This is a genomic window from Fusicatenibacter faecihominis, assembly GCF_020686945.1.
GTDB classification, from domain to species: Bacteria; Bacillota; Clostridia; order Lachnospirales; family Lachnospiraceae; genus Limivivens; species Limivivens faecihominis.
Genome location: NZ_JAJEPR010000023.1, coordinates 1 through 52,643 on the forward strand (window position 1 = coordinate 1; position 52,643 = coordinate 52,643).

43 protein-coding genes are annotated in these 52,643 nt (G+C 50.0%); 39 read left to right on the top strand and 4 right to left on the bottom strand.

The genetic code is table 11. The annotated features are described in order from the left end of the window. Nucleotides 1-295: 295 nt before the first annotated feature. Both LKD71_RS12435 and LKD71_RS12440 read left to right on the top strand, forming a co-directional pair. Nucleotides 296-3,502: a hybrid sensor histidine kinase/response regulator gene (locus tag LKD71_RS12435; protein ID WP_227615662.1), complete on the top strand. Its 3,207-nt coding sequence runs from the start codon at nt 296-298 to the stop codon at nt 3,500-3,502. Between the two features lie 56 nt (nt 3,503-3,558). Beyond that, entirely contained in the window at nt 3,559-5,754 is a 2,196-nt protein-coding gene (locus LKD71_RS12440; RefSeq protein ID WP_227615663.1) for an ATP-binding response regulator, read from the top strand. Between the two features lie 299 nt (nt 5,755-6,053). Here LKD71_RS12440 and LKD71_RS12445 read toward each other — a convergent pair whose 3' ends face one another. Together LKD71_RS12445 and rpsT are read right to left on the bottom strand one after the other, a co-directional pair. After that, nucleotides 6,054-6,707 carry an SGNH/GDSL hydrolase family protein gene (locus tag LKD71_RS12445; protein WP_178044681.1) on the bottom strand — a complete coding sequence of 218 codons (654 nt, stop codon included), beginning with the start codon at nt 6,705-6,707 and terminating at the stop codon, nt 6,054-6,056. Between the two features lie 143 nt (nt 6,708-6,850). Continuing rightward, nucleotides 6,851-7,114, bottom strand: a complete 264-nt coding sequence (rpsT, locus tag LKD71_RS12450; protein WP_178044680.1) for a 30S ribosomal protein S20 — start codon at nt 7,112-7,114, stop codon at nt 6,851-6,853. A 193-nt stretch (nt 7,115-7,307) separates the two neighbouring features. On the opposite strand from rpsT, the gene gpr reads away from it, so the two are divergent. The 4 genes from gpr (at nt 7,308) to hemW (ending at nt 12,801) form a co-directional block, all read left to right on the top strand. After that, the gene (gene gpr / locus LKD71_RS12455) at nt 7,308-8,264 is read left to right on the top strand and encodes a GPR endopeptidase (RefSeq protein WP_178044679.1); all 957 of its coding nucleotides are present in this window, start codon (nt 7,308-7,310) and stop codon (nt 8,262-8,264) included. Between the two features lie 103 nt (nt 8,265-8,367). Further along, a complete protein-coding gene (gene spoIIP, locus LKD71_RS12460) occupies nt 8,368-9,672 on the top strand; it encodes a stage II sporulation protein P (protein WP_227615664.1) in 1,305 nt (434 codons plus the stop codon). A gap of 166 nt (nt 9,673-9,838) precedes the next feature. Then, nucleotides 9,839-11,650, top strand: a complete 1,812-nt coding sequence (lepA, locus tag LKD71_RS12465) for a translation elongation factor 4 (RefSeq protein ID WP_178044678.1) — start codon at nt 9,839-9,841, stop codon at nt 11,648-11,650. After that, nucleotides 11,650-12,801, top strand: coding sequence for a radical SAM family heme chaperone HemW (gene hemW, locus LKD71_RS12470; RefSeq protein WP_331466465.1), 1,152 nt, complete (start codon nt 11,650-11,652; stop codon nt 12,799-12,801). The genes lepA and hemW overlap by 1 nt, the downstream gene beginning before the upstream one ends. Nucleotides 12,802-13,025: 224 nt before the next feature. Here the strand turns inward: hemW and LKD71_RS12475 are convergent, their stop codons facing one another. Next, complete coding sequence (locus LKD71_RS12475) at nt 13,026-13,730, bottom strand: SGNH/GDSL hydrolase family protein (RefSeq protein WP_227615666.1); 705 nt, start codon at nt 13,728-13,730, stop codon at nt 13,026-13,028. A gap of 263 nt (nt 13,731-13,993) precedes the next feature. Between LKD71_RS12475 and hrcA the strand changes: the two genes are divergently transcribed. The 15 genes from hrcA (at nt 13,994) to thiI (ending at nt 35,216) form a co-directional block, all read left to right on the top strand. Further along, nucleotides 13,994-15,034 (top strand): heat-inducible transcriptional repressor HrcA, encoded by a 1,041-nt coding sequence (gene hrcA, locus LKD71_RS12480; RefSeq protein WP_178046902.1) that lies wholly within the window; start codon nt 13,994-13,996, stop codon nt 15,032-15,034. Between the two features lie 29 nt (nt 15,035-15,063). Further along, the gene (grpE, locus tag LKD71_RS12485; RefSeq protein WP_178046901.1) at nt 15,064-15,657 is read left to right on the top strand and encodes a nucleotide exchange factor GrpE; all 594 of its coding nucleotides are present in this window, start codon (nt 15,064-15,066) and stop codon (nt 15,655-15,657) included. Between the two features lie 85 nt (nt 15,658-15,742). Further along, nucleotides 15,743-17,611, top strand: a complete 1,869-nt coding sequence (gene dnaK, locus LKD71_RS12490; RefSeq protein WP_178046900.1) for a molecular chaperone DnaK — start codon at nt 15,743-15,745, stop codon at nt 17,609-17,611. Between the two features lie 136 nt (nt 17,612-17,747). Beyond that, nucleotides 17,748-18,968, top strand: coding sequence for a molecular chaperone DnaJ (dnaJ, locus tag LKD71_RS12495; RefSeq protein ID WP_227615667.1), 1,221 nt, complete (start codon nt 17,748-17,750; stop codon nt 18,966-18,968). 101 nt (nt 18,969-19,069) lie between these two features. Continuing rightward, nucleotides 19,070-20,830: a sensor histidine kinase gene (locus LKD71_RS12500; RefSeq protein ID WP_227615668.1), complete on the top strand. Its 1,761-nt coding sequence runs from the start codon at nt 19,070-19,072 to the stop codon at nt 20,828-20,830. After that, nucleotides 20,805-22,409 (top strand): response regulator, encoded by a 1,605-nt coding sequence (locus LKD71_RS18240; protein WP_117765369.1) that lies wholly within the window; start codon nt 20,805-20,807, stop codon nt 22,407-22,409. Before LKD71_RS12500 ends, LKD71_RS18240 begins: the two co-directional genes overlap by 26 nt. A gap of 95 nt (nt 22,410-22,504) precedes the next feature. Beyond that, nucleotides 22,505-24,175: an extracellular solute-binding protein gene (locus LKD71_RS12510; protein WP_178046961.1), complete on the top strand. Its 1,671-nt coding sequence runs from the start codon at nt 22,505-22,507 to the stop codon at nt 24,173-24,175. Nucleotides 24,176-24,275: 100 nt separating this feature from the next. After that, nucleotides 24,276-25,214 (top strand): ABC transporter permease, encoded by a 939-nt coding sequence (locus tag LKD71_RS12515; RefSeq protein ID WP_117765364.1) that lies wholly within the window; start codon nt 24,276-24,278, stop codon nt 25,212-25,214. A gap of 14 nt (nt 25,215-25,228) precedes the next feature. Further along, nucleotides 25,229-26,122 (top strand): carbohydrate ABC transporter permease, encoded by an 894-nt coding sequence (locus LKD71_RS12520; RefSeq protein WP_178046960.1) that lies wholly within the window; start codon nt 25,229-25,231, stop codon nt 26,120-26,122. A gap of 3 nt (nt 26,123-26,125) precedes the next feature. Continuing rightward, nucleotides 26,126-28,741: a family 78 glycoside hydrolase catalytic domain gene (locus tag LKD71_RS12525; RefSeq protein WP_227615669.1), complete on the top strand. Its 2,616-nt coding sequence runs from the start codon at nt 26,126-26,128 to the stop codon at nt 28,739-28,741. A gap of 86 nt (nt 28,742-28,827) precedes the next feature. Continuing rightward, on the top strand, nt 28,828-30,993 hold the full coding sequence (locus LKD71_RS12530) for a beta-galactosidase (protein ID WP_227615670.1): 2,166 nt from the start codon (nt 28,828-28,830) through the stop codon (nt 30,991-30,993). Nucleotides 30,994-31,126: 133 nt separating this feature from the next. Continuing rightward, on the top strand, nt 31,127-32,083 hold the full coding sequence (prmA, locus tag LKD71_RS12535) for a 50S ribosomal protein L11 methyltransferase (RefSeq protein ID WP_227615671.1): 957 nt from the start codon (nt 31,127-31,129) through the stop codon (nt 32,081-32,083). Between the two features lie 4 nt (nt 32,084-32,087). Further along, nucleotides 32,088-32,831 (top strand): 16S rRNA (uracil(1498)-N(3))-methyltransferase, encoded by a 744-nt coding sequence (locus LKD71_RS12540; protein WP_227615672.1) that lies wholly within the window; start codon nt 32,088-32,090, stop codon nt 32,829-32,831. Nucleotides 32,832-32,854: 23 nt separating this feature from the next. Continuing rightward, on the top strand, nt 32,855-34,015 hold the full coding sequence (locus LKD71_RS12545) for a cysteine desulfurase family protein (protein ID WP_227615673.1): 1,161 nt from the start codon (nt 32,855-32,857) through the stop codon (nt 34,013-34,015). A gap of 22 nt (nt 34,016-34,037) precedes the next feature. Then, the gene (thiI, locus tag LKD71_RS12550; protein WP_227615674.1) at nt 34,038-35,216 is read left to right on the top strand and encodes a tRNA uracil 4-sulfurtransferase ThiI; all 1,179 of its coding nucleotides are present in this window, start codon (nt 34,038-34,040) and stop codon (nt 35,214-35,216) included. 77 nt (nt 35,217-35,293) lie between these two features. On the opposite strand, the gene LKD71_RS12555 is transcribed toward thiI, so the two are convergent. Then, complete coding sequence (locus tag LKD71_RS12555; protein ID WP_227615675.1) at nt 35,294-35,530, bottom strand: HPr family phosphocarrier protein; 237 nt, start codon at nt 35,528-35,530, stop codon at nt 35,294-35,296. Between the two features lie 469 nt (nt 35,531-35,999). On the opposite strand from LKD71_RS12555, the gene mtaB reads away from it, so the two are divergent. The 18 genes from mtaB to LKD71_RS12645 all read left to right on the top strand — a co-directional run bounded on the left by mtaB (nt 36,000) and on the right by LKD71_RS12645 (nt 52,565). Then, entirely contained in the window at nt 36,000-37,448 is a 1,449-nt protein-coding gene (gene mtaB, locus LKD71_RS12560; RefSeq protein WP_227615676.1) for a tRNA (N(6)-L-threonylcarbamoyladenosine(37)-C(2))-methylthiotransferase MtaB, read from the top strand. A gap of 444 nt (nt 37,449-37,892) precedes the next feature. Beyond that, nucleotides 37,893-38,156 (top strand): IreB family regulatory phosphoprotein, encoded by a 264-nt coding sequence (locus LKD71_RS12565; protein ID WP_178046552.1) that lies wholly within the window; start codon nt 37,893-37,895, stop codon nt 38,154-38,156. Nucleotides 38,157-38,179: 23 nt separating this feature from the next. Further along, the gene (gene ruvX / locus LKD71_RS12570) at nt 38,180-38,617 is read left to right on the top strand and encodes a Holliday junction resolvase RuvX (RefSeq protein WP_178046553.1); all 438 of its coding nucleotides are present in this window, start codon (nt 38,180-38,182) and stop codon (nt 38,615-38,617) included. Next, nucleotides 38,604-38,864 carry a DUF1292 domain-containing protein gene (locus LKD71_RS12575; RefSeq protein WP_227615677.1) on the top strand — a complete coding sequence of 87 codons (261 nt, stop codon included), beginning with the start codon at nt 38,604-38,606 and terminating at the stop codon, nt 38,862-38,864. Before ruvX ends, LKD71_RS12575 begins: the two co-directional genes overlap by 14 nt. A gap of 18 nt (nt 38,865-38,882) precedes the next feature. After that, nucleotides 38,883-40,547: a ribonuclease J gene (locus tag LKD71_RS12580; protein WP_178046555.1), complete on the top strand. Its 1,665-nt coding sequence runs from the start codon at nt 38,883-38,885 to the stop codon at nt 40,545-40,547. Between the two features lie 10 nt (nt 40,548-40,557). Then, nucleotides 40,558-40,914 (top strand): YlbF family regulator, encoded by a 357-nt coding sequence (locus LKD71_RS12585; protein ID WP_227615678.1) that lies wholly within the window; start codon nt 40,558-40,560, stop codon nt 40,912-40,914. A 10-nt stretch (nt 40,915-40,924) separates the two neighbouring features. After that, complete coding sequence (locus LKD71_RS12590; RefSeq protein ID WP_178046557.1) at nt 40,925-41,302, top strand: endolytic transglycosylase MltG; 378 nt, start codon at nt 40,925-40,927, stop codon at nt 41,300-41,302. A 15-nt stretch (nt 41,303-41,317) separates the two neighbouring features. Next, nucleotides 41,318-41,968 carry an O-methyltransferase gene (locus LKD71_RS12595; RefSeq protein WP_178046558.1) on the top strand — a complete coding sequence of 217 codons (651 nt, stop codon included), beginning with the start codon at nt 41,318-41,320 and terminating at the stop codon, nt 41,966-41,968. After that, nucleotides 41,965-43,194, top strand: coding sequence for a peptidase U32 family protein (locus LKD71_RS12600; RefSeq protein ID WP_227615679.1), 1,230 nt, complete (start codon nt 41,965-41,967; stop codon nt 43,192-43,194). The genes LKD71_RS12595 and LKD71_RS12600 overlap by 4 nt, the downstream gene beginning before the upstream one ends. A gap of 61 nt (nt 43,195-43,255) precedes the next feature. After that, nucleotides 43,256-43,612 carry a sigma-70 family RNA polymerase sigma factor gene (locus LKD71_RS12605; RefSeq protein WP_331466463.1) on the top strand — a complete coding sequence of 119 codons (357 nt, stop codon included), beginning with the start codon at nt 43,256-43,258 and terminating at the stop codon, nt 43,610-43,612. Nucleotides 43,613-43,644: 32 nt separating this feature from the next. Further along, nucleotides 43,645-44,685: a molybdopterin-binding protein gene (locus LKD71_RS12610; protein ID WP_227615680.1), complete on the top strand. Its 1,041-nt coding sequence runs from the start codon at nt 43,645-43,647 to the stop codon at nt 44,683-44,685. Continuing rightward, on the top strand, nt 44,682-45,608 hold the full coding sequence (locus tag LKD71_RS12615; protein ID WP_227615681.1) for an XdhC family protein: 927 nt from the start codon (nt 44,682-44,684) through the stop codon (nt 45,606-45,608). The genes LKD71_RS12610 and LKD71_RS12615 overlap by 4 nt, the downstream gene beginning before the upstream one ends. Nucleotides 45,609-45,611: 3 nt before the next feature. Then, complete coding sequence (gene moaA / locus LKD71_RS12620) at nt 45,612-46,607, top strand: GTP 3',8-cyclase MoaA (protein WP_178046563.1); 996 nt, start codon at nt 45,612-45,614, stop codon at nt 46,605-46,607. A 3-nt stretch (nt 46,608-46,610) separates the two neighbouring features. After that, nucleotides 46,611-47,558 (top strand): MOSC domain-containing protein, encoded by a 948-nt coding sequence (locus LKD71_RS12625; RefSeq protein ID WP_178046564.1) that lies wholly within the window; start codon nt 46,611-46,613, stop codon nt 47,556-47,558. Nucleotides 47,559-47,617: 59 nt separating this feature from the next. Further along, nucleotides 47,618-48,487 (top strand): molybdate ABC transporter substrate-binding protein, encoded by an 870-nt coding sequence (modA, locus tag LKD71_RS12630; RefSeq protein WP_331466464.1) that lies wholly within the window; start codon nt 47,618-47,620, stop codon nt 48,485-48,487. Further along, the gene (gene modB / locus LKD71_RS12635) at nt 48,487-49,170 is read left to right on the top strand and encodes a molybdate ABC transporter permease subunit (RefSeq protein WP_178046568.1); all 684 of its coding nucleotides are present in this window, start codon (nt 48,487-48,489) and stop codon (nt 49,168-49,170) included. The genes modA and modB overlap by 1 nt, the downstream gene beginning before the upstream one ends. Next, on the top strand, nt 49,167-50,213 hold the full coding sequence (locus LKD71_RS12640; RefSeq protein WP_227615682.1) for a sulfate/molybdate ABC transporter ATP-binding protein: 1,047 nt from the start codon (nt 49,167-49,169) through the stop codon (nt 50,211-50,213). The genes modB and LKD71_RS12640 overlap by 4 nt, the downstream gene beginning before the upstream one ends. An 18-nt stretch (nt 50,214-50,231) precedes the next feature. Further along, nucleotides 50,232-52,565 carry an alpha-L-rhamnosidase-related protein gene (locus LKD71_RS12645; protein ID WP_227615683.1) on the top strand — a complete coding sequence of 778 codons (2,334 nt, stop codon included), beginning with the start codon at nt 50,232-50,234 and terminating at the stop codon, nt 52,563-52,565. The last annotated feature ends 78 nt before the right edge of the window (nt 52,566-52,643 follow it).

Genomic DNA, 52,643 nt, shown 5'->3' on the forward strand with positions numbered 1-52,643 from the left:
TTGCGGGAGCTGCTTTGCAGCGGAGCAATTCGTAGGCATCAGTTGGGGGCAAAAGACCTTTTGACCCCAACATCATATCATATATGGAAAAGATGTGAAAACGGAAGAAATCTCGATAACTGTTATATTATATGGATGAGTGATTCTAAAGAAATGTAGTAGGGACACTGGCATATTTTGGCAAGTGTCCTTTTTATATGCCAAAATGGGGACGAAAACTGGCAGGGACAGGTTTTCTGTATACAGATAAAAGCAGAATGAAGAAGGTATAAGACGGAGAGAGGATTTTTATAAAATGAAAAATTATGAGGACAAAATATATTCCTTAGGTGAAACTGTAACGGGGCAGACACAGGCCATGTCACAGGCCGTACAGAAAACACTGGAAAATAATGGCGGGGTAGGTATAATGACAGGATATTATGACCAAAACCTGTCTATTTTGTCTGTGAGTAATCTGCTGTTACATAGTACAGGATATACATTCGATACTTTCATGGAACAGACAAAAGGCTCATTGAGAAACTTCTTTTATGACGAGGAAGATAGACTGGAGCGAGACCGTTTTTTGCAGCTTCACGGAACAGGGGAAGCACAGATCCTTGCAGCAGACGGTACAGTGAATAATGTACGGCTTTGTAAAGAGGATGCGACAGATGAGGCGGGCAGACAGATCTGGGTTATGTCCGTACAGGTCAACTGGGATCATGTAAATTTGGCACTGCTCAATGAGGCTATCTGTTCCGGCTTCTGGTATTTTGACTGTGACGAAAACAGTGAGATTGTGAATGCAAACTGGAGTCATGAATTTCGAAAAATGCTTGGCTATCATGACACTCTGGACTTTCCGAATAAACTGGAAGCCTGGTCTGACCTTCTGCATCCACAGGATAAAGAAAGAGTAATGGTGCAGCTTCAGGCGGCAATTAAGGATAAGACGAACCAGATAAAATACCAGGTAGAGTATCGTATGAGAATGAAGGATAATCAATACCAGTGGTTTCGGGCATCGGCAGAAGTGGTACGCCGGCTGGATGGTTCTGCCAGCAGGATTGCCGGGATTTTTATTAATGTTGATGCGGAGAAAAAAGAAGCCATGCAGGCACAAAAATCTGCTGCTTTCCACCGGGCTTTTACGAAAACAGATCTGTGTGAGTATTATGTGAATCTGGAAGCGAATACTTTTGATACCTTTAAGGTTGAACCGTCTTTGATGACAGTTTTTGAACAGAGTCGCACATGGGATGAACTGATCCGTCATTTTGTGGATTCCTATGTTGTGGAGACAGATAAGAAGGCGGTATCCTCTTTTTACGACCGTGGTTATATTGCAGAAAAACTGAAAGGTCTGGAAACCGAATTATCTTTGGAGTGCCGGATCACTCTGAATGGAGAAGAACGATGGGTCCGTAATGTGGTCATACGTGGCGAAATAGAGGATTCAGAATATGCCATGATCTTTCTGCGTGATATCACAGAGGCAAAGGTAGAGAGCGCACGGCATCTGCAGATGGCAGCGGATAATGCTTCCATGGAGCAGCTGATTCAGAGTATTGTGCGTCTGGTTGACCGCTTTGTTGTCTGTGATCTGGAAAATGACAGATATGAATTCTACAATCTGAATGGACAGATGATATATAAACCTCTGGGATTTTATCATGATTTTCAGATGCAGGTTCTTGAAAAATATAAGACACTGGAACCATTGGAAGCTATAGATATCCTGATAGCCCCGGATAATATTCGGAAAAAACTGAAAAGTGAAAATGATATTTATAAGTTTGAGTATTGCAGCCTGGATGAAAAGACTTATAAAATCGCTTCTTATATTCCCTTGGAATGGAAGAATGGAAAGCTGGAAAAGGTATTGCTGGCATCCATGGATGTGACACAGGAGAAGAAAGCAGAGATTGAATCCCGTCAGGCACTGAAAGAGGCTTACCGGTCCGCAGAAAATGCAAATCGTGCGAAAACAGAATTCCTTTCCAATATGTCCCATGATATCCGGACACCGATGAATGCCATTGTGGGTCTGACGGCAATCGCAGGAGCAAATGTTGAGAGCCAGGACAGAGTCATTGAATGCCTCAGCAAGATCACAGAATCAAGCCGCCATCTGCTGGGGCTGATCAATGAAGTATTGGATATGGCACGTATTGAAAGTGGAAAAATGACACTGGCACAGGAAGATTTCAATCTGTCAGAGCTGGTAGATAATCTTATTACACTTACGAAACCGGTGCTTGATGAACATAAACATAATTTTGATATACACATCAATCATATTGAACATGAGGCTGTCTGTGGTGACAGCTTGAGGATTCAGCAGGTATTTGTGAATCTGATGAGTAATGCGATCAAGTATACACCGGATGGCGGGAATATTACTTTTTCCATAGAGGAAAAGCCCAATGGATTTTCGGAACTTGGATGCTATGAGTTTACAATTGAGGATAATGGAATCGGTATGTCACCGGAATTCCAGAAAATCATGTTTGATCCTTTCAGCCGTGCAGATGACCACCGGACAACCAGAGTCCAGGGAACTGGTCTGGGAATGGCGATCAGCAGAAATATTGTGAATCTGATGAATGGCAATATTAAAGTGGACAGCACCTTACACAAGGGGACCAGAATCACGGTAACGATTTATCTGGAACTTCAGGAAAAAGAAAAAGAACAGGACAAAAATCTGATGAATCTGCCGGTTCTGGTTGTGGATGATGACAGGACATGCTGTGAAAGTACAGTTGGCACACTGAAAGAGATCGGCATTACAGGTGAATGGGTTCTTTCTGGCAGGGAAGCTGTTGAGCGTTGCTATGCACGTCATGAGTTGAGCAGTGATTACTTTGCTGTGATCCTGGACTGGAAGATGCCGGAAATGGATGGCATAGAAACTGCCAGGCAGATCCGGAAACGGATAGGGAAAGAGATCACCATCATTGTACTGACATCCTATGAATTCAGCGAGATCGAAGAAGAAGCAAAGGCTGCAGGCATAGATGCTTTTATTGCAAAACCGCTGTTCCGTTCCCGGCTGACGGCTACGCTGCGGCAGTTTACTTCAGGCAGAAAAGAAAAAACAGCAAGGAATTATCTGGAGAAACTGTCAGAAGCAGATTACACAGGAAAGAGGATTCTGCTGGTCGAGGATAATGAGTTAAACAGAGAGATTGCTGTTGAAATTCTGCAGATGACAGGGGCGGAAGTGGAAACAGCAGAAAATGGCAAAATCGCAGTCGAAAAGGTGGAAGCTTCTTCGAAAGGCTGGTATGATCTTATTTTTATGGATATCCAAATGCCTGTTATGAATGGTTATGAGGCAACCGCAGCGATCAGAAGTCTCCCTGGCAAGCGGGGAAAACTGCCGATTGTTGCCATGACTGCCAATGCTTTTGCAGAAGATGTGCAGCTGGCAAAAAATACAGGCATGAATGGACACATCGCAAAACCACTGGATATGAATAAGCTGAATGATGTTTTGGAAAGCTGGCTATAATGGATTCACGGGTGCATGGGAAAAGCAGGCGGGAAATATAAAGAGAGGATTTTGTTATGGCAGAAATGAAATATATATTTCTGGAGCAGCAGTCTGTGGTTGCTTTGACTTTTATAGCCGTGCTGATCGTTCTGCTTCTTATCCTGACTGTAATGGTACATATGAGGAACAGAAAACTGAAAAGTATGCTGGAAGAACAGATGGCGGAAAGACGGCTTTTGGACAAGATATGTGCAGATTTTACGGCTGTCTATTATGTTGAATTAAATACCGGTTCCTTTGAAATCCTCCATATAAACGACGGAACCAACGCAAAAAAAATGAATCTGAAACAGTGTGATAATTTCAATTATTCTGCTGACCAATATGCGGTTCAGTATCTGTATGAGAAAGAAAGACAGGAATTTAAGGACTGGATTTCGACAGGGCATCTGAAGGAACAGCTTTCCCGGAAGGAGCGCATTGCCTACCATTACAGAAGCAAACCGAATCCGAACCAGCATGAATTTTTTGAGGCACAGGCAGTCAAAATATACCAGGACGAGAAACATTTTTTCGCACTGGTGGGTTTCCGGCATATTGATGATATCATGGAAAAGGAAACTACAATCCAGAATCAGTTAAAGCAGGCACTGGACGAGACACGGCTGAGTAATGAAATAATTTCGGCAATTGCCAAGAGTTACTGTTCTATCTACAGGATTGATGTGCAGAAAGATTTTTTTGAAGAGGTATCAAATGACAGTGAAATACACAAACTGACAGGAAACAGAGGATGTGCAACGGAGAAACTGTATCAGCTTTGTGATACCATGGTTGCACCGAAATATCGTCCGCTGATACGTCCATTTCTGGATGTTTCTACACTTTCAGCCAGATTGAAGACGGAAGAATGTATTTCTACAGAATACAGGATGTGTGATGGCAGCTGGCACAGGATGCTTTTTATCGTAAAAAAACGGGATCAGTCTGGAAATGTTACCCATGTTTTATGTACGGTCCGTGGTATCAGCGATTCCAAGAGACGCGAAGAGGATCTTAACTTTGCAGCGGAAGCAGCAAAGCGAGAAGCCGAAATGAAAACAAGGTTTCTGGCAACTATGAGTCATGATATCCGTACACCACTGAACGGCATTATCGGTATGGTAAATATGGGAAATCAGTACGCAGATGATCTCCAGATGCAGCAGAAGATCAGAGAGAAGGAAATGGAAGCCCTGAAATATCTGGTATCTCTGGTAAATGATGTGCTGGATATGAATAAACTACAGAGCGGAGATTTGAAGGATCAGCAGCTTTTGTTTGATCTGACAATGGTACTGCGGGAACTGAACCAGATTTATGATGAGCGGGCTGCAAAGAAAGGCATCCGGTATGAGGTTGACTGGAAAAATGGTACATACAGCCACATCGCTCTGATTGGAAATCCGGTATATCTTGGCAGAATCCTGTCGAATATTATGGACAATGCCATAAAATTCAGTCAGTCGGGCAGTGTGATCACGGTCTGGGTTAAGGAAGAAACTCTGGATGATGGCAAAGTATTTTTCACTTTCTATTGCAAAGACCAGGGTGTGGGTATGAGTGAAGATTTTATTGCACATGCTTTTGATATGTTCTCTCAGGAAAACAAGACAAGCAGATCCCGGTATGAAGGCACCGGACTGGGGCTTGCGATTACGAAACAGCTTGTGGACAGGATGGGTGGAACTATTGAACTGAAGAGCAAAGTTGGTGTTGGTACTACAGTTATTGTAAAAATACCGTTCAAAATTGGCACACAGGATAAAAACAGTAATTTATCAGACAAGCCAGTAAGCCTTGATGATTATTCGGTGGCAGGCATGCGGGCATTGGTTGTGGAAGACAATGAACTGAACATGGAAATTTCCAGATGCATACTGGAAGACAGCGGTATGGAGGTTACATGTGCAGCGGACGGGAAAGAAGCAGTTGAAATCTTCGGGAAATCTGCACCGGATTATTTCGGGGTAATTTATATGGATGTTATGATGCCGCGGATGAATGGACTGGATGCGGCAAGAACAATCAGGGAAATGAAAAGAAGGGATGCCATGAGGATTCCGATCATTGCAATGTCCGCTAACGCCTTTGCAGAAGATATTATCAACAGCCGGCTGGCAGGAATGAATGTCCATCTTGCAAAGCCGCTGGATGCGGAAAAAATGATCGTTGCCTTAAAACAATGCATGGCAGATAATAGCGATATAAAACTGCACGAAGATTTATAGGAATAAAAAGACAGAGCATATAAAGTTGTTATATGCTCTGGATGTGGGAAAGGCTTATAACAAGCCGGCGAAAAATAAGAATCATGTACTAATATGTCCGATGAAAATCAGAGAATGTGACAGATGAACAGCTCATGGAAGTTGCATATCCAGGAGAGGCTTTCCCGTTCGGATCACTATTCTTTCCGTTATCAGAGCAATTCTGGCTTTCTCTCACATTGACGAGTTCATCGAGGCGGAAAAGCAGCGTCAGGAAGATATCGAGCTGAGCCTCAAGGCCGGACTGAACGCTTATCTGGTCAATTTTCTTCGGGATAAACGAAGTTATAGAGGGAGCGAACGCGATTTCCAATGTAGGTTCCAAGTTTGCTGTAAAAACGGTAACTGCCGTGAAGGCCATCCACAGGCTGCATGATTCTGGTGTTGAAGGCGCTGACGCCAAGCTCCTGATTTACATCCAGCAGGGGAAGATGGTATCTCGCTGCAATCTTCGGGATGACAGCGTTGGCGTCGGCGACACAATTTGCGTGGCGGAGACGGCGGCTGGGATCTACATAGGGGCAGGTGCATAAGAAAATGGGCATGTCCGGTTTTTGGTCCATCAGATATTCGATGATGGAGCAGTAGCGGCCCGTGCCAGTATCGGCATAGTTTTCATAGGAGGATGCGGCGGTGTCCTCTTCGATGGTATCTGTGATGCCGCCGTTGGTGCCCAGCATGATGACAGCGGCATCTGCCGTGGAGAGATCCAGGGTTTTCAGAGTGTATTTCCAGTAATCCAGGGAGGTGAAGCCACATTTTCCGGCGTTGATAGCCGTGACTCCTAAATATTTTTCCAGAAAATAAGGATAGCCCTCCGGATGAACGTTGGCGGTTCCCTCGGGTTCGGAGCCGTAGTCGCCCTCTGTCAGACTGTCGCCGATGCAGAGGATGGTTTTGAGAGAATCAGTCATGTTTTTTGTCCTTTCGTATAAGCTTTTTTCCAGTATAAGGCCCTGCGGGAGAATGGTCAAGAGGGAGATTTTTGGACAAAAAAAGACAACCAACTGACGGGATTGGTTGTCTTTGGATATTCTATATAATGATTGAAACTCGATTACTGAATGCTGTTTACAGCTTTGGTCAGACGAGAAACTTTACGGGAAGCATTGTTCTTGTGATATACACCCTTGGTAGCAGCTTTGTCAATAACAGAAGTTGCGTTCAGGAGAGCAGCTTTTGCAGCCTCAGCGTCTTTTGCAACAACAGCGGCGTCCACTTTCTTGATAGCGGTTTTCACACCGGATTTGATAGCTTTGTTGCGCTCCATTTTAGTATTGTTTACGAGAATTCTTTTTTTTGCAGATTTAATGTTAGCCAATCCGTACACCTCCAAATATTTTCAATCGTTTTGTCTTTTTTGCTTTCCATCGAGCATGGACTTTGACACGGAGACGGACAGCCCGGTGGAACATACTTCTATAGTTTAGTCGATAAGTTCCTGCTTGTCAATACATATTTCAAGAAAAAAATGAGAAAAATAGATACATCATAATATAGAAAGGAAGGAGTTTATGCTGGGGAATTTTCATGTCCGTACGGACCTGGCTCTGGAGGCAAGAGAAAGCTTTGAAGAGGATGATGTGAAGATCCGGGGCGTACGGGTGGAGACGAGAGAGGATGAAGAGAAGGAGATCCGGACCACGCTGGTGAAAATCGAGACGGAAAACGGGGCCCGGACCATGGGAAAGCCCGTGGGCACCTATATCACGATGGAGGCCCCGAATATGTCCGGTCAGGATGAGGATTATCACCGGGAGATTTCGGAGGAGCTGGCGTATCATCTGAAAAAAATGATCGGCGAGCGGGAACAGTCGGTGCTGGTGGTGGGCCTGGGAAACCGAGATGTGACGCCGGACGCTCTGGGGCCCAGGGTTGTAAGCAATATTGAGATCACCCGCCATATGATCCGGGAGTATGGACGGGCTGCCCTTGAAGGGAAAAGGGCCAACGAGGTGAGTTCGCTGGTGCCGGGTGTCATGGCCCAGACCGGCATGGAAACGCTGGAGATCATCAAGGGCGTGGTGGAGGAGACGAGGCCCGATGTGGTTCTGGTCATCGATGCGCTGGCGGCAAGGAATACCAGGCGCCTGAGCCGGACCATCCAGATCTCCGATACGGGCATCAATCCGGGTTCCGGTGTGGGAAACCACAGAAACGGCATCAATAAGGAGGCTCTTGGCGTGCCGGTGATCTCGATCGGCGTGCCGACGGTGGTGGATGCGGCTACGATCGTGGGAGATACGATGGAGGAGATGGTGGAAACGCTGGATTCTTCCGGGAAGGTCCGGGGCTTTGGCGGAGCCCTGGGAACCCTGAACCGGGTGGAAAAGCAGCAGATGATCCGGGAACTGCTGTCGCCGCATCTGAATACGATGTATGTGACGCCAAAAGACATTGACGAGACGGTAAAAAGGATCAGCTTTACGATTTCCGAGGGGATTAACATTGCGCTGGGAGGAATGGCATAGTTTTCCAGAACGGCGCATACACTGATACTGGGGGCAAAAAAATCTTTTGCCCTCACTTGATGTTTGGAGAGATTTTTGACTGGCTCGAAAATGAGGTGGGAATTTGCGTCGTTTTCAAAAATGGTTTCCCTATATAATAGGTAGTATTTTGGTGCTTCTGGGGTTCTATGTTTTCTGTCGGGGACTTCTGATCGCCGGTGAGAATGGCTGGGGCGGCAGCGGCTTCTTTAAGAAACTGCCCGGAAAGATCGAGGAGCTGGCGGTGGATACATACAACGGAGTGTTGACCTGGGAGACGGAGACCGAAACCGGGGAAAGATCTGGAAAAAGTGTGGGGAGGAAGGTGGTGGATGTGCTGTTTCCGCCACTGGAGGAGACGGAAGAGGAGGGGGAGAAAACGGGAGATTTGCTGACGGAAGAGCAGGGAGAGACTGGTGCAGGCGGGGCTGATAGTCAGAGATTGTCTGAAACAGAGGCGGATGAAAAAATGAACGGATCAAAAGTGGTAGAGAGTATAGATTCCTCCGGAGCTGATTACGAAACAGAAACCGAGCCCGACACGACTCTCCCCTACGTCAGCGCCTTCTCCAACTCCGCCATCCCCACCCCGGCGGCAGAGTCTCTCCGCCAGGCACCTCAGGTTCTGCCCTGGGCGGACATGAAGGATTTCAATTTCCTTCTGAACCAGTATTTCATTCTGGACGCCTCCGCGGCGATCGACGAATCTCTCTTAAACGTCGATAATCTCATGGAAAAGGATCTCGCCATTGACACAGATACCGACGGCCCGCAGATCCTGATTTACCATACCCACTCCCAGGAGGCCTTCGCCGATTCCAGGCCCGGGGATCTTCGCGATACGATCATCGGCGTGGGGGAGCGCTTAAAAGAGATTCTCACGGATCAGTACGGCTTTGAAGTGCTCCATCACACGAAGGTCTACGATATGATCGACGGGAAACTGGACCGGAACAAGGCCTACAATCTGGCGGCTCCGGATATTGAGGCGATCCTGAAGGCCTATCCTTCGATCCAGGTGGTCATCGACCTTCATCGGGACGGAGTGGATGACTATCGCTTTGTGACGGAGTTCAACGGAAAACCGGTGGCGAAAATCATGTTTTATAACGGACTCAGCCGTACGGCGAGAAACGGCCCCGTGGATTATCTGCCAAATCCCTACATAGCGGATAATCTGGCCTTTTCGTTTCAGCTCCAGATGAAGGCGGCGGAGTATTACCCCGGTTTCACCCGGAATATCTATCTTCAGAGCCTTCGCTACAACCAGCATCTCTGTTCCCATTCACTCCTTATTGAGTCCGGCACCCAGCTGAACACCGTGGAAGAAGAGTACAACGCCATGGAACCCCTGGCAGATATTCTGAATCAGGTCTTGCGCGGGGAATGAGATAATGTTAAACTATTCAGAGCCGGGCAGATTTTCAGAGAAAATGCGAAGCATGCTTGCGTGAATGAGCGTTTTTCTGTGAAAATCTATTTGGCGAGAAGCCATATCGAGATGGCTCGGTTCTGAAAAACTTACGGATATAGAATCCCCTTTAGGAGGAAATAGAATGGCAATGGACCAAAGCAAAATCAGAAATTTTTGTATTATTGCACATATCGACCATGGAAAATCCACCCTGGCGGACCGCATCATCGAGATGACCGGTCTTCTCACGAAGCGTGAGATGCAGGAGCAGGTGCTGGACAACATGGAACTGGAGCGGGAGCGCGGAATCACGATCAAATCCCAGGCTGTCCGCACGGTTTATCACGCCAAGGATGGCGAGGAGTATATCTTCAACCTCATTGACACCCCGGGCCATGTGGACTTCAACTATGAGGTTTCCCGAAGTCTGGCAGCCTGCGACGGAGCAATCCTCGTGGTGGATGCCGCTCAGGGTATTGAGGCTCAGACCCTGGCCAACGTTTATCTGGCTCTGGACCACAACCTCGACGTTTTCCCGGTCATCAACAAGATCGACCTTCCGAGTGCCGATCCTGAGCGGGTCATCAACGAGATCGAGGATGTCATTGGCATCGAAGCTCAGGACGCTCCCCAGATTTCCGCGAAGACCGGCCTTAATGTGGATCAGGTGCTGGAGGAGATCGTACACCGGATTCCGGCTCCCGGCGGAGACGCTACGAAGCCCCTGAAAGCCCTGATTTTTGACTCTCTCTATGATCCCTACCGCGGCGTTATCATTTTCGTCCGGATTATGGACGGCACCGTGAAAAAGGGCACTCCCATCCATATGATGGCCACGGGTTGTACGGAAGAAGTGGTGGAGGTCGGTTACTTCGGAGCCGGTCAGTTCATCCCCTGCGACGAGCTCAGTGCCGGAATGGTAGGCTATATCACCGCCTCCCTCAAAAACGTTAAAGACACCCGCGTAGGTGATACGGTCACAGACGCTTCAAATCCCTGCGACGCCCCGCTTCCGGGCTATAAGAAAGTCAACCCGATGGTTTACTGCGGTATGTACCCGGCGGACGGAGCCAAATATCCGGATCTTCGGGACGCATTGGAGAAGCTGCAGCTCAACGATGCTTCCCTGCAGTTTGAGCCGGAGACCTCCATCGCTCTGGGTTTTGGTTTCCGTTGCGGTTTCTTAGGATTGCTTCATCTGGAGATCATCCAGGAGCGTCTGGAGCGAGAGTACAATCTCGATATCGTGACCACAGCTCCGGGCGTAGTCTATAAAGTCTACAAGACCAACGGCGACGTGATCGAACTCACCAACCCCTCCAACCTCCCGGACCCCTCCGAGATCGAGTACATGGAGGAGCCCGTGGTGGCGGCTGAGATCATGGTGACCAGCGAGTACATCGGAGCCATCATGGACCTTTGCCAGGAGCGCCGCGGCATCTACGAGGGAATGGAGTACATGGAAGCCACCCGCGCCCTCTTGAGATACACCCTGCCCCTGAACGAGATCATTTACGACTTCTTCGACGCACTGAAATCCCGCTCCAGAGGCTATGCTTCCTTTGATTATGAGATGAAAGGCTATCAGCGCTCCGAGCTTGTGAAACTGGATATCCTTGTAAATAAGGAAGAAGTGGATGCACTTTCCTTCATCATCCACGCGGACACCGCTTACGAGAGAGCGAGAAAAATGTGCGAGAAGTTGAAGGAGGAGATCCCGAGACAGCTCTTCGAGATCCCGATTCAGGCGGCGATCGGAAGCAAGATCATCGCCCGCGAGACCGTCAAGGCCATGAGAAAAGACGTCCTGGCCAAGTGTTACGGCGGCGATATCAGCCGAAAGAAGAAACTGCTGGAAAAACAGAAGGAAGGAAAGAAGCGGATGCGCCAGGTAGGAAATGTGGAGATCCCGCAGAAGGCCTTCATGAGCGTGCTCAAGCTGGACGAGAATTGATGAAAGAGCTGGAGCTTTACCTTCACATTCCTTTCTGTGTGAAAAAATGCAATTACTGTGATTTTCTCTCCGCTCCGGCGGAGGAAAAGACCCGTGCCGCCTATGTGGACACGCTGATCCGTGAGATCGAGGACTTTGAGGAGCCGGAGGACTACGAGGTGGTGACGGTCTTTTTCGGGGGAGGAACCCCTTCCATCCTGCCGGGAGAGGCGATTCTTCGGCTGATGGAAGCCCTCCGGAAAAAGTTTCACTTCCGGGAAGAGGCAGAAATCACGCTGGAAGCCAATCCCGGAACTGTGGATGAAAAAAAGCTTTCCTTTTATAAAAAGGCCGGAATTAACCGCTTAAGCTTCGGTCTTCAGTCCACAGATGCGGAGGAACTGAAAAAGCTGGGCCGGATCCACACCTGGGAAAAATTCCTCGAAAGCTTTGAGCTGGCGCGGAAAGCCGGTTTTTCCAATATCAACGTGGATCTCATGTCTGCTCTTCCGGGGCAGACGGTGGAAAGCTGGGAGAAAACGCTCAAACAGGTCATCGCCTTGAACCCGGAGCATGTCTCCGCCTACAGCCTGATCATTGAGGAGGGCACGCCTTTTTACCAGCTTTATGAAAAAGATGCGGAAAAACGGGATGCCGGGGAAGAGCCGGAGCTTCTTCCCTCCGAGGAGGAGGAGAGGGCCATGTATGAGCTCACGGGCAGCGTTTTAAAGGAAAACGGTTATCTCCACTATGAGATTTCCAACTACGCGAAGCCCGGCCGGGAGTGCCGCCATAATCTGGGTTACTGGCAGCGGAAAGATTACCTGGGATTCGGATTAGGAGCCTCCACTCTCTTAAATCCGGTGCGTTATAAGAATACGGAAGATCTCTGCACTTATCTTGGCGGCGATTTTTCCAAAAAGGAATTTCTGGTGCTCACCAAGGACAATCAGATCGAGGAGACGATGTTTCTGGGGCTTCGGGTCCTTAATGGCGTTTCCAGAAAGAAATTTAAAGAGACTTTTTCCTGCGATCTGAACGTCGTTTACTGGCGGGAGCTGGAAAAACTGGAAGAGGATGGCCTCATCGAGGAGGAGGGCGATTTTGTCCGGCTCACGAGCCGCGGCATCGATCTTTCCAACCCGGTACTGGCGGAGTTTCTATTATCATAAAGAAAAGACAGCCTCACTGCTTGTCATAAAGCAGAGAAGCTGTCTTTTTTAGATTGTTTTAAGCTCAGGCGGCGGTCAGACGATTGGCTGGTACAGTAAAATTAAGTTTCTGATACATTGACGCCGGATGATTTCTTCATATGCAAGGCGGAGGAATGAGGCGTAGCGGTGGCTACGTCGATTGACGACAACGCAGCAGATGAAAAATCAGACAAGTCAAGGTGTCAGTTACTTAATATTCGCTGTGCTAAATAATAGTGAATGGAAAGATAAGTGCTGTCCGTGTAATGAAGGCCGTCCACCGTGGAAAAATCACCGGTGAGAAGATAATTGTAAACGTCCAGGTACTCATCCGGGAAAGCTGCTTTGATCTTCTGATTGAAGGCGTCGATCGCCGCGTTGGTGACGGTGGGGCAGTCATCGCTGACCGGATTTACCGACATCAGATGGAAATCGGTGCCGGGATAAGAAGCGAAGAGCTGTTTATAATAGGAAATGTAAGCGTCAGCTTCTGTGATATCGTTGACGCCCAGATTCAGGATCACCGTGGTATCTGGCGTCTCGGAAAGGGCGGCGGCCAGTTCGCTGGTACCTTCATTTTTCAGCCATTCGTAGCCTTCGCCTTCCTTTGCGATGAAGCGGCAGGTGTCGGAGGGCTCATGGGCTTTCACCGCGGTCGCCATACCGGCGGTCCGGGAATCGCCCACAAAGATGAAGCTGTGGCCTGCGGCGCCTTCCGTCTCCGTGATATAGATGTCAGGCTCCTGGATCGTGATGATATCGCCGCTGAAGCCGTTTTTCAGGACGCTGATGGACTTGCCGCTCATGTAGAAGGTGAGGTAAACGGCTCCGGCAAGGAGCACCAGGATCGTCAGGACTGCCAGCAGGATACCGAAGTTGGCAAAGCCGGATTTTTTTCTCTTTTTCATAGAATACGCTCTGCCGTCTCGTAAGACGGCGCCTTTCTTTGTAGTTACTATAAATATATCTCAGCTGGAAGTCGCTGTCAAGAAAGCGATGTTTCACATTTTTTTCACAAAAAAACTGAAAATGCCTATTGACAAAGGTGGGGTCTGGTGATATGTTATGTACATAGATGTTAGCACTCTATAGAGATGAGTGCTAACAACATCCGAAAGGATGTGGGCGGACCACAGAAGATTCACTCTCTAGAAGAAAGGAGACCTTGAGAATGCAGGAACTTGATGAGCGCAAGCAGAAAATCCTACATGCGATTATCCAGAACTATCTGGAAACGGGAGAGCCGGTAGGTTCCAGAACGATTTCCAAATATGCAGACTTGGGGTTAAGCTCCGCAACCATTCGTAATGAAATGTCGGATCTCGAGGAGATGGGTTACATCATTCAGCCTCACACCTCGGCAGGACGGATTCCCTCCGATATGGGTTATCGGTTTTACGTCGATCAGCTCATGAAGGAGAAGGAGCAGGAAGTCACCGAGATGAAGGAGCTCATGATCCAGCGGCAGGACAAGATGGAACTGGTATTAAAGCAGATGGCCAAGGTCTTGGCAGCCAATACCAACTACGCCACCATGATTACCTCGCCTCAGTATCACCGGACGAAGCTGAAATTTATCCAGCTGTCGGTGATCAGCGAAGATCAGCTGTTGGCGGTTGTGGTAGCGGAAGGCAATGTGGTGAAGAACAAAGTCATTCCCATCAGCCACGGCCTGGACAATGAGACGATCCTGAAGCTGAACATTCTGCTGAACACCAGCCTGAACGGCCTGACGATGGAAGAGATCAATCTTTCCACCATCGCCAAACTGAAAGAGCAGGCGGGCATCCATAGTGAGGTTATCAACAGCGTGCTGGATGCGGTGGCAGAGGCCATTCAGATGGATGACGACCTGGAGGTTTACACCAGCGGTACGACGAACATTTTCAAGTACCCGGAGCTGGCGGACAGCACGAAGGCCAGCGCTCTCATCAGTGCCTTTGAGGATAAGCAGCAGCTCGCAAGCCTCATGGAAGACATGAAGGACGGCGAGGATACCGGCATCCAGGTTTACATCGGCAATGAGACGCCGGGGCAGACCATGAAGGACTGCAGCGTGGTAACTACTACCTATGAGCTGGGCGAAGGCATGAGAGGTACGATCGGCATCGTAGGACCGAAGCGAATGGATTACGAAAAAGTGGTTGACAATCTGAAAACGCTGACCAATCAGCTGGATCTGATTTTTAATAAGAACAAAGAAGGGCGGTAACAAACGTGGCTGAGGAAACAAAGAAAACAATGGATTCCGAAGAAGTAAAAGCTTCTGAGGAAGAAAAGACAACCAGAGAGGAGACCGCAGAAGAGACTGAGAAGCAGGCAGAACATGCGGAGGGAACAGAGACCGAAGAGGAAAATGTTTCAGAGAAAAAAGGCTTCTTTGGAAAGAAAAAGAAAGACAAAAAAGATACTCAGATTGAAGATCTTACCGATAAACTGAGACGCCAGATGGCTGAGTTTGATAACTTCCGCAAACGGACCGAGAAAGAAAAATCTGGAATGTTTGAGATGGGTGCAAAAAGCGTGGTTGAGAAACTGCTTCCGGTGGTTGACAACTTCGAGCGCGGTCTTGCATCTGTTCCCGAAGATCAGAAGGAAGACCCCTTCGTGGCCGGTGTGGATAAGGTTTACAAACAGTTGCTCACCGTATTCGATGAGCTGGGAGTAAAACCCATCGAGGCTGTCGGCCAGCCCTTTGATCCGAATTTCCATAATGCAGTGATGCATGTGGAGGATGACGAACAGGGCGAAAATGTAGTAATAGAGGAATTTCAGAAAGGCTACATGTATCACGATTCCGTGGTACGCCACAGTATGGTAAAGGTAGCCAACTGATGGATGTCTGATTCATCCAGGTTCATCCGCGAAAAGCGGATTTCAGATATAGACAATAAGCAAATAAGTACAGGAGGAATTGATCATGAGCAAGATTATTGGTATTGACTTAGGTACAACAAATAGCTGCGTAGCAGTCATGGAAGGTGGAAAACCGGTAGTTGTTACAAATACAGAAGGTTCCAGAACCACACCGTCTGTAGTAGCATTTACAAAAACAGGCGAAAGACTGGTAGGTGAGCCTGCAAAACGTCAGGCTGTTACCAACTCTGACAGAACTATCTCTTCCATTAAAAGACATATGGGAAGCGATTTCAGAGTAGAGATCGAAGGAAAGAAATACTCTCCGCAGGAGATCTCCGCAATGATCCTTCAGAAACTGAAAGCGGACGCTGAGAACTATCTCGGTGAGAAAGTAACCGAGGCAGTTATCACCGTTCCGGCATACTTCAACGACGCACAGCGTCAGGCAACCAAGGATGCAGGTAAGATCGCAGGCCTGGATGTAAAACGTATCATCAACGAGCCGACCGCAGCTGCACTGGCATACGGCCTGGACAACGAGAATGAGCAGAAGATCATGGTATACGACCTGGGCGGCGGTACCTTTGATGTATCTATCATCGAGATCGGTGACGGCGTTATCGAAGTTCTGGCAACCGCTGGTAACAACCACCTGGGCGGCGATGACTTCGACCAGAAAATTACCGACTACATGATTTCCGAGTTCAAGAGAACTGAGGGTGTAGACCTTTCCAACGATAAGATGGCTCTCCAGAGACTGAGAGAGGCAGCTGAGAAAGCAAAGAAAGAGCTTTCCAGTGCAACCACCACAAACATCAACCTGCCCTTCATCACAGCAACCGCTGAGGGACCGAAGCACTTCGACATGAACCTGACCCGTGCAAAATTCGACGAGCTGACTCATGACCTGGTAGAGGCTACTGCAGGCCCGGTAAACACCGCACTGAAAGATGCAGGCCTGAATGCCAGCGACCTTTCCAAAGTCCTTCTGGTAGGTGGTTCTACCCGTATCCCGGCTGTACAGGATAAGGTAAAAGCCCTGACCGGACATGAGCCGAACAAGAGCCTGAACCCGGATGAGTGCGTAGCCATCGGTGCTTCCATTCAGGGTGGTAAACTGGCAGGAGATGCCGGTGCAGGTGATATCCTTCTTCTGGATGTTACTCCGCTGTCTCTGTCTATCGAGACCATGGGCGGTATCGCAACCCGTCTGATCGAGAGAAATACCACAATCCCGACCAAGAAGAGCCAGATCTTCTCTACCGCAGCTGATAACCAGACCGCTGTAGATATCCATGTAGTACAGGGTGAGCGTCAGTTTGCAAGAGATAACAAGACCCTCGGACAGTTCCGTCTGGATGGTATCCCGCCTGCAAGAAGAGGTGTTCCGCAGATCGAGGTTACTTTCGATATCGATGCCAACGGTATTGTAAACGTATCCGCTAAGGACCTGGGAACAGGCAAAGAACAGCACATCACCATCACCTCCGGTTCTAACATGAGCGATTCCGAGATCGACAAGGCTGTCAAAGAAGCAGCTGAGTACGAGGCTCAGGATAAGAAGCGGAAAGAGGCAATCGATACCAGAAACGAAGCGGATTCCATGGTATTCCAGACCGAGAAGGCAATGGAAGAGGTTGGTGACAAACTGGATTCCAACGATAAGACTGCTGTTGAGGCTGATCTGAACGCTCTGAAGAGTCTCATCGCCAGCACCAATCCGGAAGATATGACTGATTCTCAGGTTGCAGAGATTAAAGCTGCAAAAGAGAAACTGATGGAGAGCGCTCAGAAGCTGTTTGCAAAAGTTTACGAGCAGGCACAGGGAGCTCAGCAGGCTGGCCAGGCTGGCCCGGGACCGGATATGAACGCCGGAGCAGGCACAGATAATTCCGATGATGTAGTTGACGGAGACTACAAAGAGGTATAAAATCATACAGGATGTAACACAGATCGGGGGAGGGTGAGAGCCGTCCCCCCGTTTGTGGTTTTATAAATAAGCAAGAAGAAGAGCCTGATGTGCCGAATCTGCTGTTTTTTCGCGGCACATGGAATGGAGGAGAAAAATGGCAGAGAGCAAACGCGATTATTATGAAGTCCTTGGCGTTGATAAGAACGCAGATGAGGCTACCATAAAAAAAGCATACCGGCAGCTGGCAAAGAAATACCATCCGGACATGAACCCGGGTGACAAGGAAGCTGAGAAAAAGTTTAAAGAGGCTTCCGAAGCATATGCGATCTTGAGCGATGCCGAAAAGAGAAGACAGTATGATCAGTTTGGTCATGCAGCATTTGAGCAGGGCGGCGGCGGAGCCGGCGGCTTTGGCGGCTTTGATTTCAATGGCGGTGATATGGGAGATATCTTTGGAGATATTTTCGGAGATCTTTTCGGAGGCGGTGGACGCAGCCGCAGGGCAGCAAACAACGGTCCGATGAAAGGAGCCAATTTACGCGCCAGCGTGACGATCACCTTTGAGGAAGCTGTTTTCGGCTGTGAGAAACAGCTGGAGCTGAATCTGAAGGATGAATGTACCACCTGTCATGGAACAGGAGCCAAGCCCGGAACGACGCCGGAAACCTGTCCGAAATGTGGCGGCAAAGGCCAGGTGGTCTATACGCAGCAGTCTCTTTTCGGGATGGTTCGAAATGTACAGACCTGTCCGGACTGCGGCGGTACCGGTAAGATCGTGAAAGAGAAGTGTCCGAACTGTCGTGGTGCGGGGTATACCAGCAGCCGCAAGAAGATCGCAGTAACGATCCCGGCCGGTATCGATGACGGTCAGAGCATCCGGATCCGTGAAAAAGGAGAGCCGGGCGTGAACGGAGGTCCCAGAGGAGATCTTCTGGTGGAAGTGAACGTACAGCGCCACCCGATCTTCCAGCGTCAGGATATGAATATCTTCTCTACAGCACCCATTTCCTTTGCGCAGGCAGCGCTGGGCGGTGATGTGCGGATCAAGACGGTAGACGGCGATGTGCTGTACACGGTAAAACCGGGTACACAGACCGATACCAAGGTGCGTTTGAGAGGAAAAGGCGTGCCTTCTCTCAGAAACAAAACGATCCGCGGCGACCACTATGTCACTCTGGTCGTTCAGGTGCCCACGAAACTGAATGAAGATGCAAAAGAAGCACTTCGCAGATTTGATCTGGAGACCGGCAATTCCCTGAATCAGAGTACAGAATCCTCTGCTCCGGCAAAGGAGAAAGAAAAAACAAAGAAAAAAGGCATTTTCAAAGAAGGTTTTGAGAAACTGAAAGAAACCTTTGAAGACAGAGATGAATAAACAGAACTCTCTCCCGCAGGAAAGGATCCGGCGGGAGGGAGTTTTTTTCACTTGTATGAGGAAAGGGGGCGTGTTACAATTCTGGAAAAGGGGGAGTATGAATGAAAGAACGATTTGGAATCCATTCTATTTTTGTGAAACAGCTGATCTGTTTTGCACTGGGAAATGCGATTATCGTGCTGGTTATGACCGCTATTTTTCTGAATGCGTTTCAGCTTGCCAGAGAAGAGGTTTATGACAGAATGAACGCACAGTCCGAGTATTACCTGGAGACTCTGGATGCTCAGCTGGAAAATATTTATAATCTGGAAATCAATTTCTTTTATGACAGGCGGCTTGTTTTTCTGATGGAGGAGAGGAGCAGCCTTTCTGACTATGAGCGGAGAGACGCCCTTCTGTCTCTCGAAGAACGTCTGCAGGCGATCCAGGGCTGCAGCAATCTGATCCAAAATATCTATCTTTTTATTCCCAATACCAATTATATGATAACGCCGTCCTCGGCCGGCCGTATGCAGAACGAGGAGGACTGGGCGCTTCTGGATGATTATATGCAGGACAATGTCTCAGGGCTTCATATCAATGAGAACGGCATGTATTTTCTGGAAGCGGACCGGCATAGCATCAGCACGCAGAATTACCCTTCCCATATTGTGAGCATCATCCTTTCCAGGGAAGAGATTCAGAAGACGATGCAGACGATGATCAAGGATGAGACCAGCGGCGCTTTCTTTTACCGGGATGCTTCCGTGATCCTGGATACGGGAACCAGTGCGGAATACCTGGGAAGCAATATCCTTTCGCTTCTGAAAAAAGACGAAACCGGGATTTATGAGGAAACTCAGCGGGTAAAAATCGGTTCGGAATCTTATCTTGTCATCACGAAGGAATCTCCGTCACTTGGAACCTTTGTTCAGTATTCCAAGGAAGCACCGATCATGTATAAGATCAATCGGATGAAAACGTTTATCCTTGCAGCCTGGCTGATCATACTGGCGATCACGGTGATCTTTATTCTTTACACGCAGCGTCTCATCCATACGCCCATGCAGCATCTTCTCAGGGCGTTCAACCGGGTGAAAAAAGGAAATTTCCAGGAGCATATTGAGGAAAAGAATAACAGTGAATTTGCCTATCTTTATGAAGGTTTTAATGAGATGGAAGACCGGATACAGGATCTGATCCAGGAAGTCTATGAACAGAAGGAACTGAAGCAGAGGGCGGAATTAAAGCAGCTGCAGGAACAGATCAACCCGCATTTCCTTTATAACAGCCTGTTTTCCATCCGGAGCAAGATTTACCGGGAAGAATACGAAAGCGCTGAGGAGCTCACAGAGCTTCTGGGCAGGTATTTCCGGTATCTTACGAGAAATGCCCAGGATTATGTAGAACTTTCGCAGGAAGTGGATCACGCTTACTGTTATGCCAGGATCCAGGCATCCCGTTTTGCTGCCAGAATGGAGATCCGACTGGCAGAGCTGCCGGAAGATATGCAGAAACTCAAAGTTCCAAGGCTGATCATACAGCCTTTGCTGGAAAATGCTTTGGAGTACGGTCTTGGGGACAAGGAAGAAAACGGACTTCTGACGGTTTCCTATGAAGAGAAGGATGGACGTTTTTACATTCATCTCGAGGACAATGGCAGTGTGACAGAAGAAGTTCTGGAAAAAATGAGGGAGAGCCTGCAGAAGGGAGCCAATGAAAAGGGAGAGGTCACAGGAATGATCAACATTCACCGGCGGCTTCAGCTCTATTACGGCGGAATGGCCGGTCTGGAGATAAAGAGAAGTGTTTTTGGCGGGACCTGTGTGACTATTTGTCTGGAAGGAGAAGGAAAAGATGTACCGTTTGCTGATCGTGGATGATGAGATCGATAATGTCTACTGGCTGGAGGAGATGTTCCAGTATGATCTGAAAGAGGAACTGGAGGTTCATACGGCTGTTTCCGGGAAAGAGGCGCTGGAGCTTCTGAACAGGATCCGTTTTGATGTGGTGCTGACAGACATCAAGATGCCGGGCATGACAGGAATGGAACTTTACGACCGGATCCGGGAAAACTGGCCGGCCTGCAAGGTGATCTTTCTCACTGCTTATCCACAGTTTGAGGATATTTACCGGGTAAGCCAGGATAAGGATGTAAAATACATCCTGAAAAGTGAAGAAGAGAAGGTTATCAAAGCCACGGTGGAGGAGGCTTTCGAAGAGATCCGCCAGATGACACGCCGGAAAGAAGAGCTCCGTCAGGACCAGTGGATGAAGTACTGCGTGGAAAGGGAGAATTTCCGGGAACTGCTGGAAAGCCTGAGAAAGAAAGGAGAGCTTCCAAAGAAATGGGAGAAAGAGGGAAACTTTTCTCTGGATCTTACGAAGCCTATGCTCTGCACCCTGATCCGGCCGGAGCGGAGGGACCAGGCAGACTTGACGCAGGAAGAAATGCTGGAAAATCTCTTTTCCGCTTTTGATCAGTATGTACCTGCCACTGTGCGGAAGCTGTTTTTTGGGATGGAGCAGGATTTCCTTATGCTCATGACGCAGCTGAAGCAGGAAGAAACGGAAACAAACCGGCTCTTTACCGTGATCCAGGGTGCACTGGAATATGCACAGGAAACACTGGAAAATACGGCGGATATGAGTTTTTCGGCCATTATGTCCTCAGAACCTGTGACAATTTCCGCCTTCAATGCAAAGCTTTTGGAACTTCGCCAGCTCATGTCTGTAAATATGACTGGTGAGGGAAGTCTTATCGCTCATGCAGAAATCCTGAAGACAGAGATGGAGACAACAAAGCTGCCGGAAAAAGGCAAACAGATGGAATTGTTGAAACTCTATCTGAAAAATGGCCAAAGAGAGAACTACTATCTGATCCTGGGCGAGATCGTCAGCCGCCTGAACCAGTTTGAGAGCATGCACGATATGAATGCCCTGGAGCTCTATTATTCGGTCTCCGTTCTTATGATGCAGTACATCAACGAGCAGGGGATCAGTGAAAAACTGGCCTTCCGCATAGGTCTTTACAAGCTTATGAATTTTAATGAGTACGGCTCCTGGGCGGAGGCGGGAAGTTATCTCTATGACCTCTCCGATGTCATTTTTGAGGAAGGCGAAGGGACGGATGAGAGTCTTTCCGACCGTTCTCTTGAAAAACTGACTGCTTACATAGAGGAAAATCTGGCAGGAGATCTGACACTGACCCAGCTGGCGGCGGTGAGCGGTTTTAACTCCAGCTATCTTTCGCGGATCTTCAAACAGAAATATGGCATCGGATTATCGGAATTTATCCTGAGAAAACGAATGGAACTGTCCAGACAGCTTCTCTTGTGTACCGGGGAAAAAGTCCAGACCATCGCGAAAAAAGCAGGTTATCAGTCTTCACATTCCTTTTCGCGGACGTTCCGTGCCTGCATGGGAATGTCACCGAATGAGTACCGGGAGCAGAAGAAGTAATGAAATGAACCAAAAGTAAAATCATGCACATGGAAACTGGAGAAACCTGCCTGTATAATAAAAGTATCAAAAACAAACACAAGGAGGTTTACGGTATGAAAAAGAAAATGATGATGGCACTGATGGCATCCATGGTTTTAAGCACCGTACTCGGAGCGGCAGGAACGGCAAAGGCAGATGAGGACCTGTACGGGTTTGAGGAACCGGTAACGATCAAGATCGGGTATTCCTGGGGGAAGGATTTTTCCTGGAAAGCAGGACAGGATTCCAGCAATAATGACTGGGTGAACCTGTATAAATCCCATAACATCATCCCGGATGTCATTTATGAAGTGGACAGTTCTCAGGCACAGACCAAGCTTTCCACAGCAATCATGTCCGGCGATTATCCGGATATCATCAGCATGGATGCTACGGATTATGTGAATTATGCGCAGACAGGTGTGATCGCAGATATCACGGAGCTTTATGAAAAGTATGCTTCTGATGAACTGAAAGAATATGTAGGTGTGGACGGCGGACAGAGCATGAATGCCCTCACGCTGGATGGAAAAATCTACGGTCTTCCCATGATGGGTAACGGTTATGATGAGGTTCCGGTCATGTTTATCCGTCAGGACTGGCTGGATAACCTGGGATTAAAGATGCCGACAACGATCGAGGAGCTGAAAGAAGTGGCAAGAGCCTTTACGGAGGATGATCCGGACGGAAACGGACAGAACGATACATACGGTCTGGCTGTGGACGGCGTGGAAGTCCTGACAAAATCCATCGGAACGCTGGAAGGTTTCTTCGAATGCTTCGGTCTCTATCCCGGCTCTGATGCCATGACTTTCATGGATGACGGAAACGGCAAGGTTGTATGGGGTGGAGAAAATGCCGAGAAAGCCAAGGAAGCCCTGACGACTCTTCAGGAGATGTACCAGAACGGCTCCATCACCAGAGATTTTATCACGATGGACAGCAACTCTATCTTTGAAGAAGCAGGTGCAGGACGCTGTGGTATCTGGTTTGCACCTATGTGGGGCGGCATGGTTCCCATGTCCAGTGCAATGAAGAGCACTCCTGAAGCACACATTACGGCAGCTCCCATTCCGGATGGAACAGGAACCGGCGATAACAAGAGTTATTTTGCACCGAGCTTTACCCAGGTTTACTGTGTAAGCTCCAAGTGTGAGAATCCGGAAGTGCTGATCAAACTGATGAACCTCAGTGTGAAAAAACTCTGCCATCCGGAAAACGAAGAGGATTTCAATACTTATTATGGAGACAATGAGCATACCGGTTATAAGTCAGGTCTGATGTGGACGCTGGCTCCGCTGAAAAACTACGATAATTTCCAGAAAGAATCCGCAGCTCTTCAGACCGGTGATACCAGTGAACTGAATATGGAACAGATGAGTGACTATACCAACATGAAAGCTTTCGTGGATGCCAAGGAAGCAGGAACCCTGGATGCAGAAGACGCAGCCCAGAACTCAGGTGCAGCTCTTTATACCGTATTCGGTGATCCGAACGGCGGTTATGCAGCTCTTGATCAGCTGATAAAAGAGGATGGTTTCATTTCTCCGGCTTATCAGGGAATCCCGACAGAGAAAATGGCAGAGGTTTCCCCGACGCTGAAAAAACTCACCATTGAGACCATTGTGAAGATCATTACCGGCGAGTCCGTGGACAGCTATGACGGCCTGGTTTCCAACTGGCATGCACTGGGCGGCGATGATGCCCTGGCAGAAGCGCAGGAATGGGCAGACAGTAACAAGTAAGCTTTGCCATGAATGAAAAAAGAGGCTGTTATACTGAAAGAAAAGGTGTAACAGCCCTTTTTTTCTCAAAAACCGGTCGAAGAGACAGAAAGGGGTTCCTATGAAACAGAAAAAGAAACAGACACGGCAGGGAAGTGACAACAGGGCGTTCCATCTGATGCTCCTTGTTCCGGTCATTCTCCTGTTCATCTATAACATCCTGCCGATCCCGGCAGGAATCCTCATGGCCTTCCAGAATTTTCATCCGATGAAGGGTTTTTTACATTCCAGTTTTGTCGGACTGGCCAATTTTAAGAAGCTCATGCTTCTGCCTGACACCTGGCCTGCGGTACGAAATACTCTGATCATTGCCATCGGAAAGATCATCGGAAATCTTGTGGTGCCGATCAGTTTTGCTCTTCTCCTAAATGAGATCCGGGTACGCTGGTTTAAGCGGGCGGCGCAGACCATTACTTACCTGCCTTACTTTTTATCCTGGGTGGTTTTAGGAGGAATCCTGATCAAATTCCTTTCTCCGGGCAGCTCCTCCACCACACCGGGCCTTCTGAATACGCTTCTGGTGAATTTACATATCATCAAAGAGCCCATCTATTTTCTGGGCAGCAACAGCACGTTCCGGGGAACAATGATCATCAGCGATATCTGGAAAAATTTCGGTTATAACACGATCATTTATCTGGCGGCACTTACCGGCATCGATCCGACCCTTTACGAGGCGGCCATGGTGGACGGAGCCGGCAAGATCAAGCAGACGATCCATGTGACCATGCCGGGCATTGCACCCTTTATCGCACTTATGACGATCATGTCTATCGGCAGCGTTCTGAATGCGGGCTTTGACCAGATCTTTAACCTGTACAGTCCGGCTGTTTACGCAACCGGTGATATCATCGATACGCTGGTATACCGTCTGGGACTGATCAATCAGCAGTATTCCCTGTCGGCAGCCGTTGGTCTTTTAAAATCCGTAGTGTCCTGTATCCTTGTGCTTACCGGCTACAAGCTGGCGGACAAATATGCCGGATACAAAGTGTGGTAGGAGGTGAAACACATATGAATCGGAAAAAAACATCGATGGGAAGAAAAGTCTTTCTGGCAGTGGATGTGATCGTGATCCTGCTTTTATGCCTGATCTGTATGGTGCCGCTTTTGAATCTGCTGGCCTATTCCTTCAGTGCCTCTCAGCCCATCATTGAAAATAAAGTTTTTCTCTGGCCGAAGGAGTTCACACTGAAAGCTTATCAGTATGTGCTGGAGAGTAAAGAATTCTGGAGTTCTGTTTCTGTGAGTGTTAAAAGGGTTTTACTGGGTGTTCCGCTGAATACGCTGCTGACGATCCTGGTGGCCTATCCGTTATCCAAAGATGAAAGACAGTTCAAAGCCCGGAAATATTATGTGGCTTATATGCTCACGGTCATGCTTTTTAACGGTGGTCTGATGCCCACCTATTACATTGTCTCCAAGACAAAGCTGATCGATACCGTGTGGGCGCTGATCATCCCGGGAGCAGTTCCTATTTTCAACTGCATCGTTCTTATGAACTTTTTCCGCGGGATCCCGTCAGAACTGGAGGAATCGGCAAAGCTGGACGGAGCCAGCCAGTGGCAGATTTTATGGCGGATCTTTATTCCCATATCCAAGCCGTCTCTGGCAACGATCATTTTGTTCAGCCTGATCAATCACTGGAATTCCTGGTTTGACGGCCTGATCTATTCCAACCATACCACCAATTATCCGCTTCAGTCTTATCTTCAGACTCTGGTCACTTCCACAACGGAGATCCTGGCGCAGGGAGATGTAAAGGCGATCGCAAAGTTAGTGGATATCAACGATACGAATATGAAGGCAGCACAGATCTTTATTTCAGTCATCCCGCTGATGCTGATCTATCCCTTCCTTCAGAAATATTTTACGACAGGGCTTACGATGGGAAGCGTGAAAGGATAAAAAATGAGACCGATCGATATCAAAATTCAAAACACAGCAGTCCGGGAAGGAATCGTAGAAGCTCTGGTGATCTGTTGGAAATTTTCTGAAAGAGATGCAGGAAAACGGCAGGCCGCCTGCCGGATCCTTTTAAAAAGGCCGGATGGCGGGTGCCTGTACGACACGGGGACACTGGAGACCGGAAAGCAGAACGGACACCGGCTGGAGCTTTCTTTTCAAACACATATCCGCTTCTTTGCAGAAGTAGAGATTACGGATACAGAGGGAAAAACGGAAAGCGGACGCTCAGAGATTTATGTAAGCGGCATTGCCCCGGAAAAGACTCCGGAGAAGAACTGGATCGGAAACGGGACGGGAGACCCGTTCTATGCCCTTCGTTTTCTTGAACCGGGAAAGAAACTGAAAAACGCATACTGCTCCGCAGCAGCGACAGGCCAGTATGAGCTTCGGATCAACGGAAAACTGCCGGATGACAGTGTGCTTAACGGTTCCTGGACGGATTTTCACAAACGGATCCATTACCGGACGTTCGAGGTCACCGCTCTTTTAAAGGAAGGACGGAACTGTCTTTCCATGGAGGCTGGAAATGGCTGGTACTATGGAAAATGCAAGGACGGGCGGTATTTTTACACCATGGATAAAGGCTATGAGGCCTTTGGAGACAAGCTGGGAGTAAATGTTTTTCTGACACTGGAGTATGAGGACGGCACCCGGGAAGAGGTAGTGACGGATGAAAGCTGGAGGATCCTGGAAAGTCCGGTGACTTATACGAATATTTATGGTTCGGAGGACTTTGACAGCAGAAAAGAGAACACTTACTGGCTGTTTTCACCGGAAGAGGAAGAAAAGCTGGCGAAGGCTGCATTTCTGGAAGACGGTCCGAAGCTTGGGACGCTGGAGCCTATGCTTTATGCTCCGGTCAAAGTTATCCGGGCTTATGAAGGAAAACTGGCAGCAGAGGAGGCGGATGGAAGCCGGATCTATGATCTTGGCCAGAATATGGCTTTCCTTTTTGAGCTTCGGGTGAAGGGAACCTGCGGCCAGAAACTTCGTCTCCAGTGTGCGGAAAACTGGAAAGCGGGAGAGTCCTTCCATCCCATGACAAATTCCTGGTGCGAGGAGACACTTTCCGGAGAGACAGAGTGTTTTGCACCAAAGTTTACCTATCTCGCGGGCCGCTATGTAAAGGTGGAATTTTTGCAGGAAGCAGGGGAGGAAAAGCCGGAGGTTTTGTATCTGCGGGGCTGTCAGATCAGCAGTTCTGTGGAGCGGACCGGAGAGTTTTACTGCTCGGATGTCCGTTATGCCGAGATTCAGAACCTGATAGAAAATTCAATCCGGAATAATCTTCAGCATGTCCATACGGACTGCCCCACGGCAGAACGGCTGGGATGGCAGGAACCGAACCACCTCATGGCACCTTCCATCATGTATACTTATGATGTGGAACCGTTCTGGGAAAAGATTGAGTGGGACCAGTGTGACAGCCAGTACCCGAAAGGGGAAAAGGATGTGGATCACGGTGCGTTTCCCCATACTTACGAGGCAGGACTTCTGCCGTCGATCGCTCCCCGCTACGCCCGTTTCCTGGTGGATGGCGGAGACGGAAGCTTCTGGGATATCATTCCCTGGGGCAGCAGCCTGGTCATGGGGTTAAAGGAGAGGGAGCGCTTCTACGGAGAGAAAAAGGATGCCGGGGACTTTTATGAATTTATCCGGAAATATACCGATTACCAGTATGAGAAATATCTCAGCTATGCCTCTGTTTATGGAAAGAAAGAAGGCGTCTGCTTTTTAAGACAGGGCCTGGGTGACTGGGGAACCTGGAGAAAAGAGGACAATTCCAGGGAAAATATTGAGACGGCCTACTTTTACCGGAATCTTCTCCTGACAGCGGAACTGGCAGGTCGCACTGGCAGGAAAACAGACCAGAAAAAGTACGAAATACTGGCGGAAGACTGTAAGGAGCAGTATAATAATTTGTTATTAAAGAAACATCCGGTAACCGGAGAATGGTACTACCAGTCCTGGGAAAGCGATGATGACGGGATCATTCAGGGAAATCAGGCAGTACCTTTACAGTTTGGTCTGGTACCTGAGGATAAGAAAGCTTCGGTGGAAAAGAGCTTTCTGGAGTCGGTGAAGGAACACCGTTTTCTGGCCGGTGAGATTGCCCTGCCCTATATTTTCCGGACCCTGGGAGAACTGGGGGAGATGGATATTGTCCATGATATGATCCTTCAGAAGGAGCATCCCAGCTATTACCGTTTTGTGGAAAAGGGCGAGACCTGTCTTCCGGAGTTCTGGAGTGACGAGGCCAGAAGCAGGGATCATGATATGATGGGAAGTATACTGGAGTGGTTTTACCGTTATGTGGCGGGAATCTCCTCGGAAGACGGCTACTCTTCCATACGGATCGAACCCAGGCTTCCAAAAGCACTTGACTGGGCAGAGTGCCGTTATCAGAGCCTTACGGGGCTTGTGGAGGTCAGCGTCCGCAGGAAAGAGGGCGGACGGCTGGAAGTGAGCTGCCGGATCCCAGCGAACACCGTGGGAACGCTGGAAGTCAACGGAAAAGCTGTGGTCCTCACGGGAGGAATCACCTACCGGGTTTCCTGAAAAAAGAAAGAGGCGCAGGGGAGCGGATATTGCCTGAAAAGAGGAGCCGGCTGTGAAATACTGAGAAACTGACAGGGGGATAAGAGATGAACAATACATTCAAACCATATGTGACGCCGGTGGTCCTGCAAAATCATCTGCATCTCGGCGGGAAAAATGCCAAAGGAGACAGCCTTGCCGTCAACAGTCTTTACTTGGAGCGGCAGGGACGGCCCTGGATCGGGATCATGGGAGAGTTTCATTATTTCCGCTATGCCAGGGAGGACTGGAAAACGGAGCTCTTAAAGATGAAGGCCGGAGGCATTGAACTGGTGGCGACCTATGTGCCCTGGCTCTGCCACGAGGAAGAGGAAGGCGTTTTCGACTTTGAGGGACAGAATGATCTGCGTGCCTTTGTAACGCTTATCGGGGAACTGGGGATGGAGGCTGCGGTGCGGATCGGACCCTGGGTCCACGGAGAACTGCGGAACGGCGGTTTCCCGGACTGGCTTTTGAAAAAGCCTTTTCCTCTTCGGAATGGAAATCCGGGGTTTATGCAGGAAGTGGAAAGCTGGTACCGGATCGTGGCAAAACAGCTGGATGGCCTCTACTTTAAGGACAGCGGTCCCATTCTGGCGATCCAGCTGGAAAATGAGATGCCCGATGACGCGGAATATCTGAAAAAGCTGAAAGAGCTGGCGATAAAATGTGGGATGGAAGTGCCGCTTTATACGGTGACGGGCTGGAACAGCACCGGCGGGGCAAAAATTCCCGTGGATGAGGTGCTGCCGCTGTTTGGTGGTTACTGCGGCGCTCCCTGGGAGCAGAGTACGGAGGAACTTCCGCCATCCACTCACTACTTTTTCACCGGAATCCGGAATGATTCCTCTATCGGAAAAGATCTGCAGCAGATGAAAGCGGCAGACGGCTGGCAGCTGCCCTATGAGCGTTATCCTTTCGCTGACTGTGAGCTTGGCGGAGGTTTGCAGAATACCTGGCACCGAAGGTATCAGGTGCAGGGCATGGATATCTATGCGATGGCTCTCTGTGGTTTGGGGGAGGGTGTCAACCTTCTGGGATATTATATGTACCATGGCGGTACGAACCGGATGGGAAAATTATCCTCCTTTCAGGAATCGAGGGCTACGGGCTATCCCAACGACTGCCCGGTGCTGTCCTATGATTTCCAGGCGCCGCTTTCTGAATACGGGGAAGTGCGGGAACAGTACCGGCTCCTGAATCTTCTGCATCTTTTTCTGAAGGATTATGGGGAATGCTTTGCGAAGATGACCTATGTGCCGGCCGGCGTTTCGCCGGGGCTGATGGACACGGAGAAGCTCCGCAGTGCTCTGCGTACGGATGGAACGGGCGGTTTTGTTTTTGTGAACCACTATCAGCGTAGGACAAGGCTGAAGGATGTGGAACAGGCGGTGTTTGAGGTGGAGAGCCGGAATGAGAACGGCACCTGTGAGACGATCCGTTTTCCTGCACTGGATATCTGTGGGGAGGTGAGCTTTTTCCTGCCTTATAAAATGGATCTGGCAGGAGCAGAGCTTACCTGGGCCACAGCCCAGCCTCTTTGCCGGGAAGGAAACACCTTCTTTTTCCTGGAGATTCCCGGAATGGAACCGGTGTACTGTTTGGATGGCAAAGAATTTTCGGTGAAGACCGGGCGGGAGGCATTCCGGATTCTGGAAAAGAAAATTTCCATTGTGACCTTAAACCTGTCGGATGCCCGCTTTTTGCGGCGGCTGGATGGGAAACTCTATCTGGGTGAAGGCTGTGACCTTTATTTGGAGGACGGGACACTCCGTTCTGTGGAAGCGGGAGAACAGAAGGCATTTGTCTGGGAAAACGGGGCATTTCAGTCCTGTTCGGTGCAGGCGGAAGAAACGGGCTGTGAGGAAGCTCCGCGTCTGACTGCCGAAACAGGGGATGTTAGCTGTCGATCCAATGATTCCGTCTGCATGCTGACAAAGCTTTCTGATTCTCCTTTCACGCTTACCGGCCCCGGCTTGGAGGAAGTGCTCCTTTCCGCGCCCGGTCCGCTGGACTGGTACCGGCTGACGGTCCCGGATCCTTATGGCTTTGTTTCTTTGGAGCTTCCCTGCGACATCATGCAGCTTTACACCGATGGCACGCTTACTGCGGATGATTTTTATCACGGTGTTCCCTGGCGGCTGCCGAAGAAGCTCCTTTTCGGGAAGGAATGTTACGTTGTCACCACAACAACAGAACAGAATATATATCGGGAACGTCCGCTTTACCGATGATCAGATCCGTTTTTCCGGAGAAAAAATTCCCGGAAAAACGGATTTTTAAAATGCTCCCATTGACAATTCCCGTCACCTGGGTGATAATTGATTAGTTAGAGTAGTGACCGTGAAAAGAAAGGAATTTATTTTTATGAAATGGAAAAAATTTACCTTAAAGACTTTATCAGAAGTGGAGGATATTGTGATCTCCACGCTGGCAGAAGCAGGTGTGGAAGGCGTTGAGATCGAGGACAAGGTTCCTCTGACTGAATCCGATAAGCAGCAGATGTTTGTGGATATCCTGCCGGAAGGTCCCAAGGATGACGGCATCGCTTATCTGAATTTCTATGTGGAAGAGGATACGGATGAGACGGAGCTTCTTGAGCGGGTAAAGGCAGAGCTGGATGATCTCAGAAACTTTATGGATATCGGTGAGTGCACGATCACGGCTTCAGAGACAGAAGATAAGGACTGGATCAACAACTGGAAACAGTATTTTCATCAGTTCTATGTGGATGATATTCTCATCATTCCTTCCTGGGAGCAGGTGAAACCGGAAGATGAGAGCAAAATGATCATTCATATCGATCCGGGAACAGCCTTTGGAACCGGTATGCATGAGACCACACAGCTTTGCATGCGTCAGCTGAAAAAACATGTGACTTCCGAGACAGAGCTTCTCGATGTAGGGACCGGAAGCGGCATTCTGTCCATCGTTGCTTTAAAACTGGGAGCGAAGCATGCCGTCGGAACCGATCTGGATCCCTGCGCCATCAGTGCGACAAAAGAGAATCTGGAAGCCAATGCGATCCCGGAAGGTTCTATGGACGTCATGATCGGAAATATTATCGATGACAAAGAAGTACAGGATGCGGCTGGCTACGACAAGTATGACATCGTGACGGCAAATATTCTGGCTGATGTACTGGTTCCTCTGACTCCGGTGATCATCCATCACATGAAAAAAGGCGGTATCTATATTACCTCCGGTATCATCGATGATAAAGAGGAAACGGTTGTGGAAGCAGTGAAAAAAGCAGGTCTTACGGTTCTGGAGGTGACCCATCAGGGAGAGTGGGTATCCGTCACTGCAAGAAAGGATTTTTAACAGCATGCATCATTTTTTTGTGGAACCGTCTCAGATTCAGGGAAATCACATTTTCATAGACGGGCCGGATGTGAATCATATTAGAAATGTGCTCCGCATGAATCCCGGAGAGGAAGTCAATGTGACAGACGGCACCGGAGAGAAGGTTTACCGCTGTGCCATTGCCGCCATCGGGGAAGAGAAGGTGGAACTGAACATTATGTGGGCGCAGGAAAAAGGCATGGAGCTCCCTTCCAAGATCTATCTCTTTCAGGGATTGCCGAAGAGTGACAAGATGGAGCTCATCATCCAGAAGGCCGTGGAACTGGGTGTTTATGAGATCATACCCATGGCTACGGCCCGGGCGGTGGTAAAGCTGGATCAGAAAAAAGCAGCAGCCAAGGTGAAACGCTGGCAGGCGATTTCTGAAAGCGCAGCCAAGCAGTCCAAACGGCTTCTGATACCGGAAGTGAAAGAGCCGGTGAAATTTTCCGAGGCACTGAAACTCGCTTCTGACCTGGATGTACGGCTGATCCCGTACGAACTGGCAGAAGGGATGGACGGGACGCGCCGGATCATCCAGTCTGTGAAACCGGGGCAGTCTGTGGCTGTTTTTATCGGCCCGGAAGGCGGTTTTGAAGAAGCAGAGGTGGAACTGGCAAAAGAAGCCGGTTTTCAGGCGATCACTCTTGGAAGACGTATTTTAAGAACAGAAACAGCAGGAATGACGGTTCTTTCTATTCTGATGTATCAGCTGGAAGAAAACTGAAATCCTGGAAGGAGATAGAAATTTTGGAAGCATATCTGGATAATTCCGCCACAACCTGGTGTACTGAGCATGTGCGTGATGTGGTGGTAAAGACAATGATGGAGGATTACGGAAACCCTTCCTCCAAGCATACAAAAGGAATGGAAGCGGAGAAGTACCTCCGGGAGAGCCGGGAGATCATCGCGAAGACCCTGAAAGTCAATGAAAAAGAGATCTTTTTTACCTCCGGCGGAACGGAGAGCGATAACTGGGCCCTCATTGGAACGGCCATGGCCAACCGTCGCGCCGGAAAACACATCATCACGACGGCCATTGAGCATGCGGCAGTCTTACAGCCCATGCTGTATCTGCAGGAGCAGGGCTTTGAGGTGACGTTTCTTCCGGTGGATGAGACGGGACTGATCAGTCTCGAGGATCTGAAAGAGGCCCTTCGGGAGGATACGATTCTCGTTTCCATCATGTATGTGAACAATGAAGTGGGAGCAAGGGAGCCTGTCGAAGAAGCAGCAGAACTGGTACACAGACTGGCACCGAAAGCCTGGTTCCATACGGATGCCATCCAGGCTTACGGAAAATATCAGATCCGTCCGAAAAAAGCAGGCATCGATCTGCTCTCCGTCAGCGGCCATAAGATCCATGGTCCTAAGGGAAGCGGTTTTCTCTACATCAATGAGAAAGTGAAGATTCATCCCCTGATCCTGGGCGGCGGCCAGCAGAAGGGCATGCGTTCCGGTACGGACAATGTACCCGGGATCGCAGGACTGGGAGCAGCGGCAGCAGACTGCTATAAAGATTTTGAAGAAAAACAGAAGAAGCTGAGAGCACTCAGGAATTATTTTATAGAAGAAGTGGAAAAGCTTCCGGATATCCAGGTGAATGGTCCGAAGGAAGAAGAAAAAGCGGCGCCTCAGATCGTCAGCGTCAGCTTCCGTGGTGTGCGGAGTGAGGTGCTTCTGCACGCACTGGAGGAACGGGGCATTTATGTCTCTTCCGGCTCTGCCTGCTCTTCCAACAAGAAACTGCCGGTGAGCGCAGTATTGAAAGAAATCCATCTGGAATCCGATCTTCTGGATTCCACACTCCGTTTCAGCTTCTGCAATGAGACGACAAAGGAAGAACTGGATTACTGTCTGGAGAATCTGAAAGAACTGCTTCCGGTGCTGAGAAAATACGCAAGACACTGAGAATTATTAGAGGAGAAACTGCATGTATAAATCTTTTTTGATTAAATACGGAGAGATCGGTATCAAGGGAAAGAACCGTTATCTCTTTGAGAATGCTCTGGTGCGCCAGATTCGCTATGCGTTGAAGCGTATCGACGGGGAATTTGACGTTTACAAGGATCAAGCCCGGATTTTCGTGGACTGTTCCGGCGATTATGATTACGAGGAGACCGTGGATGCTCTGCAGCACGTCTTCGGTATCGTGGGCATCTGCCCCATGGTGCGGGCCGAGGACAAGGGCTTTGAGGCTCTGGCTGAGGACGTGGTCGCATTTATGGGAAAAACACATCCGGAAGGAAACTATACCTTCAAGGTCAATGCCAGAAGAGCGAGAAAAGACTATCCGATGCTTTCCATGGAGGTCAATGCGGCTCTTGGTGAGAAGATCCTGAAAGCCTTCCCGGAGACAAAGGTGGATGTACACAATCCTGAGATCGTGGTGAATGTGGAGATCCGCGATGAAATTTATATCTATTCCAAGATCATTCCGGGTCCCGGCGGTATGCCTGTGGGAGCCAACGGAAAAGCCATGCTGCTTCTTTCCGGCGGAATCGACAGCCCGGTAGCCGGCTACATGGTAGCAAAACGAGGTGTTCTCATCGACGCGGTTTATTTCCATGCACCGCCATATACCAGTGAGAGAGCAAAGCAGAAGGTCGTGGATCTGGCAAAGATCATTTCCAGATATACAGGACCGATCAATCTTCATGTGGTGAATTTTACGGATATCCAGCTTTATATTTATGAGCAGTGTCCGCATGATGAGCTGACGATCATTATGCGTCGTTATATGATGCGGATCGCAGAGCATTTTGCCAAAGAGACGAAGTGCCTTGGTCTGATCACCGGTGAGAGTATCGGTCAGGTGGCGAGCCAGACCATGCAGAGCCTTGCAGCGACCAATGAGGTCTGCACACTGCCGGTATTCCGTCCGGTCATCGCTTTTGATAAACAGGAAATTGTGGATATTTCTGAGAAGATCGGAGCTTTTGAAACTTCTATTCTTCCTTATGAAGACTGCTGTACGATCTTTGTAGCAAAGCATCCGGTGACAAAACCGAATATCAAGATCATCAAGAGAAGCGAACAGCATCTGAATGAAAAGATCGATGAGCTGATGAAGACGGCGATCGATACCGTAGAAACGATCTGGATCGAGTAAGAATGTCTGCTGTCACAGATGTTCTGCAAAAAAAGAAGGCCGCTCGCATATGCGGGCGGCCATTGTATCCGGCAGGATTATTTGCTGATGATGTAGGGCTTCAGGATCTCAAGGATCTCATTCAGTCCGGCATCAGCATGGATGTTCAGGTCGATGGGTTTGGAAAGATCAAGGCTGAAGATACCCATGATGGATTTTGCATCGATGACATATCTGCCGGAGATCAGATCGAAATCATAATCAAATTTGGTAATGTCATTTACGAATGATTTTACCTTATCGATGGAATTTAAAGAAATCTGTACTGTTTTCATTGGAAAAACCTCCCTGCTAATTTTAATATGATTCCAGTCCAGCAAAAATTAAGTTTCGGATACCTTGACGCCAACGCAGCTGATGAAAGATCAGAGCAGTCAAAGTGTCAGTTATTTAGGTTTCACTGTACCGGTGTAACGAGGCAGTCTTCCTTGGGACTGGAACGTTACATTCTAGTTTAATATTACAGAGATGGCAGATAAATGTCAAGAAGAAAACAATACAAAGTTTGCAGCAGTTTTCATAGAGTAACTATTCAGGACGTTCAGCCCAACAGGCCACAGACACGCGCATTGCATGCGCTATCGCTGCATTCGCAGCTTCTGTCTGAGGCTAATGGGCGTTCCGCCCATTCCAAAATGAAAATTCATCCTATTGCAAACGAGTTTGCATAGTCTGATTTTTCATTTTGCTGATGTTCTGAACTGTTACACAAAAATATATTTTTATAAAGAGAAAGGATCAGACATGTCTGAGAGAAAAAAAGCGGCCCTTCATAACCTGGGCTGTAAGGTAAATTCTTATGAGACAGAGGCCATGCAGGAGCTGCTGGAACAGGCCGGATATGAAATCGTGCCGTTTGCTCCCGGAGCAGATGTCTATGTGATCAATACCTGTACGGTGACAAATATGGCAGACCGGAAATCCCGGCAGATGCTTCACCGCGCCAAAAAGATGAATCCCGACGCCGTCGTGGTGGCCGCAGGCTGTTATGTGCAGGCGGCAGCGGAAGAGGCGGCAGCGGATGAAGCCATCGATATTATTATCGGAAACAACCAGAAAAAAGATCTGGTAAATATACTGGAGAATTTCAGAAAAGGCGAAAAGTCAAAGACAGAGTGCTCCTGCGACGGGGACTGCGGCGACGATTGCACCTGCAAAGAAAAGCCAGAAAGTCAGGAAGCGCCGGCAGCGGAGCTCGCTTCCATGAGCGAGGAGGAATTTGCGGCCAGCGTCCATGAGACCCGGAAATACCTCAAGGATCTGACCCATGAGAAAGAGTACGAGGAGCTGAAAATTACCCACACGACAGAGCACACGAGAGCCTATATTAAAGTGCAGGACGGCTGCAACCAGTTCTGCAGTTACTGCATCATCCCTTACGCCAGAGGCCGGGTGCGAAGCCGGGAGCTTGCCGATGTGCTCAATGAAGTTAAAGGCCTTGCTGAGAGCGGTTTTCAGGAGGTCGTCCTCACCGGTATCCATCTGAGTTCCTACGGCATCGACAACGGAGGAAGCCTTCTGGAGCTGATTTTAAAGACAATGGAAGTGCCGGGCATCCGCCGGGTACGCTTAGGTTCTCTGGAACCCCGTATCATCACGGAAGAATTTGTCAATGCTTTAAAGGATCAGGAAAAATTCTGTCCCCATTTCCATCTTTCTCTTCAGAGCGGCTGCGACGCGACGCTGAAACGAATGAACCGCCGCTATACGGCTGAGGAATATTACGAAAAATGCGTGCTTTTAAGAGAGAATTTCGACCATCCGGCGCTGACCACCGATGTGATCGTGGGCTTCCCCGGGGAGACTGAGGAGGAATTTGCAGAGACTGTGGCTTTCCTCAAGAAAGTGGCCTTCTACGAGACACACATTTTCAAATATTCCAGACGAAAAGGAACCAAGGCCGCCGTCATGGAAAATCAGATTCCAGAGGAGCTCAAGACGAAGCGGAGCGATATCCTCCTGAAGCTGGATAAGGAGCACCGAAAGGAGTACGAGGCGCTTCTTGTGGGAACCGAGCAGGAGGTCCTTTTCGAGGAGGAGGTGACGATCGACAGAAAAGACTGGTTCGTGGGTCACACGAAAGAGTATGTGAAAATCGCCGTTCCCGCAGAGGAGAACCTTGCTAACCAGCTTCAGATGGTGAAGGTATCTGCTGAGAGAGCAGGCGACCTTCTGGCCGGAGAAGTCAGGTAGAGTTCGGAGCATGAGGCCACAGGTCTACGCGCTGCTTCGGTCGGCGCTAAACGAGTCCCACTGGGACTCAGCACCCCGTGCATTGCATGCACTATCGCTGCTGACGCAGCTTCTGTCTGAGGCTCATGGATCTACATTCTATTTCGGTCCGCGCTAAACGAGTCCCGCTGGGACTCAGCGCCGTTCCGCCCATGACAAAATGGAAATACAGCCTATTGCAAACAAGTCTGCATAGTCTGTCTCCCCATTTTGCTCTATACTCTGAACTGGAACTTGAACACAGATCGCGAAGCGACTGTGTTCATGAGCAAGTAGCGAAGCGGATTGCGAATGTCCGCTTTACTTTTTATAGGATATATATTAAAATAAACCCAAAGCAGCTTTTTTCCCAACGGGAAGGAAAAAGCTTCAGACAGTTGATAAGACAGACGAGGACGTGAGAAAATGAGTGATATCAATCAGACACAGTTTTTTAAGGTAAATGTGGAGCCGGAGCTTCGGGTCAAAGAGGTTCTGGACACTGTTTACAACGCCATGAGAGAGAAAGGCTACAATCCGGTCAATCAGATCGTGGGTTACATTATGTCTGGCGACCCGACTTACATCACCAGCCACAACGGCGCCCGCAGCATGATCATGAAAGTGGAGCGGGACGAGCTGGTGGAGGAGCTTCTCAAGGATTATATCAAGAACAACGCGCAGCAGTGACCGACAGAAAAGGAACAGACAGTATGAGAGTAATGGGTTTGGATTTCGGATCCAAGACAGTAGGCGTCAGTGTGAGCGATCCGCTGGGAGTGACGGCACAGGGCGTTGAGATCATCCGGAGAACCTCAGAGAACAAGCTTCGCCAGACCCTGGCGAGAATCGAGGCTCTGGCCAGAGAATACGAGGTGGAAACCTTTGTCTTAGGCTTCCCCAAGAATATGAACAATACCATAGGAGACCGGGCGGAAAAATCCCTGGCTTTTAAAGAGACGCTGGAGCGCCGCACGGGGATCCCTGTGGTCATGTGGGACGAGCGCCTGACCACTGTGGAGGCCAACCGTACGCTGATGGAGAGCGGAGTGCGCCGGGAAAACAGAAAAGAATATGTGGATAAGCTGGCTGCAGTTTACATTCTGCAGGGCTATCTGGACAGTGAGGGCATGAAAAATGGAAAAAATTAAATTTGCTTTTGCCGACGGAGAAGAGGCGGCAGAATTTTTTGTACTGGAACAGACCCGCATCGCCGGAGTGGACTATATCCTTGTGACGGATTCCGAGGAGGATGAGGCAGACTGCTGGATTCTCAAGGATCTGTCCGGCGACGGAGAGGAGGAGGCTGTCTACGAGATGGTAGAGGATGACAGCGAACTGATGGCAGTATCAAAGGTCTTCCAGGAGATGCTGGACAACGTGGATATTACAATATAACGAAGGAGGTATTAGTTTTTGAAGCATGAAAACAATTCAAAACTGAAGATCATACCTCTGGGCGGCCTGGAGCAGATCGGCATGAATATTACTGCCTTTGAATATGAGGACAGTATTATTGTGGTGGACTGCGGCCTGGCCTTTCCTGAGGATGATATGCTGGGAATTGACCTGGTGATCCCGGACATCACCTATCTGAAGAACAATGCAGATCGGGTGAAAGGTTTCGTCATCACCCACGGTCATGAGGATCATATCGGAGCCCTTCCCTATGTCCTCAAACAGCTGAACGTGCCCGTGTACGGAACGAAACTGACGATCGGGCTCATTGACAACAAGCTGGAGGAGCACAACCTGACCAGAAGTGTGAAACGTAAGGTGATCCGTCACGGACAGTCCATCAATCTTGGGGCTTTCCGTATCGAGTTCATCAAGACCAACCACAGCATTGCGGACGCTTCCGCTCTGGCAATCTTTTCACCGGCAGGCATCGTGATCCATACGGGAGATTTCAAGGTGGACTATACGCCGGTTTTCGGTGATGCCATCGATCTCCAGCGTTTTGGAGAGCTGGGAAAGAAAGGCGTTCTGGCTCTGATGTGCGACAGCACCAACGCGGAGCGGCCGGGCTTTACGATGTCCGAGCGCACCGTGGGAAAAACCTTCGACAATATTTTTGCGGAGCATAAAAATACCCGTATCATCATCGCCACATTCGCTTCCAACGTGGACCGTGTGCAGCAGATCATCAATTCTGCTTATAAATATGGAAGAAAAGTGGTTATCGAGGGCCGGAGTATGGTAAACGTCATCACGACAGCCGCGGAGCTTGGCTATCTTGACATTCCGGAAAACACTCTCATCGATATTGAGACGATGAAGAATTATCCCGACGAGCAGATGGTTCTTGTCACCACCGGAAGTCAGGGCGAGTCCATGGCAGCCCTCTCCCGGATGGCGGCCAACATGCACCGGAAGGTTCAGGTGAAATCCGGCGATACCGTGATTTTAAGCTCCAATCCGATTCCGGGCAACGAGAAAGCTGTTTCCAAGATCATCAACGAGCTGACCATGATGGGAGCCAACGTGATTTTCCAGGATGTTCATGTTTCCGGCCATGCCTGCCAGGAGGAGATCAAGCTGATCTATTCTCTGGTGCATCCGAAATATGCGATCCCGGTTCACGGCGAGTACCGTCATATGAAAGCCCAGGCGGATATTGCCGCGTCCTTGGGCATTCCGAAGGACAACATTTTCATCCTTCATTCCGGAGATGTGCTGGAGCTGGATGAGAAGAAAGCGGAAATTTCCGGCCATGTGCCCTGTGGTTCCATTCTCGTGGACGGTCTGGGCGTGGGCGATGTGGGAAATATCGTTCTCCGGGACAGACAGCATCTGGCGGAGGATGGTATCCTGATTGTGGTTCTGACACTGGAGCGTTTCAGCAACCAGCTTCTGTCCGGACCGGATATCGTGTCCCGCGGCTTTGTTTATGTGCGTGAATCAGAAGGACTTATGGAAGAGGCCCGCCATGTGGTGGAGGATGCCATTACAGACTGTATGGATAAGCACGTTTCTGACTGGGGCAAGATCAAGAACGTGATCAAAGATTCTCTCAGCGACTTCCTCTGGAAACGGACTAAGAGAAGTCCTATGATCCTGCCGATCATTATGGAAGTCTAGGTGAGAAAAAATGGATGAGATCAGACAGTGTACGGAAGCTCTGAAAAAGGCAGTACGGGAGAGTGACGATTACAAGGGCTTTGCAAAAGCCAAAGCAGCCCTGGAAGCCAACCCGGAGCTTCGGGAAAAGGTCATGACTTTTCGAAGAAGAAACTATGAGATTCAGAACCTCAAGGAGGGGACGGATGTCTATACGGAGATGGAGCAGCTGGAGGAGGAGTATCACGAGATCCGGAAAAATCCGCTGATCAGCGACTATCTCCAGTATGAACTGGGGCTCTGCCGCATCATGCAGCGGATCAATCTGAGCCTGGTGGGAACCGTTGATCTTGATATCGGAGATTTCAAGGATATCATCAAATGGTAGGAGGCTGCCCATGAAGAAGCAGACAGGAATCCGGCTCTTTTTTGCCATACTGAAGATTTTTGCTCTGGTGGCGCTGGTGTTCCTTCTGTATTCCTGGGGGAAAAAGGCCTATTCCTTCGGCTATCAGGTGGTAGCCCAGGAAGCGGTCTCCCGCCCTCCCGGCAAGGATGTGGCCGTCACGCTGGACAACGGCATGACCGGAGAGGAACTGGCAGAGCTTCTGGAGGACAAGGGCCTGGTGCGTGACGCGCGAGTTTTCTATGTGCAGCTTCTTTTTTCCAAGGAAAAGCACAAGCTGAAAAAGGGAAGCTACCTTCTAAATACGTCCCAGACGCCGGAAGAAATGCTGAAAGTGCTTTCCCGGGAAAATGAGACGGAAAGCGAATAAAATGAGGAAGAAACAGTGATTGTAGACGAGAGAATGGTCACTTACATTAATTCTCTGGATATGGGAAACACACCGCTTCTAAACGAGATCGAGAAAGAGGCGAAGGCAGATCTTGTGCCGGTGATCCGTAGGGAGATGCAGAGCTTTTTAAAAGTGCTCCTTGCGATTCACCGGCCCCTTCGCGTTCTGGAGGTGGGAACGGCCGTGGGCTTCTCGGCCCTTCTGTTCTGTGAGTACGGCCCGGAGAACATGCAGGTGACGACGATTGAAAAATATGAAAAAAGGATTCCGATCGCCCGGGAAAATTTCCGCCGGGCAGGCCGGGAGAACCAGATTACCCTTCTGGAGGGCGACGCGGCTGACATCTTAAAGGAGCTTCAGGAGTCCTACGACCTGATCTTTATGGATGCGGCGAAGGGGCAGTACATCCACTTCCTGGATGATGTGCTCCGGCTGATGAAGCCCGGGAGCGTGCTGGTCTCCGACAACGTGCTCCAGGGTGGGGATATCATTGAGTCCCACTATGCCGTGGAACGGCGGAACCGGACCATCTACAAACGGATGAGGGAATACCTTTACGAACTGAAACACAACGACAAACTGCTGACCAGCGTCATCCCCTTAGGAGACGGAGTCACAGTTTCTGTCAGAAAGGATATGAAATGAGAGTACCGGAGCTTTTGATTCCAGCCAGCAGTCTCGAGGTCTTAAAGACTGCGGTAATCTTTGGAGCCGATGCCGTATATATCGGCGGTGAAGCCTTTGGCCTCCGCGCCAAGGCAAAAAATTTTTCCATGGAGGATATGAAGGAGGGCATTCAGTTTGCCCACGAGCATAACGTGCGGGTCTATGTGACCGCCAATATCCTGGCCCACAACGGAGACCTTCCCGGCGTGGAAGAATATTTTAAGGAGTTAAAAGAGATCGGCCCCGACGCGCTGATCATCTCTGATCCTGGCGTTTTTATGATTGCAAAGCGGGTCTGCCCCGAGATTGAGATCCATATCAGCACCCAGGCCAACAATACGAACTACGGCACCTACCGTTTCTGGCATGAGTTGGGGGCAAAGCGCGTGGTTTCCGCGCGAGAGCTTTCCATGAAGGAGATCAAGGAGATCCGGTCGAACATTCCCGACGATCTGGAGATCGAGACCTTCGTCCACGGAGCCATGTGCATTTCCTATTCCGGCCGCTGCCTTCTGAGCAACTATTTCACCGGAAGGGACGCCAACCAGGGAGCCTGTACCCACCCCTGCCGCTGGAAATATGCGGTGATGGAGGAGTCGAGACCCGGCGAGTATCTGCCGGTCTATGAGAACGAGCGGGGAACCTACATTTTCAACTCCAAGGATCTCTGCATGATCGGCCATATTCCGGATCTCATCGATGCCGGCATCGACAGCTTCAAGATCGAAGGTCGCATGAAGACCGCTCTCTATGTGGCCACCGTGGCTCGAACCTACCGGAAAGCCATCGACGATTATCTCAAAGACCCGGTTCTCTATGAAAAAAATATGCCTTGGTATCTGGATCAGATTTCCAACTGCACCTACCGGCAGTTTACCACGGGCTTTTTCTATGGTAAGCCGGACAGCGAGGCCCAGATCTACGACAGCAACACCTATGTGAAAGAATACACCTACCTAGGCATCGTGGGCGGAACCAATGCGGAAGGCCTCTACCGCATCGAGCAGAGAAACAAATTTTCTGTGGGCGAGACCATCGAGATCATGAAGCCAAACGGGGACAACATCAAGGCAAAAGTTCTTCGCATCGTCAACGAGGAGGGCGGGGAGCAGGAGAGTGCACCCCATCCCAAGCAGGTTCTCTATATCGACCTCGGCGTTCCGATGGAGCAGTACGATATTCTCCGGAGAAAAGAGGACGCCTGAACAAGCACGAAAAGAAAAACTTTTTCATATGCTGTAATAAAACTCCCTTTGAGGTGCTTTTTTGAAGACGTTTCCCAGGCCCCTTACCACGGAGGAAGAGAAGGATTATCTGGAACGCTACCGGAACGGGGATCTGAAGGCGAAAGATGTCCTGATCGAGCGGAATTTACGGCTGGTGGCCCATGTGGTGCGGAAATACCAGACAGCGGAGGATGAGATGGATGACCTCATTTCCATCGGTACGATCGGCCTTATCAAAGCGGTGTCTACTTTTGACGGAAACCGTAATTCCAAGCTGGGGACTTACGCTGCCAAATGTATAGAAAATGCAATGCTCACATCAGGGCATCTCCGGAGAAAAAATTTTCGGAGGTGCCCTTTTTATTATGGATTCTTCACGGAAAATACGCTATACTGAACACAAAAACAGACAGGAAAGAAGGAAGTGTCGTGAAAAAGATAGAGACGATTCACGCCGTGGGCCATGTGCTCTGCCATGACGTGACACAGATCATAAAGGACAAGACAAAAGGGCCGGTTTTCCGAAAAGGCCATATCGTGACGGAAGAGGACATTCCGGTGCTGCTTTCCGTGGGAAAGGATCATCTCTACGTCTGGGAGAAGAACGAGAACATGCTTCACGAAAACGAGGCGGCTGAGATTCTTTTTGACCTCTGCCGCTCCGAGGGCATGAAGGGCTCCGAGATCAAGGAGGGAAAAATCGAGGTCATCGCCGATCGGGACGGTCTCTTAAAGATCGACCGAAAGAAGCTCTTTGCGGTGAACTCCCTGAGCGAGATGATGATCGCGAGCCGCCACGGCGATTTCCCGGTGAAAAAAGGGGACAAGATCGCGGGCACCCGAATCATTCCGCTGGTGATTGAGAAAGAGAAAATGGAGCGGGCGAAAGAAGCTGCTGAAGGCGGCCCGATCTTCCGGATCCTGCCCTTCCACAAGAAAAAAACGGCCATCGTCACCACCGGAAACGAGGTCTTTTACGGCAGAATCAAGGATACCTTCGGTCCTGTGGTAAAAGAGAAAATCGCCGAGTACCCGACGGAATTTCTGGGACAGACTTTGGTGGACGACCAGAAGGAGCACATTCAGGAGGCCATTCTTCACTATATCGACGAGGGAGCGGAGCTGGTTCTCTGTACCGGAGGCATGAGTGTGGACCCGGACGACTGCACACCGGGAGCCATCGCCGGAACAGGAGCGCAGGTAATCACCTACGGAGCGCCGGTGTTGCCGGGAGCGATGCTTCTTCTGGCCTATTATGAGAAGGATGGGAAAAAGATTCCGATCGTGGGCCTGCCGGGCTGCGTCATGTACGCAAAGCGGACGGTCTTCGATCTGGTGCTTCCGCGGCTGATGGCGGATGATCCGGTGACTTTTGAGGAGCTGGCGGCTTTAGGCGAAGGTGGACTCTGCCTGAACTGCGGCGTCTGTACTTTCCCCAACTGCGGTTTTGGAAAAGGAGTGGTCTATTGAAACGGCGGGAATTTTATCTGGAGCTTTTCCAGAAACTTCAGAACGGAGAGACGGTAAAGGTCTGGACAGACCTGGAAAAAGGCAGTCATTCCTTTGAAGCGCCGGGAGAGGGTACCTTTTTTGAAGAAGAGTTTGCCGGCAGGACGCAGGTCGTGGTCTTCGGTGGCGGGCATATTTCCCTGGCCCTCGAAAAAGTGCTGAAAACGCTGGATCTCACCCTCACGGTGGTGGATGACCGGCTGGAATTTGCAAACCGGGAGCGTTTTTCGGAGGCGGACCGGGTGCTGACCATGAGCTATGAGAAGCTTTCCGAGGTGGATTTTGGTTTTGCCCCGTATTTTATCATCGTCACCCGAGGTCATAAGGACGATGATATCTGCCTGCGCTATGCCCTGTCAGTCAAACATTCCTACATCGGCATGATCGGAAGCAAAGGAAAGGTGGCCCTGACCTTTGACCGGCTGGCGGCAGACGGAATCTCCCGGGAAGCCCTAGCGGAGGTCCATGCTCCCATTGGCCTTAAGATCGATGGAAACACGCCGGGCGAGATCGCCATCAGCATAGCGGCCGAGCTCGTCCAGGTAAAAAATCAGAAGAAACGGAGTCTTTTTTCCGAGGAGCTGGCTCAGGGCCTGCGGGAAGAAAGAGGCCCTCTCGTTATGGCTACGGTTATCGAGAAGAACGGTTCCTCCCCGGGAAAACGGGGAGCCAGGATGCTGGTCAACGAAAAAGGTGATATCTACGGCACCGTGGGCGGCGGCACGGTGGAGTACACGGTGATCCAGGAGGCAGAAAATTTTCTTCGGGAAAATATCGGGGAAGACCTTTTCGAGATCCGGGAGTACAACCTCTCTAACGAGGGAGCCGCCTCCCTTGGCATGATCTGCGGAGGCCATATTAAAGTGCTGCTGGAGAAACTTTGAAACATGATAGATTTATATAGAAGAAACATCGATTATCTCCGGGTGTCCATCACGGATCGCTGCAATCTACATTGCCGGTATTGCCTGCCGCCGGGGCTTGAAACAGCGGAAAAGGACCGGGAGCGGTACCTCACGAAGGAGGAGATTTTAAGGGTCTGCCGGGCAGCTGAAACCATCGGCATCCACAAATTCAAGATCACCGGGGGTGAGCCGCTGGTGCGGCCAGAGGCTCTGGAAATTATCCGGGAACTGAAAGCTCTGCCGGGTACCGAAGCTGTGACCCTCACGACGAACGGTCTTCTTCTGAAAAAGGCTTTGCCGGAGCTTCAGAAGCTTTCCATCGATGGCATCAACGTGAGTCTCGATACACTGAAACCAGAGCGTTTTTCCTGGATCACTGGTCTTAACCGGGACGGGAGAGAACTCTGGAGCGGAGTGCTGGAAACGCTCAAAGAGGGCGCTTTTATGGGGATTCCCATGAAAATCAATTGCGTTCCCATCCGAGGGTTCAATGAGGATGAGATTCTGGATTTTGTGGAGTTGACGAGAGAGCTTCCGGTGGATGTCCGCTTCATCGAGCTGATGCCCATCGGGGAAGGAAAAGCTTTTCAGGGCAGAGATAAGGAGGAACTTCTGGCTGTGATCCGGAAAGTTTATCCGGATTTTAAAGAGACGGCGGAAAAACGGGGAAACGGACCGGCGGTCTACGGAAAAGTGCCGGGCTTTGCGGGCTATGTGGGCTTTATCGAGGCCCTTCACGGAAAATTCTGCAGTTCCTGCAACCGTTTGCGTCTCACTTCGGAAGGTTTTTTAAAGCCCTGCCTTTATTACAGAAGGGGTGTAGATTTAAAGGCGCTTCTTCGGGGCGGAGCCGGGGAAAAAGAACTGGAGGAGGCTCTTTGCCAGGCCATTCTTCAGAAACCGGAGGCGCATCATTTTCAGGAGAGGGATCCGGAAAGAGAGGCAGAAGAAACATTCATGGCAAGGATAGGAGGATAACGTATGGGATACATTCGGGCAGTCTGCATCAGTGAGAAAAAAGGAACAGGCAAGAAAAATGTGGGCGAGGCCGTTTTTATAGAGGACGAAGGTTTAAAAGGGGATGCCCACGCGGGAAAATGGCACCGGCAGGTGAGTCTTCTCTCAAAAGAAGCCGTCGAGGCCTTCAAGAAGCGGGGCGCCAGCGTGGAGGACGGCGATTTCGGGGAAAATCTTCTGGTGGAAGGTTTTGAACTCAAAAACCTTCCCGTGGGAACGATTTTTTCCTGCAACGGTGTGGTTCTGGAGTTGACCCAGATCGGAAAAGAGTGCCATTCCCACTGTGCCATCCACGAGGCTGTGGGGGACTGCATCATGCCCCGGGAGGGCGTTTTTGCGAAGGTGTTAAAGGGCGGCACGATCCATGTGGGCGATGAGATCCGGATCATCGGCGAGACCCACCGGTACCGAGTGGGCGTGCTCACGGTCAGCGACCGGAGCGCCAGAGGCGAGCGGGAGGATCTCGCAGGCCCGCTGATCCGAGAGCTGGTGGAAAAGGATTCCTACCTGGTGGTGGATCAGAGCATCGTTCCCGACGACCAGAAGACCATTGAGGAGGCTCTGATCCGGCTTGCCGACCAGGTGAAGGTGGATCTCATTCTGACCACCGGCGGGACGGGCTTTTCCGTCCGGGATGTGACGCCGGAGGCCACAATGGCCGTCGCCGGGCGGAATGCTCCTGGCATCGCGGAAGCCATCCGGGCCTATTCCGGCACGATCACGCCGAGGGCGATGCTGAGCCGGGCCGCCTCGGTGATCCGGGGCCGGACCCTGATCGTCAACCTTCCGGGCAGTCCAAAAGCCGTCCGGGAGAGTCTGGATTTCGTCCTGCCGAACCTTTATCACGGGCTGGACGTTTTGAAAGGAGAAGTGACAGATTGTGGATCGAAGGTCCATCATCTGCACCGGTAAAGCATGCAACAAAGAAGAAAAATCCCTTTGCAGATAACAAAGTAAGGAGAGTACACATTATGAAAAAAAGGCAGATCGCAGCAGTTCTTGCCGGGATTATGGCTATGAGCCTTGCCGTTCCGGCTATGGCAGCCGATGAGACCGAGGGAGAAGAGGTAAAACTTCTCATCGCGGCAGCAGCCAGCCTGGAGTATTCTATGGAGGAAAAACTGATTCCGCTTTTTGAGGAGCAGAATCCGGGAGTTAAAGTAGAGGGTTCTTACGACAGCTCAGGAAAGCTTCAGACCCAGATTGAGGAAGGCATGGAGGCAGACCTTTTCTTCTCCGCAGCCACCAAACAGATGGATGTGCTGACCGAGGAGGGCTACATGAAGGAGGACAGCGAAGCAGACCTGCTGGAGAATAAGATCGTAGCCATCGTTCCGAAGGACTCAACGCTGGAACTGAACAGTTTCGAGGATCTGGCCAATGCAGAGACCGTCGCTCTCGGCGATCCGGACAGCGTTCCCGCCGGCCAGTATGCGAAAGAGGCCCTCACCAGCCTGAATCTCTGGGATGAGGTTTCCGCAAAGGCAAGCTTTGGAACCAACGTAACCGAGGTGCTGAACTGGGTAGCAGAGGGAAGCGCTGAGGCCGGCGTGGTTTATGCTACCGACGCGGCAGCGAGAGCCGAGGACGTGGAAGTGAAGGCAGAGACTCCTGAAGGAAGCCTGGCAAAACCGGTTATTTACCCCGTAGGTATTCTGGAGAGAACTGAGCACAGCGCGGAGGCGGAGGCTTTCCTTGAGTTTCTTCAGTCCGATGAAGCCGGAGAGATCTTCAAGGAATACGGTTTTACTCCGTATAAAGCAGCCGAGGAGAATGAGACAGAGAGCGAGACTGATACCGAGGAGACCCCGGAAACTGACACTGAGGAAGTAACTGAATGATCGACTGGTCGCCCCTTCTCATTTCCTTAAAGACCGCCTCCCTGACGATGATCTTCGTGTTTTTCCTAGGACTTCTGGCGGCACGCTGGGTGGTAAACTTAAAGAGCGAGGGCCTGAAAATGGTTCTCGACGGTCTTCTGACCCTGCCCCTGGTGCTGCCGCCCACGGTGGCGGGCTATTTCCTCCTCTATATTTTCGGAGTGAAACGCCCCATCGGGCTCTTTTTTCTGGAGTATTTCGGGGTGAAAATTCCCTTTTCCTTCGGTTCCACGGTGCTGGCGGCCACGGTCATCGCTTTTCCATTGATGTACCGCTCCGCAAGAGGTGCCCTGGAGCAGGTGGATGAAAACCTCATCTATGCGGCCCGGACGCTGGGTTTTTCCGAGTGGAAGATCTTTTTTAAAGTCTCCCTGCCGGCCTGCCTTCCCGGTATCGCTGGCGGCGCCGTTCTGGCCTTTGCGAGGGGGCTGGGAGAATTTGGAGCTACCTCGATGATCGCCGGAAATATTTTGGGAAAGACCCGAACCCTGCCGTTGGCGGTCTATTCTGCTGTGGCGGCCGGAGATTTTGATACTGCAGGAAAATATGTCATCGTCATTGTGCTGTTGTCCTTCCTCGCAGTGGTTCTCCTGAACTACTTTGCGCTCCGGGAAAAACGAAACAGAAAGGGGAAAAAGTCATGAGCCTTCAGGTGGATATCAAAAAGAACTGGAAAGATTTCAGCCTGGACGTACGCTTTGATTTGGACAAAGGCCCTCTGGGAATCCTCGGAGCTTCCGGCTGCGGAAAAAGTATGACGCTTAAATGCATCGCCGGAATCTGGCGGCCTGATGCGGGAAAGATCGTCCTCAACGGCCGGACCCTGTTCGATTCGGAGAAAAAGATCGACCTCAAACCCCAGAAGCGGCGCGTGGGTTATCTTTTCCAGGATTTTGCCCTTTTCCCCAACATGACCGTGGAAGAAAATGTGGGAGCCGGCATCACCCTTCCGAAGAAGGAAAAAGAAGAGCAGATCCATAAGATGATCGAAAAATTCCATCTCATGGGCCAGGAGAAAAAATATCCCTTCCAGCTCTCCGGCGGCCAGAAGCAGCGGACGGCTCTCGCCCGGATTATGGCTTACCGGCCAGACGTGATCCTTCTGGACGAGCCCTTTTCCGCCCTGGACGCCTATCTGAAGGAGCAGCTTCTTCTGGAGCTTCTCGAACTGTTGAAAGATTATTCCGGCGATGTAATCCTCGTGACCCACAGCCGGGACGAGGCATATAAGATCTGCCCTGAGCTCATGATCGTCAGGGAAGGCCGCCAGATGGAAAAAGGCAGCACGAGAGCCCTTTTCCAGAACCCCGAATACCTGGAAACCGCCCGGATGACGGGCTGCAAGAACCTTCTGAAAGCGAGAAAATGCGGCCCCAACGAGATGGAGCTCACCGAGCTTGGAATCCGGCTCGTCTCCGAACAGCCGGTACTTGACGATGTGCGCTATGCCGGCATCCGGGCTCACTATTTCTATGTGCCCGCGGACCCGGCGAAAGAGGTGAACCTCCTTCATCCCCTGGATTTTCAGGAGACGGAGGCCCCCTTTGAAATCAATGTGATCTTCCACACAAAGGCCGGAGCTCCCGGCATCTGGTGGAAGCTTGAAAAAGAAACCTGGAACAGCCTCGGAAGAAAAATGCCGCCCGCCCTAGCGCTGGCCCCGAAGGATGTTCTGCCCTTAAGATAAAAGGAAAGGAAGGTGTCTATGTGGAAGAAAGCCATGTGGATCGGAGTACCCAGAGAAGAAATTGAAGAAAAGAAGATTTATCAGGGCGATATGAACGGAAGATTTGCCTATTATCGTCTGGAAATCGAGCTTGAAGAGGCCGGAGAAGCGATTGTGGATCTCTCGGCAAATTCCAGATATCGCCTCTGGATCAATGAGAAACCGGTGCTCTCCGGCCCCTGCCGGAGCAATCAGTTCCGGCACTATTATGAAACGGTTGATCTGAAGCCTTATCTGAAAAAAGGAAAAAATATCCTGGCAGCCCAAGTGCTTCTCTATGACAGTATGTATACCGCCGGCTGGCAGGATCAGAGGGCGCCTCTGGTCAGCGTGGCTTCCCTTCCAGCCGGCCACCGGTTTGCCCTGGAGGGCGCCGTGAAGGATGCACAGGGTGTGGACGCAGCAGAACTGACCACAGGAAAGGCCGACTGGAGAGTCTGGCTGGACAACACCTTTTATTTATATAAGGAAGGTGCCGTGGACACTAATCTGGGCGCACTGGCGGAAAAAATCGATTTTTCCAGAACTCCGGGAAACTGGAAATCGGAAAGCTTCGATGCCTCCGGCTGGAAAAAAGCGGTGGAGCTGGAGACGGCGGCAGAAGGCTATGAAAAATTTTTAGGCATTCTGAAAACCTTCCGGCTGGAGGAGCGTCCCATTCCGCTGTGCGTTGAAGAAGAAGCCACGCTGGACAAAGAGCTGGGCGAGCCGGTTCTGGGAGAAAAAGAAGCTCTGACGGTGGAGCCGGGAGAGAAAAAGGTGTTTCTTTTTGACGGGAAAACGCTTTTTAACGCCTACTTCCGCTATCACATACAGGGTGGAAAGGGAGCGGAAATCTCCTTTACCTACTTTGAAAAATTTACAAAAGGCCGGGACGAAGTAAAAAGAGATGACTACAGAAACGGCGAGATCGGGAATAACGGCAGAACAGACCGGATTTTCCCGGCGGGAGGAGACCTTCTCTATGAGCCTTTCTGGTATCACACGATGCGTTTCCTGAAAATCGAGATTCAGGCAGGAGAGGAAGCGGTGAAATTTTACCGGCCTCAGCTTTTGAAGACCGGTTATCCGCTCCGGCCGGAGTCAGAGATTTCTTCCACCGCAGAATGGGTGCAGCCGATCTATGAGATGTGTGTGCGGACCCTGCAGGATTGCATGATGGAGACCTACATGGACTGTCCCTTCTGGGAGCAGATGCAGTATCCGATGGATACCCGGCTGCAGGCGCTTTTTACCTATGTATGCAGTACAGATACGAAGCTGGCGCGGAAGGCTCTTCAGGATTTTCATGATTCTATCCTGCCCATGGGACTGGTGCAGGGCCGGGCACCGAGCAATCCGCTTCAGGTGATCTCGACGTTTTCTCTCTATTATATTTTCATGCTTCTGGAGTACTACCAGAGAACCGGAGATCTTAAGGTTTTAAAGCTTTACCGGTCAGATGTGGATGGGATTCTGGAGTATTACGACGGAAAAATCGGCACTTCCGGTCTGGTGGAAAATCTGGGCTACTGGGAGTTCATCGACTGGCAGGAAAGCTGGGAAAAGACCTGCGGCCGGCCTGTGGCTGCCGAGGAAGGCCCCTCAACGATCATCAATCTGATGTACGGCCTGGCTCTTTTGAAGGGAGCCAGGATCGCTGAGATCACAGGAAGAGAGGGCCTGGCGGAAGAGTACCGGAAGCGGCAGAAACAGATTGCGGAAAAGGTACAAAAGCTTTGCTGGGATGAGGAGCGGGGACTTTACCGGGAAGGCCCGTCTTACCGGCAGTTCAGCCAGCATGCCCAGAGCTGGGCGGTTCTGAACGGTCTTTTAAAAGGCGAAAAGGCCCGAGCGGTGATGGAGAAAACCTTCCGGGAGCCGGATGTGCTGCGCTGTTATTTTTCTACCTGTTATGAACTGTTTCGGGCCTGCGAGCTGGCAGGCTGTTATGAGCTGACCGGGGAACAGATGGATTGGTGGCTGAAACTGCTGGACGAGCACTGCACGACCTGCCCCGAGACGCCAGCCGGTTCCAGAAGCGAATGCCATGCCTGGAGTGCTCTGCCCATGTATGAGCTGATGAGCGTGATGGCGGGAATTCGAAGAGAATCCGGGGAGCCTTCCAACGTGGTCATCAAGCCGCATCTTAATGCTGTGCCGGATCTTAGAGGAAAATTTGCCACAGAATATGGCTCGATTCTCTTCTATTATGAAAAACAGGAAAATGGAATCCGGGGAAGCATCACGCTTCCTGCCGGAATGACAGGAACCTTTGTTTATCCGGATGGAACCAGCTTTTCTCTGGTTGCCGGAAAAAACCGGATCGGCTAGGCTAGTGTACTGTATCATTGACATTTCGCTAAATAACTTGCCTGTTTTCCCATCGAACTGCGTTGACTTCGCTCAACG

Coding starts and splice junctions, on each gene's coding strand:
- LKD71_RS12435 (WP_227615662.1), top strand. CDS start 296: ATGAAAAATTATGAGGACAAAATATATTCCTTAGGTGAAACTGTAACG.
- LKD71_RS12440 (WP_227615663.1), top strand. CDS start 3,559: ATGGCAGAAATGAAATATATATTTCTGGAGCAGCAGTCTGTGGTTGCT.
- LKD71_RS12445 (WP_178044681.1), bottom strand. CDS start 6,707: ATGACTGATTCTCTCAAAACCATCCTCTGCATCGGCGACAGTCTGACA.
- gpr (WP_178044679.1), top strand. CDS start 7,308: ATGCTGGGGAATTTTCATGTCCGTACGGACCTGGCTCTGGAGGCAAGA.
- lepA (WP_178044678.1), top strand. CDS start 9,839: ATGGCAATGGACCAAAGCAAAATCAGAAATTTTTGTATTATTGCACAT.
- hemW (WP_331466465.1), top strand. CDS start 11,650: ATGAAAGAGCTGGAGCTTTACCTTCACATTCCTTTCTGTGTGAAAAAA.
- LKD71_RS12475 (WP_227615666.1), bottom strand. CDS start 13,730: ATGAAAAAGAGAAAAAAATCCGGCTTTGCCAACTTCGGTATCCTGCTG.
- hrcA (WP_178046902.1), top strand. CDS start 13,994: ATGCAGGAACTTGATGAGCGCAAGCAGAAAATCCTACATGCGATTATC.
- grpE (WP_178046901.1), top strand. CDS start 15,064: ATGGATTCCGAAGAAGTAAAAGCTTCTGAGGAAGAAAAGACAACCAGA.
- dnaK (WP_178046900.1), top strand. CDS start 15,743: ATGAGCAAGATTATTGGTATTGACTTAGGTACAACAAATAGCTGCGTA.
- dnaJ (WP_227615667.1), top strand. CDS start 17,748: ATGGCAGAGAGCAAACGCGATTATTATGAAGTCCTTGGCGTTGATAAG.
- LKD71_RS12500 (WP_227615668.1), top strand. CDS start 19,070: ATGAAAGAACGATTTGGAATCCATTCTATTTTTGTGAAACAGCTGATC.
- LKD71_RS18240 (WP_117765369.1), top strand. CDS start 20,805: ATGTACCGTTTGCTGATCGTGGATGATGAGATCGATAATGTCTACTGG.
- LKD71_RS12510 (WP_178046961.1), top strand. CDS start 22,505: ATGAAAAAGAAAATGATGATGGCACTGATGGCATCCATGGTTTTAAGC.
- LKD71_RS12515 (WP_117765364.1), top strand. CDS start 24,276: ATGAAACAGAAAAAGAAACAGACACGGCAGGGAAGTGACAACAGGGCG.
- LKD71_RS12520 (WP_178046960.1), top strand. CDS start 25,229: ATGAATCGGAAAAAAACATCGATGGGAAGAAAAGTCTTTCTGGCAGTG.
- LKD71_RS12525 (WP_227615669.1), top strand. CDS start 26,126: ATGAGACCGATCGATATCAAAATTCAAAACACAGCAGTCCGGGAAGGA.
- LKD71_RS12530 (WP_227615670.1), top strand. CDS start 28,828: ATGAACAATACATTCAAACCATATGTGACGCCGGTGGTCCTGCAAAAT.
- prmA (WP_227615671.1), top strand. CDS start 31,127: ATGAAATGGAAAAAATTTACCTTAAAGACTTTATCAGAAGTGGAGGAT.
- LKD71_RS12540 (WP_227615672.1), top strand. CDS start 32,088: ATGCATCATTTTTTTGTGGAACCGTCTCAGATTCAGGGAAATCACATT.
- thiI (WP_227615674.1), top strand. CDS start 34,038: ATGTATAAATCTTTTTTGATTAAATACGGAGAGATCGGTATCAAGGGA.
- LKD71_RS12555 (WP_227615675.1), bottom strand. CDS start 35,530: ATGAAAACAGTACAGATTTCTTTAAATTCCATCGATAAGGTAAAATCA.
- mtaB (WP_227615676.1), top strand. CDS start 36,000: ATGTCTGAGAGAAAAAAAGCGGCCCTTCATAACCTGGGCTGTAAGGTA.
- LKD71_RS12565 (WP_178046552.1), top strand. CDS start 37,893: ATGAGTGATATCAATCAGACACAGTTTTTTAAGGTAAATGTGGAGCCG.
- ruvX (WP_178046553.1), top strand. CDS start 38,180: ATGAGAGTAATGGGTTTGGATTTCGGATCCAAGACAGTAGGCGTCAGT.
- LKD71_RS12575 (WP_227615677.1), top strand. CDS start 38,604: ATGGAAAAAATTAAATTTGCTTTTGCCGACGGAGAAGAGGCGGCAGAA.
- LKD71_RS12585 (WP_227615678.1), top strand. CDS start 40,558: ATGGATGAGATCAGACAGTGTACGGAAGCTCTGAAAAAGGCAGTACGG.
- LKD71_RS12590 (WP_178046557.1), top strand. CDS start 40,925: ATGAAGAAGCAGACAGGAATCCGGCTCTTTTTTGCCATACTGAAGATT.
- LKD71_RS12600 (WP_227615679.1), top strand. CDS start 41,965: ATGAGAGTACCGGAGCTTTTGATTCCAGCCAGCAGTCTCGAGGTCTTA.
- moaA (WP_178046563.1), top strand. CDS start 45,612: ATGATAGATTTATATAGAAGAAACATCGATTATCTCCGGGTGTCCATC.
- LKD71_RS12625 (WP_178046564.1), top strand. CDS start 46,611: ATGGGATACATTCGGGCAGTCTGCATCAGTGAGAAAAAAGGAACAGGC.
- modA (WP_331466464.1), top strand. CDS start 47,618: ATGAAAAAAAGGCAGATCGCAGCAGTTCTTGCCGGGATTATGGCTATG.
- LKD71_RS12640 (WP_227615682.1), top strand. CDS start 49,167: ATGAGCCTTCAGGTGGATATCAAAAAGAACTGGAAAGATTTCAGCCTG.
- LKD71_RS12645 (WP_227615683.1), top strand. CDS start 50,232: ATGTGGAAGAAAGCCATGTGGATCGGAGTACCCAGAGAAGAAATTGAA.